This is a genomic window from Lelliottia sp. GFLA7 (genome assembly GCF_056490165.1).
Genome location: NZ_JBWLAQ010000007.1, coordinates 57,672 through 112,257, shown reverse-complemented (window position 1 = coordinate 112,257; position 54,586 = coordinate 57,672). Strand labels below are relative to the sequence as shown.

Below are 54,586 nucleotides of genomic sequence, written 5' to 3'. Positions count from 1 at the left end.
AGGCCGGTGTAGACGCCTAACAGCATGCACGGCGAATGCGTTGGCTCGGCAAAGAAACAGTGAACGTTATCCCCAAACGCCAGCTTCAGCCCGAACGCGACACCACCGGGACCGCCGCCGACGCCACACGGCAGATAGACAAACAGCGGATGTTCCGCATCCACGACCCGTCCCTGCGCTGCGAATTGCGCTTTCAAACGCGCGCCCGCCACCGCATAACCTAAAAACAGCGTGCGCGAGTTTTCGTCGTCGATAAAGAAACAGTTCGGATCGCTTTCGGCGGCTTTACGCCCCTGCTCGACGGCGACGCCGTAATCCTGTTCATACTCAACCACTTGTACGCCATGGCTGCGCAGTTTCGCCTTTTTCCATTCGCGGGCGTCGGCGGACATATGCACCGTTACCTTAAAGCCGATGCGCGCGCTCATGATCCCGATTGACATGCCCAGATTGCCGGTGGACCCGACGGCGATGCTGTAGTTGCTGAAAAAATCCGTAAAGCGCGGTTCCAGTAAAACGCGGTAATCGTCGGTTAACGACAGCAACCCGGCTCCCAGCGCCAGTTTTTCGGCATGGGTCAGCACTTCGTAAATTCCGCCGCGGGCTTTGATGGAGCCGGAAATCGGCAGGTGGCTGTCCTTTTTCAGCAGCAGCGTGCCGGGGATTTTTTCACCAGATGCCTTTTCGAGGCGCTTATGCATGGAAGGGATAGCCACCACGTCAGATTCGATAATGCCGTTTTTCTCAGCCGTTTCTGGAAATGCGGTTGCCAGATACGGTGCAAAACGCGCCAGACGCGCATGGGCATCGTCAACATCCGTCTGTGTGAGACCCACATGTGGCAAACCCTCGGCAAGCGTAGTGGTGCGCGGATTAAACCAGGTTGTCTCTTTCAGGGCGATAAGATCGTCGACCAAAGGAAACTGGGCGATGAGCGGGCTGATTGCAGTTGTATTCATCATTTTTCTCAGAATAAGTTCGCTTTGACTCTACACCATTCACGAAAAAGCGTGCTAAATACAGAGTATTGCTTTCGATTTTACGCAAGGTTAACCGTGTTAAAACCGTTGATTGCTGCTGCGCTCATTTTCTCTGCAGGCTTCTGTTTTGCTGCCGATCCCCCGCTGACGGCTGCGCGCTATGCGCAGCAGCTCGGCGTGGGTATCGACGTTGACTGGGCACGCACCGAGCGCGGTATCCGTGAGTTTGATCCGCTGGTGGTCCGCGATTTTCGCGCGAAAGGTTTTACCCATGTCCGCATTCGCGTGGCGGGCGAACCCACGGAAGCGCGTCTGATCCATCTTCGCAAACTGGTGGAGGCCTGCGATCAATACGGCGTCATTCCGATTATCGCCTATCAGGCTGATGAATATAAAAATGACCCGAAAGCGGAAAACGAAAAAGAGGTGGTGAACTGGTGGATTGCCGTGGCGCACTACTTCGAAAAAAGCTCGCCGTTGCTGGGATTTGACCTGATTTATGAGCCTGCGGATAAGCTGAATCACAATCTGGCGTCTCTGAATCGCGTCTACGAAAAAACGATCAAAACCGTTCACGGCATCGATGCGCAAAGAATGATTTTTGTCGCGCCGCGCTTACGCGCGGCACCGGAAGACCTGTCCAGCCTGAAACTCCCCGCGCACAGCCAAAACTATGTGCTGGCTGAATGGCATATCTTCCCGTGGGGACCGCTCAAAAATAACGGCAAATACCCGTGGACGTCGGGCACGGCGGCAGAGAAATCGGCTATTCGTAGCCGGATCAATGCGGCGCTGCGCTGGCAGCAAAAAACCGGACACGTCAGTTGGGTGGGCGGCTGGGGCGTGGGTGAATCCAGCCGCCTGACGCCATCGGTGGAGCAGATGGCATTCGCCAGCTTTATGGCTTGCGAGCTTCAACAGGCCAAAATTCCCTACGCCATCAACGCAGATTTTCAGTTTTATGACGGGGAAGAGGGGGCGTGGCGGTCGGCACCAGAACCGTTATTGCAGGTGATGATGACACCGGTTTGCGAAAAGCCCGACGAGATGCCGGGCCATCATGCGGTTAAACCATCTGCTCGTGATGCGGCTCACGTGACGCCAGCGGTAGCCAGCAAAGTAAAATCAGCAACCCCATCAGCGTCATCAGCAGGCCAAGGCTAGCCTGGCCGGTCTGCGGCATCATCGCTGAAAGCCAGGCCAGCGCGCCGGAACCGATATTTTGCAAACCGCCCACCAGCGCGCCCGCGGTGCCAGCGAGGAAGGGAAATGGCTCCATCGCGCCGCTGGTTGCCAGCGGGAACAGCATGCCTGCGCCAAAGAAGAACAGCGCGGCGGGGATCAGCAGCGTCCAGACCGTCATCACGCCAAACAACCCGGGGATCCACATCATCACACCGGCCAGCAGGCAGCTGATCACCGATTGCCACATCAGCGTCGAAAAGCGCTTATTCAGGCGACCGGCGAACCATGCGCCAAAAAATGCCGCCGGAATCGGCAGGATAAACAGAATACTCACCACCATGCTGCTCAGACCCAAACCCGCGCCCAACAGCACGCCGGAGCACGCCTCGAACACCGCAATGCCCGCCAGGCCACCAATTAACATCAGCAGATAACAGCTGAACGCCCCGTTGCCGAAAAGCGTTTTATAGTTGGCGATAAGTTTTGTGCGCGGCGCGCCAGTCGGACGCGTCTCGGGCATCCAGCGCGCCATGCTGAACGTGACGATGATGCACAGTATCAGCAGGAAAGCGTAACAGGCGCGCCATGACCAGATGCTATCCAGCACGCCGCCAATCAGCGGAGCCAGCAACGGACTGACCAAAATGCCCATGTTCAGCAGGCTGTTAGCGTGGCGCAGCTGCGTGCCTTGATACATATCGCGCGGCAGCGTTCGGGCCATCACGCCGCCCACGCCGGTTCCCATGCCTTGCAGCGCGCTGGCGGCAATCAGAAGGGGCAGGCTGTGTGTCGTCATGGCGATCACCGTGGCAAGCATAAAAATCGACATCCCAACCAGGATCACTGGACGACGCCCGACGCGGTCGGAAAGCGGACCGTAGAAGAGTTGCGATACGCCATAGGTGAGCAGATAGGCAGCCATCACGCTCTGGACCGCGCCTTCGCGCACGCTGAGATCCTTTGCCATGTCTGCAATGGCCGGAATATAAATGGTTTGCGCCATCTGACCGACAGCCATCAGTAACACCAGCATCAACAGTAAATTAACGTTCCGTTGTTTTTTCATGTCGCTCAATACGTTCGCCAAAAGTGATAAATGAAGAATAAGTGACTGCGTTTTGCCGCAGATTCGCGTGGAATCTACCACACGGGCGCGACAAATTAATCATTGCAAAGGTGAATGATTGAGCGGGGAAAGGCAGGATTTATAAACAACGCTCGGCAACTTATGTTGCCAGCAGGCTACGGTAAACGGGCGCGTTATACCGCGCAAAAAAGGCGGTGGGTGATGCACGGCTCATCGGCGACCAGGTTAAACCCGGCACGATGGTAAAATCCGTACGCGGCCTCTGGCGCGTGGGTATTGAGGAAATCAAACCAGATGCTGGCATCGGCCATCACCACGGCAAGCAGCTGTTTGCCGATCCCCAGACCGCGGCACTTTTCGCTAATGTACAGATGGCGAATGCGCCCCGCCCGAGGCTGCTGGCTAAAGGGATCGCGGTTGATTCCGCACACGCCGACCAACTTCCCGTTAAGAAAAGCACCCAGCAGCTTTTCACCCGGTGCGTTAAAGCGGTTTTCGCCGCGCTGCCAGTTCTCTTCGAGCCTGCGCAGCATGTTGAAATGTAGCGCGAGGCTTTCTGCCTTTAGAGCGATATAGCCCGGTTCATCAGGCGTAATAGGTTCAATTAACAAACGCGACATAACATTCCCTCGTGATTAAAGAGGGGCGGTTGCCCGCCCCTCTCAGGTGCGACTTGAACCTGAATTACCGCAGGTATTTCAGGACGGCATCAAGCAGTTGCAGTATCGCAACAATGAGTCTGAGGATAAGAATGACCATATCCACGGCGCCCATACGCGTCTCCTTTTAGTCAAAAGGAGCACGGTGCTGACGTACCTCTCCGCCGCCTGTTGCCAGCACCTTGATTGACGTAACACAGTGTGCTCACTTCAGGGGGTTAAGGCACTGACGGCACCACCCGTTTCAGCCAGGACTTCGTTGCGCCGGTGTATTGCTTGCGGCCCCCTTACGCACTGCGAACAAAATCAGTATAGATAAATACTGTATGCATGAACAGGTATTTGTAGACAAAATTCGGCAGGCGATCCATACTCCATTACGTCAAAATCCGTGCCTGAAATTGCGCGTTCGTCGCCGATCGCGTATACTTCGTGCGTTGACGTAACACAGTGTGTTTTGCGGAAACCAACCGCATAACCCTGAAAAAACCTCGCTTCGGCGGGGTTTTTTGTTTTCAGCGTTCAACAAACGAAACGTGATCCCTGACTCAAATTTGTGTGGATGAAAATATTTCCATTGTCACGCCCAGAAACCTGTGTTTGTATAAATTCCATCAATGATTCCAAACACAGGTCCTAAATGACAACTTCCATGATGACGTCGACCCTACTAAAAACTGCGCTACCAGCCGCAGTGGTCGTCGTGCGTGTGGTGGTCGTCGTCGGCAATGCGCCGTAGGGACTGGATCAACACACGAATCCAAAACCCCGCCGGCGCAAACCGGCGGGGTTTTTAGTTTTAAACGCCCCCCGGAGATGCGAAGTAGTTCGGGTTGTAGGAAGGCGGCAAGTGAGCGAATCCTCAGGAGTGTACAAAGGTACGTGACTGGGGTGAGTGAACGCAGCCAACGCATCTGCAACGTGAAATACGACGCGTAGTGTCGGCTCAAAAGAAAAGGACTGGAGCATGGCAAGTTCGGGCAAGACAACCACCAAGACGCGTTTTACTGGCGCGCAATTAATCGTTCATTTACTGGAACGACAGGGCATTTCCATTGTTTCTGGAATTCCTGGCGGCACCGTTCTTCCGCTGTATGACGCGTTAAGCCAAAGCACGCAAATCCGCCATGTACTGGCCCGTCACGAACAGGGCGCAGGTTTTATCGCGCAAGGTATGGCGCGCACACAGGGCAAACCGGCAGTCTGCATGGCCTGTAGCGGGCCGGGCGCGACCAACCTGGTCACCGCTATCGCCGATGCGCGCCTCGACTCCATCCCGCTGATTTGTATCACCGGCCAGGTCCCTTCTTCGATGATCGGCACCGATGCGTTCCAGGAAGTTGATACCTACGGCATCTCTATCCCCATCACCAAACATAACTATTTAGTTCGCGATATCGCTGAATTACCGCAGGTTATTAGCGATGCGTTTCGTATCGCACAATCCGGCCGCCCAGGCCCGGTGTGGATAGACATTCCTAAGGATGTGCAAACCGCTGAAATCGATATCGACGTTTTCCCGGAGCCGGGTAGCCGTGCGGCCGCGCCGGAATTTAGCGCCGACAGCATACGTGACGCGGCGGCGATGATTAACGCCGCCAAACGCCCGGTGCTCTATTTAGGCGGCGGTGCCATTGACGCGTCTGAAGCCGTACGCGAATTTGCTGAAAAAGCCCATCTGCCAACCACCATGACCTTAATGGCGCTGGGCATGCTGCCCAAAGCGCACCCGCTGTCGTTGGGCATGCTGGGGATGCACGGTGCGCGCAGCACTAACTATATTCTGCAAGAGTCTGATTTACTGATCGTTCTTGGTGCACGTTTTGATGACCGGGCGATTGGTAAAACCGAGCAGTTCTGCCCGAACGCCAAAATCATTCACGTCGATATCGATCGCTCCGAGCTGGGTAAAATCAAGCAGCCGCACGTGGCGATTCAGGGCGATGTGGCCGAGGTTCTGGCGCAGTTAATTCCGCAAACCTATGCCACTGAAAACACAGAATGGCGCCAGCTGGTGGCCGATCTGCAACGGGAGTTCCCGAGCGCAATCCCAACTGAAGGCGATCCGCTGAGCCATTACGGGCTGATCAACGCCGTGGCCGCCTGCGTTGACGACAGCGCTATCATCACCACCGACGTGGGTCAGCACCAGATGTGGACCGCGCAGGCCTATCCGCTGAACCGTCCGCGCCAGTGGCTGACGTCCGGCGGGTTGGGGACGATGGGTTTTGGTCTGCCTGCGGCGGTTGGCGCGGCGCTGGCCAATCCGGATCGCAAAGTGATTTGCTTCTCCGGCGACGGTAGCCTGATGATGAACATTCAGGAAATGGCGACGGCGGCTGAAAACCAGTTAGACGTAAAAATCATTCTGATGAACAACGAAGCGCTGGGTCTGGTGCATCAGCAGCAGAGCCTGTTCTACAAGCAGGGCGTGTTTGCTGCGACCTATCCGGGGATGATCAACTTTATGCAGATCGCCGCAGGCTTTGGTCTGCACGCCTGCGATTTGAACGCGGAAGCCGATCCGCACGCGGCGTTGCAGGCGGCGATTTCACGCCCAGGACCAGCGCTGATTCACGTGCGTATCGATCCACAGCAAAAAGTCTATCCGATGGTCCCGCCAGGTGCGGCCAATACTGAAATGGTGGGGGAATAAACCATGCAGAAGCAACATGATAACGTCATTCTGGAACTCACCGTCCGCAACCATCCTGGCGTCATGACCCACGTCTGCGGGCTGTTTGCCCGCCGCGCATTTAACGTCGAAGGCATTCTCTGCTTGCCGATTCAGGGCAGCGAACAGAGCCGCATCTGGCTCTTAGTGAATGACGATCAGCGCCTCGAGCAGATGATGGCCCAGATCGATAAACTGGAAGATGTGACCAAAGTGGTGCGCAACCAGTCCGACCCGACGATGTTTAACAAGATTTCCGTCTTCTTCGAATAAATCGCTCATAGCTTGAACACCCACGCGCTTATCGTTAAGGTAAGCGCGTTTTTTATCCGCCAGGAATACCTCATGACCACCATCGCTCTTATCGACGATCACCTTATCGTCCGCTCCGGTTTTGCCCAGCTTCTGAGCCTGGAGCCGGATTTTCAGGTCGTCGCCGAATTCGGTTCGGGCCGCGAAGCGCTGGCGGGCCTGCCGGGGCGCGGTGTGCAGGTGTGTATTTGCGATATTTCGATGCCGGACCTTTCCGGGCTGGAGCTGCTGAGCCAACTGCCGAAAGGCCTGTCGACCATTATGCTCTCGGTGCACGACAGCCCTGCGCTAGTGGAACAGGCGCTTAACGCCGGAGCGCGCGGGTTTCTGTCGAAACGCTGTAGCCCGGATGAACTGATTTCTGCGGTGCGCACCGTGGCGGCGGGAGGCTGTTATCTGACGCCGGAGATCGCCATTAAGCTTGCGGCGGGGCGTCAGGATCCGCTGACGAAACGCGAGCGACAGGTGGCAGAAAAACTAGCGCAGGGAATGGCGGTGAAAGAAATCGCCGTCGAGCTGGGGTTATCGCCTAAAACGGTTCACGTCCACCGCGCCAACCTGATGGAAAAACTCGACGTCAGCAACGACGTCGAGCTGGCACGCCGTATGTTTGACGGCTGGCAATGAATCCCTTTCTCTCGCGCCTGGTCTCCGGTGTCGCCAGCTTTTTTATCTTCTCTGCCGCCTGGTTTTGCCTGTGGAGCATCAGCCTGCATCTGGTCGAACGGCCAGAACTGGCAGTGTTGCTTTTCCCATTTGGCCTGCGCCTCGGACTGATGCTGCAATGCCCGCGCGGCTACTGGCCCGTGTTGCTGGGCGCGGAATGGATGCTGCTGTTCTGGCTCGCGCAGGAAGTGGCGCTGGCGCATTTGCCTTTGCTGATTCTCGGCGGCGTATTGACGCTCCTGCCCGTGGCACTGATCTCACGCTATCGCCACCAGCGCGACTGGCGCACGTTGCTGTGGCAGGGCGCGGCGCTGATTGCCGCCGCACTGTTGCAGTCGCTGCCGTGGATCGGCCAGCAAGAAATGCTCAACGCTTTGCTGCTGACCCTGACCGGTGGGTTGACGCTCGCGCCCACTTGCCTGGTGATCTGGCATTATCTCACCAGCACCGTCTGGCAGCCGCTGGGGCCTGCGCTGGTTTCCCAGCCGGTGAACTGGCGCGCCCGGCATCTCATCTGGTATCTGCTGCTGTTTGTGGTCAGCCTGTGGTTGCAGCTCGGGCTGCCTGCTGAACTTTCGCGCTTTACGCCGTTTTGTCTGGCGCTGCCGATAATTGCGCTGGCGTGGCACTACGGCTGGCAGGGGGCGCTGATCGCCACGCTGATGAACGCGATCGCTCTGATTGCCAGCCAGACCTGGCACGATCATCCCGTCGATTTATTGCTCTCGCTGCTGGCGCAAAGCCTGACCGGGCTGCTGCTGGGCGCGGGTATTCAGCGCCTGCGTGAACTTAATCAGTCATTACAAAACGAGCTGGCGCGCAACCGACGTCTGGCAGAACGGCTGGTCGAAACCGAAGAGAGCGTGCGACAGGAAGTGGCGCGGGAACTGCACGACGATATCGGCCAGACGATCACCGCCATCCGCACTCAGGCAGGAATTGTTCAGCGCCTGGCGCCGGAAAACGGCGGCGTGATCCAGAGCGGGGCGCATATCGAACAGCTTTCGCTTGGTGTGTACGATTCGGTGCGGCGTCTGCTTGGGCGGCTGCGTCCGCGCCAGCTCGACGACCTGTCGCTGGCGCAGGCGGTGCGTTCTCTGATGCGCGAGATGGAGCTGGAAAGTCGCGGTATCGTCAGCCATCTCGACTGGCACATTGACGAATCAACCCTGAGCGAAGGCCAGCGCGTGACGCTGTTTCGCGTTTGTCAGGAAGGACTGAATAATATCGTCAAGCACGCCAACGCCAGCGCGGTGACGCTAAAGGGCTGGCAACAGGATGAGCGGCTAATGCTGCTTATCGAAGACGATGGCTGCGGCCTGCCGCCGGGTTCCGGCCAGCAGGGCTTTGGCCTGGCAGGGATGCGCGAGCGCGTCACGGCGCTTGGCGGCACGCTGGCGATTTCATGTACCCACGGCACGCGCGTCAGCGTCAGTTTGCCACGACGCGTTGCCTAAGGACCGATGATGTTTACCTTCCTGAAAACGCCCGCCAACGCTGCGCCGATGGGCGATAAAGCGGAAATCGACGCGCGTTATCGCTACTGGCGACGCCATATTCTGATGACCATCTGGCTGGGCTACGCGCTGTTCTACTTCACTCGCAAAAGTTTTAACGCCGCCGCGCCGGAAATCCTCGCCAGCGGCGTGATGACGCGCACCGACATCGGCCTGCTGGCGACGCTGTTTTACATCACTTACGGGCTGTCGAAGTTTTTCTCCGGCATCGTCAGCGACCGCTCCAACGCCCGCTATTTTATGGGACTTGGGCTGATCGCCACCGGCGTGGTGAACATCCTGTTCGGCTTTTCCACGTCGCTGTGGGCGTTTGCGCTGCTGTGGGCGCTGAACGCCTTTTTCCAGGGCTGGGGCGCGCCAGTGTGCGCCCGCCTGCTGACGACGTGGTATTCGCGTAATGAGCGCGGCGGCTGGTGGGCCATCTGGAATACCGCGCATAACGTCGGCGGGGCGCTGATCCCGATGGTGGTCGGTGCGGCGGCGCTGCACTACGGCTGGCGGACCGGGATGATGATTGCGGGCGGGCTGGCGATTCTCGCCGGGCTGTTCTTGTGCTGGCGCTTGCGCGACAGGCCGCAAACCGTCGGTCTGCCGGAGGTGGGCGACTGGCGGCACGATGAAATGGAAATCGCCCAGCAGCAGGAGGGGGCAGGGCTCACCCGCAAAGAGATTCTCACCAAATACGTGCTGCTGAATCCGTACATCTGGCTGTTGTCGCTGTGCTATGTGCTGGTTTACGTGGTGCGCGCGGCGATCAACGACTGGGGCAATTTGTACATGTCCGAGACGCTGGGCGTGGATTTGGTGACGGCCAACTCGGCGGTGACGATGTTTGAGCTGGGCGGTTTTATCGGCGCGCTGGTGGCGGGCTGGGGATCGGACAAACTCTTCAACGGCAATCGTGGCCCGATGAACCTGATTTTTGCCGCCGGGATTTTGCTCTCCGTGGGTTCGCTATGGCTGATGCCGTTCGCCAGCTACGTGATGCAGGCGGCGTGTTTCTTCACCACCGGTTTCTTCGTGTTCGGCCCGCAAATGCTGATCGGCATGGCCGCAGCAGAGTGTTCGCACAAAGAAGCGGCGGGCGCGGCAACGGGATTCGTCGGGCTGTTTGCCTATCTGGGGGCGTCGCTTTCCGGCTGGCCGCTGGCGCGGGTGATCGACGTCTGGCACTGGAGTGGTTTCTTTGCGGTTATCGCCATCGCGGCGGGGATTTCTGCCCTGCTGTTGCTGCCATTTTTGAATGCCCAAGCCCCGCGCGCGGTGAACGAAGCGTGATGTGCCTCACCTTTTCGCCCCAACCGGGGCAAAACTAAGAAATTTTCTCGGTTTCGCCTGGACGCTGTCTCAGGCGCGTCTCCCCGCTGATTTTTACAATGCCAGCCATTCGCAGGACTAAAAATCAGCTCAGGAGATACCCATGCTGGCCTTCCTCAATCAGGTGCGCAAGCCGACCCTGGATCTGCCGCTCGATGTGCGGCGCAAGATGTGGTTTAAGCCGTTCATGCAGTCCTATCTGGTGGTCTTTATCGGCTACCTGACCATGTATCTGATCCGCAAAAACTTTAACATCGCGCAGAACGACATGATCACCACCTACGGGCTGAGCATGACGCAGCTTGGGATGATCGGCCTGGGCTTTTCCATCACCTACGGCGTAGGCAAAACGCTGGTGTCCTATTACGCGGACGGCAAAAATACCAAGCAGTTCCTGCCGTTTATGCTGATCCTCTCCGCCATTTGTATGCTCGGCTTTAGCGCCAGCATGGGCACCGGGTCAGTCAGCCTGTTTATGATGATCGCTTTCTACGCCCTGAGCGGATTCTTCCAGAGTACCGGCGGGTCGTGCAGCTATTCGACCATCACCAAATGGACGCCGCGCCGCAAGCGTGGGTCTTACCTCGGCATGTGGAATATCTCCCACAACCTGGGCGGGGCGGGTGCAGCAGGCGTGGCGCTGTTTGGCGCAAACGTCCTGTTCGACGGTCACGTCATCGGTATGTTTATCTTCCCGTCGATTATCGCGCTGATTGTCGGCTTTATCGGCCTGCGCTACGGCAGTGACTCCCCGGAATCCTATGGCCTGGGCAAAGCGGAAGAGCTGTTTGACGAAGAGCTGAGCGAAGAAGACAAAGAAGCCGAAGATGAGTCGATGACCAAATGGCAGATCTTCGTGGAGTATGTGCTGAAAAACAAAGTCATCTGGCTGCTGTGTTTCTCCAATATTTTCCTGTACGTGGTGCGAATCGGTATCGACCAGTGGTCCACCGTGTACGCCTTCCAGGAACTGAAATTGTCCAAAGAGGTGGCGATTCAGGGCTTTACCCTGTTTGAAGTGGGTGCGCTGGTCGGCACGCTGCTGTGGGGTTGGCTGTCGGATCTGGCGAACGGTCGCCGCGCGCTGGTAGCATGTGTGGCGCTGGCACTGATCATCGCCACGCTCGGTGTTTATCAGCATGCCAGCAACCAGTATGTGTATCTGGCGTCGTTGTTTGCACTTGGTTTCCTGGTGTTTGGCCCGCAGCTGTTGATTGGCGTTGCAGCCGTCGGATTTGTGCCGAAAAAAGCGATCGGCGCTGCCGATGGGATTAAGGGCACCTTCGCCTATCTGATCGGCGACAGCTTCGCGAAATTAGGCCTCGGTATGATTGCCGACGGCACCCCGATTTTCGGTCTGACCGGCTGGGCGGGCACCTTTGCCGCGCTGGACGCCGCCGCGATTGCCTGTATCTGCCTGATGGCGATGGTCGCCGTCCTGGAAGAGCGCAAAATCCGCCGCGAGAAACGTCTCCAACGACTGAAAATGGCTTGAGTATGCAGTAATGCTTTGCCCGGCTGACCGCCGGGCTTTTTTATGCCTTTTGACCAGAGCGCCGCGCTTCAAGCCTGCCGCATCTGCATTGACACCTTTCCAGTTTTTTCCAGTTCATTATTATTATCTCACCTGCTGTTGACCCCGCGCGTTTCCCGATATCATGAGCAGCTAAAATTAAGGAGAACGCATGGTCTGGATAATGCTGGCCACCCTCGCTGTGGTGTTTATCGTTGGATTTCGCATCCTGACGTCCGATTCGCGCCGCGCAATCAAACGTTTAAGTGAACGTTTAGGTATCACGCCAGTGCCGCTGGAATCCATGATTGACCAGTTTGGTAAAACCGCAGGCAATGAGTTTATCCGCTATCTTGAGCGTCCGGATGAGGCCCATCTGCAAAATGCCGCGCAGGTATTGCTGATCTGGCAGGTCTGCATCGTTGATGGTAGCGATGAGAATATGCAAACCTGGCATCGACTGCTGCGCAAAGCGCGTCTGGCTGCGCCGATAACCGACGCGCAAATCCGCCTGACGCTCGGTTTTATGCGCGAGATGGAGCCGGAAGCGCATGAGCTGAACGCTTTCCAGCTGCGCTATAACCAATTGTTCCTGCCGGAAGAGGGCGTGTTCTTTTTGCACTGATTTCATCGGCTGCACGAAAGCGCTATCTGTCTTGTCTGGCAACGCGCAGGCATCAAAATGGGATGGCCGAGCCGCCCAGAGAAAGCACAAAAGTTGTCAAAACGTTAAATTGGTCACACTTTTGGTGGTAAACTGTGCGACTTTTCCGCACGTTTATCACCAGGTAACGCCATGACAGAACAGATCCAATCAATGCCCACACCGCATGCCAAAGAGGTCTCGCGCCCAAACTGGTCCGCGGTTTTTTCCGTGGCGTTTTGCGTCGCCTGCCTGATTACCGTGGAATTTTTGCCGGTTAGCCTGCTCACGCCGATGGCGCAGGATCTCGGGATTTCTGAAGGCGTCGCCGGTCAGTCCGTTACCGTCACCGCTTTTGTCGCGATGTTCGCCAGCCTGTTTATCACCCAGGTCATCGGGACTATTGATCGCCGCAAAGTGGTCATTTTATTCGCGGTGTTGTTAACACTTTCCTGCGTACTGGTGTCGTTTGCCAATAGCTTTACCCTGCTGCTGTTGGGCCGAGCCTGTCTGGGGCTAGGGTTAGGCGGATTCTGGGCGATGTCGGCATCGCTGACGATGCGCCTGGTGCCAGCGCGCAAAGTGCCAAAAGCGCTGTCCGTTATCTTTGGTGCGGTCTCCATTGCGCTGGTGATCGCCGCACCGCTGGGCAGTTTCCTCGGCGGAATTATTGGTTGGCGTAATGTGTTTAACGGCGCAGCGGTGATGGGCGTGTTGTGTATTTTCTGGGTGTGGAAAGCGTTGCCTTCGCTGCCGGGTGAGCCTGCGCATCATAAAGAAAACATGTTTAGCCTGCTCAAACGCCCTGGTGTGCTGGCGGGGATGACCGCCATCTTTATGGCCTTTGCCGGGCAGTTTGCGTTCTTCACCTATATTCGTCCGATTTTCACCACGCTTTCGGGCTTTGACGTCGACGGCCTGACTCTGGTGCTGTTGAGCTTTGGTATCGCCAGTTTTGTCGGTACGTCGCTGTCGGCACAGTTTCTTAAACTCTCGCTGAAAGTGGCGCTGGCAGGGGCACCGCTGGTGCTGGCGATAAGCGCAGCCGTGCTGATTTTCTGGGGGAGTGATAAGTGGGTGGCGTCTGCGATTGCGATTATCTGGGGTTTTGCCTTTGCGCTGGTGCCGGTTGGTTGGTCAACGTGGATCACCCGTTCTCTTGCCGATCAGGCAGAAAAAGCCGGGTCTATTCAGGTGGCTGTCATTCAGCTGGCGAATACTTGTGGTGCGGCAGTAGGCGGTTACGCGTTGGATAATTTAGGTCTGACGTCACCGCTGGTGCTGTCCGGTACGCTGATGCTGCTCACCGCGCTGCTGGTGGCGGGAAAAGTGAAGGCGAAGTAGATTCCCCTAACCCTCTCCCACAGGGAGAGGGAATCAAGCACTTTATCTCCCATCTGGGAGTGAGTGACGCACTCTTCTCCCTCTCCCCGTGGGAGAGGGCATCAGGTTACGCCGATGTCCGCCCGCGCCGTCTCGAATCCATCGAAATCAGCACAACCGACGAAACAATCAAGAACGTCCCCAGCCAGTCCGGCAGTGAAAACGCCACGCCTAATAGCAACACGGAAAGCAGCGCGCTGCTCAGCGGCTCGGCGCAGCTCAAAATGCTCGCTTTAGGTCCGCCGATCATCTGCGCGCCTTTCAGATACAGACTGAAAGTCAGCGCCGTGCCAATCACCACCAGATAGAAAAACGCCAGCAGCAAGCTACCGTCAATCACAAACGTGGTTCCGCGTCCGGCGTAGAACGGCGTCAGCATCAGCCCCGCCAGCAGCATACTCCAGCCAACAATCGGCAGCGTGCCGTAACGGGCAATCAGCGTGGAGGGATAGGTGGTGTAAAACGCGGCGGCAAAGGCCGAAGCGATACCCCAGGCAAGCGCGGCCGGGGAGATGGTCAGCGATGTCGGATCGCCGTGCGTGACCAGCAGAAACGTGCCGATAAGCGATGTCATAATCGCCGCGAAGACAAATATCCCAGGACGTTTTTTACGTACCAGCGCGAACCACGCCACGATGATGGTTGGCGATAAAAATTGCAGCACGGTGGCGGTGGCGGCGTTGGATTTTTCGATCGTTACCAGGAAGGTGAGCTGGACGACCAGCGCGCCGAAAAGCGAGAAAATCAGCAGGCTGATGGCGTCTTTGCGATTTTTGATGACCGAGAAAATTTTGTCGCCGTGGACGAAGGATAATGTCAGCAGAATCACGCCGGTGAACAGCAGGCGGATCATGGTGAGATATGGCGAGGAGATCTGGCTTTTCTCCATGATGTACTGCGCGCAAACCCCTGAGCTGCCCCATAAAACGGCGGCAATCAGGACGTTTAGCATCCCTTTTCGTGTGGAACCCATGTTCTCCCCTGCGATGTGTTGGTCTCTTTTTCGGCCAACAGCATAGCATGGGATTTTGCCTGATGGGTTGCGTCTGATGCCCCGGACCGTACACCCGCGGGGCTGAGGGATCCCTGGAAATGGATGATTTGCACAATTTACTCCCTCTCCATTTAGGGAGAGGGCTGGGGTGAGGGGGGAGCATGCGGCTCAGGAGGTTATTCCGTTCACTTCCAGTCTCGTGCTTCTCTGTGATGACGAAACCGGTGAACGTGCCATGGCGGCTCAATCGCCGCCGCCCTGGCGACCCGGGCTCCCGGCAAGAAAATCGTCGCCCCGGCCTTTGGTCAACGACTCAGCGATTTACAGCCGGACCAGGGGTTAGTTGTAAATTATTAATTTAAATAGAGAAATAACCATCGCTTCTTAAAAAAATACCGGGATTCCTCTGCCCATGAGGAGAGGAGGAAAAGACTAAAACGGCAGCCGTCTGGCTGCCGTTTGCGTTTAGCTTGTGCGGCCTGATGCCCTCACCCCGACCCTCTCCCACGGGAGAGGGGGCAAATACGTAAAACGGTCACTATCGTGACCGTTTTACGTTTACCTTGCTTAGAACCAGGCTTCCCACATTGCGCCGACGTTGAAATCGTCGAGCGTTTCGTCTTTGGTATTGTTTACGCGCGCGGTGCGTTCGTTGTCTACCTTGCCGCCGGTCACGTAGAAGCGCAGCATCGGACGGAATTCCGGTCCCATTGCGATAGACATGTTCTGGGAGAGCGTCAGCTTCCAGCCTTTGTTATCGCCGCCGTTGTCATAGTCAACATGCTGCCAGCCCGCTTCCAGCCAGGTCGAGTGAACGTCGTTCCACCAGTGCATTGGACGCACAATCGCATTGTAGTTTTTGCGGTTGTCGGTGTTGTCGCGGCTGTTGTCGTAGTCGTGGAAGGCGAGGATGTACTCCACCTGTGTTGCCTGGGTGAATTTATACAAACCTTCGAAGCTCGCGTATACCGTGGTCAAGTCTTCGGTTTTGTTGAACACGCTGTTGTCCGAGTTATCGGAATAACGCGCGATCACTTTGTTCACGCCGCTGTCGTTGGTGTGGCTCAGCACCACGCCGCCCTGCCAGGCGTTCAGACGTTCGTCGCTTTCGATGGCTTTTGAGTCAAAGCCATAGTTGGCGTACAGCTCCAGATCTATTGGGCCGAGCTTCATGCCGTGGATTTTGGAGGTTGCCGCGTAGTTGCCTTTATCGCCCGTGCCGGAACCGCCGGTACAGGTGATACGCGATGGGTTCGCTTCGTCTTCCATTACTTCCGGACTACAGGATTCAACGGCGGCAACGGTTGCGACGTCAAACTGCACGCCACCGATGTCGAAGTTCTTCACCCCGGCGCCCTGGCCGTCGTGGTTCATCCAGAAGTAATCGTTGATGCCTTGTTGCGGACGCTGGTGGAAATCACGACCGGCCCAGAAATAGGCGTTCGGGTTGGATTCCATAACATTGGTCACGCCAGCGTAAGCTTTTTTGAGGTTAACTTCGTCGCCCCAGTGGTCGATCATCACGTTGATGTCCCAGATCGCGCCGTTCTCGCCTTTGAAGGCTTTCGAGAGCTGGAATTCACCGCCGTTACCTTCGTTACCCAGACGACCAATCGCGGACGCGCCGTTGTAGGACCCGTCTACCGCCACGTATTTCTGGTCGGCAGCCTGGAAGTGCGCGCCGTAGCGGGCATAACCGGTAAATTTCACGCCAAATGGAATCGCCATATCCGGCGATTGGGCCGCACTTTGCGGCTCCGTCACCACGTCCACTTTTTTAGCGACCGCAGCATCCATTTTTGCCTGACGATCTGCCAGGGCTTTGTCCACCGCTTTGGCCACAATGGCGTCGATTTGCTCTTGTGTGAAATCCTGCGCAAGTACAGAAATTGGGCAAAGCGCGGCGATAACCGCCATTGTTAATGGAAGTTTTTTAATATTTTTCATTGTCATCTCAATATATTTGAATTTTATTCAGACAATAACCGTCCCATTCTGGACTGACATGAATTGTCGCTATCACCAAAATAAGGGGGTCGATATTTTATAGGTACAGAGGCTTTACAATATTATCGTAACGATTTCTCCATCACTGATATTTAATTATTAACGCTGATACAGGTGAATAATCTCTTCAGATAATTCACGGGCCAGCAGCGAGTTCATTAAATGATCCTGGGCATGCACCATAATTAAGGTCATCGGCTGACGGGCTTCGCCTGCGTCCTGCTCGATAAGCTTGGTTTGCATATGGTGCGCCTGGCGCGCGTAGCCATCGGCCTCGCGCAGCAGACTTTTCGCTTCGTCAAGATTGCCCTGACGCGCAGCGTGCAGTGCTTCAAAGCACAGGCTGCGCGACTGACCCGCATTGACGATAATTTCCATTACGGCTTCTTCTAATGCGATCATCATTCATTACTCTTTATCAAAACTATTATTCAGAGACGTGGCAGCAAACCATTCTCCACTTTTCTTAATGGTGCGTTTCTGCGTCACCAGATCCAGCTGAATAAAGCCGTAGCGGTTTTTATACGCATTACACCATGACCAGTTATCAATAAATGTCCACATATGGTAGCCAAGACAGTTACTGCCTTCGCTAATACCTTTGTGTACCCATTTAAGATGTTCGGAAATAAAGTCGATACGATACTGATCGTTAATTTGACCGTTTTCAATAAAACGCTGCTCGTTTTCGACACCCATACCATTTTCAGAAATAAAGCAGCGTGGGTTGCCGTAATTTTCCCGCAGATTAACGAGAATATCGTAAATACCCGGCTCGTAGATTTCCCAGCCACGGTACGGATTCATTTTACGGCCTGGCATTTCGTAATTATCAAAGAACCACTCCGGCATAAATGGCGCCTTAGGATTCACCGCGCTGTCACGACATTTCACGCGACGCGGCTGATAGTAGTTAATGCCCAGCAAATCGATGGTGCCTTCCGCAATCACTGCGCTGTCGTCAGGCTGACAGGCAGGAAGCTGCTCGTAGGACTTCAACAGCGCGACCAAATCGGCCGGATATTCACCACGCAGCACCGGATCGAGGAAGCTGCGGTTAAACATCAGGTCCGCATAGTGCGCGGCTTTCACATCCTGCGGGTTTTGCGACCGCGGATACGACGGCGTCAGGTTCAGCACGATGCCAATTTCACCGGGATAATGCCCGGCGCGGAAGGCGCGAACCGCCTGCGCGTGAGCCAGCACCGTGTTGTACGCGACGGTCGCCGCACGACGGAAATCCACCACGTTCGGATAATGGAAGTCGTAAAGATAACCGCCTTCTACCGGCACAATCGGCTCGTTGAAGGTAAACCAGTGCAGCACGCGATCGCCAAACAGCTCAAAGCAAATCTGCGCGTAGCGGGAATACGCCGCCACGACGTCACGGTTTTCCCAGCCGCCAATCTCCTGCATCGCCATCGGCATGTCGAAGTGGAACAGGGTGATGAACGGTGTAATGCCCTGCTCAAGCAGCTCGTCGAACACCTGATTGTAAAAGTCTACCGCCTGCGGATTCACTTCACCGACACCGTCGGGGATCAGACGCGCCCAGCTAATCGAGGTGCGAAAGCTGTTATGGTTCAGCTGTTTCAACAGCTGAATGTCCGCTTTCCAGTTCTGACAGAACGTTGAGGTATCCTGCGGCCCCACGCCCTGGTGAAAACGGTTTGGCTCATTGGCGAACCAGTGATCCCAGGTGGTCAGTCCCTTGCCGCCGCCCTGGCTTTCCCCTTCGGTTTGCAACGCAGAGCTTGCGCTGCCCCACCAAAAGTTATCGGGAAATGAATATTTCATGATGCTTCCTCTTTGACTTATTGACTTGCTGTCTCAACTGCACCCACGGTCGCCTGGGCTTTTTGCTCTTCGTTTTTCATCAAAGAACGCTCGTAAGCACGCAGGAACGGCAGATACATGATTGCTGACATCACCATACAAATAACGCACATCACGACCGGACTAAACGCCCAGTTGGCGGCCCACGATGCACCGATTGGGGCAGGCGTAGTCCATGGCGTCAGAGAGACAACTTGTGCGATCCAACCGAGTTTGGTTGCGCCATACGCCAGGCAGGCGTTAATCAACGGCACGAACACGAACGGGAGGAACAACATTGGGTTCATGATGATCGGTGCGCCGAACAGAATCGGTTCGTTGATGTTAAAGAAGCTTGGCACCACGCCCATTTTGCCGATAGTGCGCAGGTGCGCCACGCGGCTACGCAGCAGCAGGAACGCCAGCGGCAGAGTTGAACCCACGCCGCCAATCAGCAGGTAGTGATCCCAGAAACCTTGCAGATAAACGTGTGGAAGCGCCGCGCCAGCCGCCAGTGCAGCCTGGTTTGCCGACAGGTTCGCCATCCAGAACGGGTTCATAATGCCGGTGACAATCAGCGAGCCGTGGATACCCGCGAACCAGAAGATCTGGCACAGCAGGACGGAAAGCAGAATGGCAGGCAGGGAATCCGATGCAGAAACCAGCGGCTCCAGCAGGTGCATAATCGCCTGTGGGATAATCATGCCGGTTTGCGCTTCGATGAACAGGTTCAGCGGGTGCAGCGTACCGATAACGACCATCACAGGGATCAGGATTTCAAAGGAACGCGCCACGCCGGTTGGGACTTCTTTCGGCAGACGGATCGTCACTTTGTTTTCCTTCAGCCACGCATAAACGCGGGTGGAGTAGATAGCGGTAATCAGCGCGGTGAAAATGCCCTGGCCGGACATGTACTGCGTGGAGATTTTACCGTCGGCATACGGCGCGGCGACCAGCAGGAATGCCATAAACGCCAGCAGGCCTGACATCACCGGATCGAGATTAAACTGGCGGCCCAGGCTTGCACCAATGCCCACCGAAATAAAGAAGGTCATCACGCCCATGCTGAGGTTAAACGGCAGCATCAGCTGTTCGCGGTAGGTCTGGGAGAAATCAAGCCAGCCGCGCGCAAAACTGTTGGTCGTGTCCGCAGAGAACGGCGGGAAGATGAACACCAGCATAAACGAGCCGATGATCATAAACGGCAGGGCGGCGGTAAAGCCGTCACGGATCGCAATCACGTACTTTTGCTGACCGAGCTTGGCCGCCAGCGGGGTAATGGACTGCTCAATCACCGCAACCATGGATTGATATAACGAACTCATGAGAACACCTTCTTAGTGTGCCGCTTCGATGAGCGACAGAGCGTAGTCCAGAACCTTATCACCACGCTGCATTCCGTAGTCCATCATATCGATGGCTTGTACCGGAATACCTTGCGTAGCAGCCTTGTCTGCGAGTGTCTTTAACATGTATTTCACTTGGGGTCCGAGAAGCACCACCTGGTATTGCGGAAACTGCGTATCAAATTCGGATACGCCGTACGCATCAATCTTCACAGGTAGACCGCGTTCTTCTGCAGCTTCAACCATTTTCCTCACCAGCAGGCTGGTGGACATCCCGGCGGAGCAGCACAGCATAATCTTGAACATCGACAACCATCCTATAAATGTAAAAAGTTATTGCGGGGATGATTGGATAACATATGGAAACCGGTTTCCATTTATAAAGGATAGAAGTGTGACACCCTTCAAAGTCCGCTACTTATGGGGCTTATTAATAGGATTTGCGTCACGAAATTTGGCGTTTTTGATATCAAAATGAGTGGAAACGGAAAATCGGTTTCCATGGAAAACGGAAACGGATATACTCCTGATTGGCTATAATGTGAGCCGAAGCGGTAACTGGAATTACAGGACTACGTGGGTCCTGTCAGGGGAATATGATGTCTACAATCAACGATGTATCACGTCTGGCCGGGGTGTCAAAAGCCACGGTATCACGGGTGTTGAGCGGGTCGCGCGGCGTTAAGGAAGCCAGCCGTGAGGCCGTATTAAAAGCGGCGGATGAGCTGAACTATCGGCCAAACGTCATTGCGCAGTCACTGCTAAGCCAATCGACCGGCTGTATTGGTGTTATTTGTGCGCAGGATAATATCAACCAGACGACCGGTTATCTGTACGCGCTGGAAAAACAGCTCAGTCAGCATCAAAAACACCTGCTGCTGCGCTTCGCAAACACGAAAAGTGAAGTGCTGAATGCACTTGATGAACTCTCCTGCGGACTTTGCGATGACATCCTGATTATCGGTGCGCGTTTCCCTCTGCATGTCGATCAGCAAAACGTCATTCTGGTGGACTGCATGGAGTCAGATTACGCCAATAGCATCCAGTTTGATCACGCCTTTGCCGCCGAAACCGCCTGTAATTATCTTACCAGCCAGGGCCGCCGTCAGATTGCGCTGATCCAGCCGCAGGGCAGTGGTTTTGCCGATCAGGTGCTGCTCGGCTATAAACACGCGCTGGAGAAAAACTTCCTGCCGTTTAATCGTAATCTGGTGTTTATGGACGCCACATCGTCATCTGTGGCGTTGCAGGAATTGCTCAATAACGCCACAACGCTGAATTTTAATGCGCTGTTGGTGGCGGATGAGCAAGAAGCGCATCGCGTGATCCCGCAGCTGCAGGCATTCAATAAATCGGTGCCGGAAGACATCATGGTCTTTAGTCTGGCCGGTTCGCTGCATCTGCCAGGGATCCCAACCATTCCGGCGATTGAGTATTCGATGGATGCCATGGCGGCGCGTATTGTGGCGTGGCTCAATGAAAAAACGCAGATGCTCGGCTCATACGTTTTGCGGGGTGATTTGATTATCCCGGATATCCGTAAGCGTTAAAAAAAAGCGTGAAGCTTTGGCTTCACGCTCAGTAATCCTCCATGCAATCGACCTTTCCAACCGCCTCCCAGTAGTTATCCAGATTGTCGCGTTCCATCGCCAGCACGGCGTTTTTAATCAGCAGCTTATTCGCCTCCGATGACAAAATCATGGTCTGCCACTGTTTATCGGTCTGCTTGCTCTGAGGCGAACAGACTTTTTTAATATCTTTCATCACGACTTGTTTAATTTTCTCATCTTTAGCCGGATCTCGCGTCTCCTTCGCATGGGCGAAGGCGGCAAAAAGCAAACAGACAACCAGGCAAAACAGGTGTGCAACTTTCATTGAAACCCCCGAAAAAAACACGCATTGTCTTCTGAAATATATAGTTACATTCATGGTTGCGATTCAAGTCGAAAGTATGAAATTGATCGTTCGCGGGTATGAGACGTTTTAAGCGTAGCCGCAGATTTTGTCGCGCTCTATTGCCTGAAAAAATATTTATTCGCTGCTGAAAATGCACGCGGTGAGTTTGCTATTTATGGGGCCGGGGAATTACTCTTGAGAGAATCATTGCGCTAAAAACAAGGAGATAAGAATGCAACTGAGCGTCACTAACACGATTGCTGCCCATGAGAAAGATGAACTCCTGAGCGGATTACGTTCTCACAACCGTCAGTATATTAACTTTGCCAACGTGAGCGGAGACGTGGCGGTTTATGCGCGTGATGAAGATGGCGTGATGATCGGTGGGCTGATTGGCAACCGCAAAGGGGAATGGCTGAACATTGATTATTTGTGGGTCAGCAGCGATGCGCGCGGCACCGGACTCGGGAGTCAAATTATGCAGGCCGCCGAAAAGGAGGCAAAACGCATGGGATGCCTGCATGCGCTGGTGGACACGTTCAGCTTTCAGGCGCGCCCGTTTTATGAAAAACAGGGCTATCGGCTGCAAATGACGCTGGATGATTTCCCGCTGAAAGGCATGCAGCGCCATTACCTGTCAAAGGCGCTCTAACCGCCGATCCCATCTCCAATCACGGCCAGCGCATGTCTCACGATAATTTCCGGTGAGAGCGCTTTTAGCCTTTCGTCGTTGCGCATCCGTGAGAACGGCACCAGCACCAGGCTTAATAAGGTGGTGAAGAGCAACTCTGGCGCAAGCTCGCGGTTCAGTTTGCCCTCCTGCTGCCAGCGCGCAATGTTGGCAAGCGTCGCCTGATATTTATCATCACCAAAGCGTGCCTGCAGATGGGTGCGCAGCACCGGCATTTCGCCAATGACTTCCTGCATCCACAGCGGCGCAAACCAGTGATATTGCCCGGCGAGTTCCGCCAGCTTTTTCACCATCAATGTCAGGGCCGTGACGGGATCATCAGGGTGTGCATCAAAAACCGCGCCGATCGCGCTGCGAAGTGGCAGGAAACGCTCTTCGACCATCGCGTCGAGCAGTTGCTCACGAGAATTGAAATAGTAATGCAGCATGGCTGGCGTCACCCCCGCTTCTTTCGCGATTGCGTTGAGCGACGTATTCGCGATGCCCTGGCGGGAAAACAGGTCAAGGGCAATATCCAGCAATCGTTCCCGGCTGGTGGCTGTGGGCTTTGTTCCACGCGGGCGTCCGGGGCGACGCCCCTGCGGCGTGGATTCAGAATGGTCCTTTTGTGCTGGCATCGTATGCGGATTCCTTGACGTGATTCATCATTTGGATGAATATTAATTATCTCATTAATTAATTTCAAGTGGTGTCTTATGGCGTCTGACTCGACGACTCAACCCGCTGTCGGCAAAAATGCCCCCTCGATCCGGCTGCTGTTCAGCGCGTTACTTCTGGTCATGCTGTTATCCGCGCTCGACCAAACCATTGTTTCCACGGCGCTGCCCACGATTGTGGGTGAGCTGGGTGGCCTGGATAAGCTTTCGTGGGTGGTCACCGCGTATATTCTCAGCTCAACGATTGCCGTACCGCTGTACGGTAAGTTTGGCGATCTGTTTGGCCGAAAAATTGTTCTGCAAATCGCGATTGTACTCTTCCTCGTGGGTTCCGCGCTCTGCGGGCTGGCGCAAAATATGACGCAACTGGTGCTCATGCGCGCCCTGCAAGGCCTGGGTGGCGGTGGGCTGATGGTGATCAGCATGGCTGCAGTGGCGGATGTGATTCCTCCTGCCGACCGTGGCCGCTATCAGGGGTTGTTCGGCGGCGTGTTTGGCCTGGCGACCGTCATCGGGCCGCTGATCGGCGGCTTTATCGTGCAGCACGCTTCCTGGCGCTGGATTTTTTATATCAATCTGCCGCTGGGACTGTTTGCTTTGCTGGTCATCGGCGCGGTGTTTCACAGCAGCGGCAAACGCAGCGAGCATGAAATCGACTATCTGGGGGCGTTTTATCTCAGCATGGCACTGCTGTGCATCATCCTTTTCACCACCGAAGGCGGGACGATACGCGAATGGAGCGATCCGCAGCTGTGGTGCATTTTAGCCTTCGGGCTGACGGGGATTGCCGGGTTTATTTATGAGGAGCGGCTGGCGTGGGAGCCGATTATTCCCCTGTCGCTGTTCCGCGATCGCAGCTTCCTGCTGTGCAGCCTGATCGGCTTTATCATCGGGATGTCGCTGTTTGGCTCGGTGACGTTCCTGCCGCTCTATTTGCAGGTGGTCAAAAATGCCACCCCGACGCAGGCGGGACTCCAGCTGATCCCGCTGATGGGCGGCCTGCTGCTGACCTCGATCGTCAGCGGGCGCATTATCAGCCGCACCGGGAAATACCGTCTGTTTCCGATTCTCGGCACCCTTTTGGGCGTGATCGGTATGGCGTTACTGACACGGATCACCATTGATTCGCCGACCTGGCAGCTGTACCTGTTTACCGGCGTGTTGGGGATGGGGTTAGGGCTGGTGATGCAGGTGCTGGTACTGGCGGTGCAAAATAGCGTTTCGTCCAGTCAGTATGGCGTGGCCACGTCCGGGGTGACGCTGTTCCGCTCGATTGGCGGGGCGATTGGCGTCGCGCTGTTTGGTGCCGTGTTCACGCATGTTCTGCAATCCGGACTGATTGAACGCTTACCGGAAGGGATAGAACTGCCGCGCGAACTCAATCCGGTCGCCATTCACCATCTGCCGGACGCCCTGCGTCTCAGCTATCTGGATGCGTTTGGGGCGGCGATCCATGCCGTATTCTTAATGGCGGCAGGGATTATGGTGCTGGCGTTTGTCCTGTCGTGGTTTTTACGTGAATCACCGCTGCGCCGGGATAATGCGCATCCGTAGCACATAAAAATGGTCGTCCGATTTTCGGTTGTGGGGGATGAGTCGAACGCGCCACACTCATCCGGCACACCCTATAACCGGAGACAACCATGCACTTTGCCGCGCTTCATCACCAACCCGCACCGCTTATTATCGCCAACGTCTGGGATGCCAGCAGCGCCCTGGCCGCACACCAGGCCGGATATCGTGCCCTCGGCACATCCAGCGCGGCGATTGCCGCCATGCTGGGTTACGACGACGGCGAGGCTATCTCGTTTGATGAATTGTTGTTTATGGTGACACGTATTCGGGCGGTCACCGCGTTGCCGCTCAGCGTCGATCTGGAAGCCGGCTATAGCGAAACGACAACCGACATCATTGAAAATATCCAGCGTCTGGCGCAGCTCGACGTCGTGGGCATCAATCTTGAAGACAGCCGAGTGATCCACGGCGAACGTCAGCCGGAAAATGCTTCTGCATTTGCCACAAAGCTCGGGCAAATTCGCCAGGCGTGCCCTGAAATGTTCCTGAATATTCGCACCGACGGTTTTTTGTTAAATGACGACAACGCGCTGAACGAGACCCGCCGCCGCGGTCAGCTGTATGCAGCGAACGGTGCTGATGGTTTTTTCGTGCCTGGCGTGACCCGTGAAGAGGATATCCGCGCGCTCGTTCGAGATGTTCCCCTGCCGCTGAATGTGATGTGTATGCCCGCTCTGGGCGATTTCAGCACGCTTGCCACGTCAGGCGTACGGCGTATCTCCATGGGAAATTTTGTCCATTCTGCGATACAAACGCGGCTAAAGGATTTACTGTTAACGATCCAAAATGAGCAGTCCTTCGCGGGAGTTTTCAGCCATGAAAGTCACCGATAGCAGCCAGTGCGATACCTGGTATCAGGCGTTGCTTGACCGCGCGACGGAGTTCACGGGTGTCTTTTTCGTGGGCGTCAGAACCACCGGCGTCTTCTGCATCTCGGTCTGTCGGGCACGGAAGCCAAAGCGTGAAAACGTCGATTTTTATGATGATTTTAAATCTGCGCTGGATGCGGGTTTCCGCCCCTGCAAAGTGTGTCGTCCCACTGAAAATGCCTTTACCGCCCCGGATTTCATCGTGCAGGCTCTCGGTATGCTGCGTGAGAATCCAAAAGCGCGCGTGAGTGACACTGAGCTGCGCCAAAAAGGGATCGGCCCGGAGCGCGTCCGCCGCTGGTTTTTGCAAAACCACGGCATGACCTTTCAGGCATTTCAGCGGATGCAGCGGGTTAACGTGGCGCTGCAGGAACTCAAAAGTGGCCGCACGGCGACCGAAGTGGCGTTCGACAGCGGCTATGAATCCTTAAGCGGATTCGGCTACACCTGTAAAAAACTCACAGGGCATGCACCGAGCGAAAGCCGCCAGGTGATTCTGATCCATCGCTTCACCACGCCTCTCGGCCCGATGTTTGTGTGTGCGACGGAGCGCGGCGTCTGTTTGCTGGAATTTGTCGACAGACGGATGCTGGAAACCGAGTTCAGCGACTTACAGCGTTTGCTGAAGGCCAGAATCATGGCGGGTGAAAATCAGCATACCCGTCAGATGGAAACGGAGATGGGGGAATATTTTGCGGACACTCGTCAGCAATTTGATATCGCCCTTGATATGCCAGGAAGTGAATTTCAGCGCACCGTCTGGGAGGCGTTACAAACTGTGCCTTTTGGCGAAACGTCGCATTATCAGGCGCTGGCAAAACAGATCGACAAACCCGCAGCGGTGCGTGCCGTGGCGGGGGCAAACGGCGCAAACAGAGTCGCGATCGTCATTCCCTGCCATCGCATTATCGGTAAAGACGGTTCATTGACCGGGTATGGCGGCGGAATAGCGCGTAAAGCGTGGCTTATCGCCCACGAAAAAAAGCACCGTTGAGCGGGATATACCTTTTTCTTCTGATTGATTCCTTTTCGGTTTTTCGCCCGCCGCGGCGTTATCGATATAGTCGTAAAAACGTCTATCAAAAGGAACGGTCTCGTGAAACTGAAATTCGGCGCAATACTGCTGGCGGGCCTGCTGCTCGCGGGCTGTGACCAAAGCGGCAGCAATGCCAAACATATTAAAGTCGGCGTAATCAACGGCGCTGAGCAAGATGTGGCAGAAGTTGCCAAAAAAGTGGCGAAAGAGAAATACGGTCTGGAGGTCGAGCTGGTGGGCTTCAGTGGCTCACTCCTGCCAAACGATGCGACCAATCAGGGCGAGCTGGACGCGAACGTGTTCCAGCATCGTCCGTTCCTGGCCGAGGATAACAAAGCCCACAACTATAAGCTGGTGGCGGTCGCCAATACGTTTGTCTTCCCGATGGCGGGGTATTCGCGCAAGGTGAAATCCGTTTCCGAGCTGCAAGACGGCGCAACGATTGCTATTCCAAACGATCCGACCAACCTTGGCCGTGCGCTGTTGCTGCTGCAAAATCAAAAGCTGATCGCGCTCAAACCTGATACCGGGCTGCTGCCGACGGCGCTCGACATCACCGCCAATCCGAAGAAGCTGAAAATCATGGAGCTGGAAGGCGCGCAACTCCCGCGCGTGCTTGACGACCCTAAAGTGGACGTGGCGATTATCAGCACCACCTATCTCCAGCAAACGGGCCTGTCGCCTGTGCATGACGGCGTGTTTATCGAAGATAAAAACTCGCCTTACGTGAATATTGTCGTCACCCGTGAAGACAACAAAGACGCAGAGAACGTAAAAGAATTTATTCAGTCGTACCAGTCGCCGGAAGTGGCGAAAGCGGCGGAAAAAATCTTCAACGGCGGGGCCGTTCCGGGCTGGGAATAAAGTCCACAAAATGTTAGCGGTTAATAAGCGGCTTATAGTGGCCGTTTAATACGCTTTTGCCATCAAGAAAAGGAAGCAAAATAAGCTGCCTGTCCGGTTTTCATCGGGGCAGGTGGCTAATTTTGCATAGACAAGGAAAGAACAATGAAGATTAAAAAAATCGTGCTAGCCGCCATTATTCCTCTGGCGCTAAGTGCGTGTTCCCGATTATTACCTCTGGACTACACCAATTATCAGAGCAGCGATGCGGCAACGATCTATGTCCTGAATCAGAAGAGCAACGTTGGCACTATCTATCTGGGAAGTTATAAATTTAACGAAAAAGATGCCTGCTACGATATGGTCGACAGGTATCAGCTGGAATCGAATTTCCTCGAATCTAAAGGAAAAGTGATTGTCACCAGGGTTAAGCCTGGCATCCAGTATTCTGTTTCACAGATTAAAAATAGGGGCACCTACCGGATCGATTCGCACTCTTCCTTTATTCCTGAAGCCGGAAAATACTATTACATTGCCTCTGGCAGTAAAGCTGTTGAGGTGCCCGCGAGTTTTATCCCCGATCCTAATGCCAACGAGGATAACGTCGTGAGGCAGTATGAGAAAACCCCAATCAAGTTCTGGAATCTTAAGAAGCTTTGCTCACGAGCCTGGTGGCATGTCGGCTAATCGCTAGCGGCGGATCTCCCTCTTTTTTTGGGAGGGAGACTGCATACACCATTTTGGGATGATTTCAGCGGCAGGCGGCGGTGGCGAACGGTATCATCACCGTACGTGACAAGGCTAACCAGGAGCAGGACGTAACCAACCTGAGTCGCGATACCGAAAACGCCAACGACAGTATCAGCCCGATCTTCGATAAAGAGAAAGAGCAAAATCGCCTGAAAACGGTGGGACTGATTAGCGATATTGGTAGCCAGGCAGTGGACATTGCCAAAACCCAGGGCGATATCTATGCCCTGGAAGCAGCGAAAAAAGAGGTGCCAGCCCTTAAGGCAAACGCCACAGATAAAGAGCGCGAACAGTATGTGAAGGATTTGCGCAGTTCACCGGCTTATCAAAAGGAGATGGCGAACTTTGGTACAGGCAGCACTATTCAGCGCGGTATTCAGTCGGTAACAGCAGCGCTTCAAGGGCTGGCGGGCGGCAATATAGCTGGCGCGCTGGCGGGAGCGTCTGCACCGGAGCTGGCTAACATTATCGGTCATCATATGGGCATTGATGATGACCCTGCGACCAAAGCCGTTGCACACGCTATTCTGGGCGGTGTAGTGGCCTCGCTTCAGGGGAATAATGCTGCATCAGGCGCTGTGGGTGCGGCGTCGGGGGAACTGATCGCTGCTGCGATTAAAGATGCTTATTACCCTGGAAAACCTGTCAGTCAATTGAGCGAAGAAGAGAAGCAAACCATCAGTACGCTTGCTTCAATATCTGCAGGTATTGCGGGTGGAATTGCGGGCGGAGATACATTCTCGGCTGCGAACGGAGCGCAAGCAGGTAAGAATTCTGTTGAGAATAACTATCTGAGCTACGCCGAGGCTCATGTTTTTGACAGAGAAATGACTGCCTGTCGTAAAGCTTGCCGTGAATGCGGAGATATTCAGAACAAGTATGCTGTAATTAGTGCTTATAACCGACTGAAATTGCATATTGATGTCGCCGCTGACCCTCTGACGGCTCTATCCGGGGAGGATAGATGGAATATTGAGGGCGGACTCAGCGCGGCAGGTCGACCTGGCTGGCTGTATGGTTCGCTGGAAAACAATGATGTGAAGGACTACGTCATCGAAGGCAACAGCTACGACCTGAACTATCTGAATAGCAATACGTCACAGGGGGATAGAGCTCTAGCTTTCTTCGGTGAGCCCGAAAATTATTGGGGGACTGTAGCGGGGGCTAGCTCACTGTTTGCTTCATCGGCAACATTGTCAGAAAAAGTTATCAGTGCCGGGCTGAGCTACGGGGCAAATGGGGCGGTCCAGATTGCAACCGGCAATACCGGTGCGAAGTTCGATTATCTCAGTTTTATGATGTCAGGCTTAACCGGTGTAGGTACAGCCGGGAAAGGATATTATGCTAACCAGTTGTTGGGTGCCGGTAGTGCTTACATGAGCAGTCAGATTGAAGGTCAGGATAGTACTGCATCAGTAGTGGGTAGTATGGCTGGTACAGGCCTTGGCTATAATCTTGGTGCTTCAATTACTAATAAGGTTGAATCGCAATACATCAAAAACCAGCTTGGAATGGACGCCAGCAAAAATGCCTTAAAATACTCTGAATCATCTTTTGGTCCCGGATATTTACTAAAAGGTGGTGAAATGAGCTCCGTTCCAGGGATTGCTGGCGGATCCGTTGGTTCGTTAATTTCGGAAGTTGCAAGTAGTGGAGTTCAGCAAGAAGTTAATGGAGGTGGTAAATGAACCGTCCTGTATTAGAACTTATTAAGTTAATATTAATTTTTTCTGCGACTTGCTCTATCGGGGTGATTGTTAGTCTTTGGCTTATCACACGAAATCCCATCGCTCTAACTGTATATATAAAATATGGATGTATTGGTGCTGCAGTTGGGGTTTGGATCGGTGCTGGAATTTGGTTGTTATTCTATCTGCAAGTACGAAGGCACTTTCGTAAGTAATAGTTGTTGAGAATAACTTCCTGAGCCCACAACAAGCTGAAACGCTGAATAAGTCTATTGTGGATCAGAAAGCTGGTAAAAACCTGCTAGAGGCTTTACAGAATATCGTCAGGCTGACGAATGAAGACCGAGCTAGCAATGTGTTGCTGCAACAGTGCCAATCAGGCCAACCACTGACAGAAGGCCAGAAGCAAGAGCTAGCTGGATTGCTTAACCAGTATGGTTATGAACTTCAGTCTATGTACGGATATACCCCACAGCAAGCGGCTGACGCTATTCAGTCACTGGTGGCAGGCAAGGCGTTTGTCGCCTCAACAGGAGATACCAAAGCGTACAACGAGGCTCTGAGTTATCTGAAAGGGTACAGCGTACAATCCGGCCAGGCTGCAATCGGAACCGATGCTTTGCCGGGTGCTCCGGGGATTATTGCTCGTTCTACTCTGGCAGCCAGTGGGGGTTATCAACGGGGAGCCGGTCAAAAGTACCAAATAATGAAATGAAGATAATATCTGTTGGGTCTATAAGGGCAAACCAAGTGAAAAATCTTATCGAGAAAGGTTCTTTTGTTCCTTTACCTTGAGGTATTTAACGAGAATGGCAAAAATTCATATTGAAGAGATACAAAAATATCTTGCGGCACGAGGTGAAAAAGAGGCATTACCTCATGTGAACAACGGCGAAAATTATTTCCTTGAGATCCGATTTGATAATCAAACGCAGAAGGCTTCACGCTTTATCGATGACGAGCTTAAAAACAAAGTTATTACGGCTGATTGTCCTTACGGGATGGTGACAATTATTTTTGGTGATGACGGGCAGCTCGTCTCTTTAGATCTAAGTTAATCGTTAAAATCCGCCCTTGTTAGCGGGATTTAACTTTATATGTCAGTGAATTACTCTTCAGTCGTCATTCGGATAATCAGCTGTCCCGGCTACGTGATCACCTCAAGCTTGTGCCCGGTGGTAAAACCGAGATGCCCGAGCCAGCGGCCCTTGAGGGTTAGTTGTGGTAGCGGGTTCGGCTGCCCTTGGTTGGGCCGCCGTTAGCCCCCACAGTGTAATAGTGCGTCTGTAGCGCGCAGGCGGCGGTTGTGGTGTTACGATAGTGAGCTAAACAAAATTAAGGACTGATATATGTTTGGTATCTTCCCTGAGGATAAGCAGGTTGACATTGAGGGTGCGATTTTAGCACCTGCGTCAATCGTTATTGGCGACTTTAGAGAATCTATGAATATTCCCTTAACTTACTGGAATATTAATGATTATAAAAAAAGTTGGTTGAAGTCACTTGAAGAGGGATTAACAAAGAAAAACCATGCAGCTCTTGCTGTCTCAATGTATGAGCCTGAACTAGCAAATTTTGTTTTTGTTTGGGTGTTATACTTTAAGGCTGAAATAGTTCATGTGCAAAATAGTATTATCTTTCTTGAGGAGCACAAAAAATTTTCTCCGGAGAAGATAAACGAATTTATTGATGAGCGAACAACTCATGATGAAGATGGTATGAAAATATCTGAATGGAGAACGGATCTAAATAGCTGCGCAGAATAGTAGATCACTTTGAGGGAACTCAGCCCGGATTGTGCGATCTGATCAATCGCCAAATCAAAACAAATCACCAACCGGACTGAGCGATGCCGATCATAGCACCAATTCCCCGTGACGAACGACGCCTGATGCCGAAAGCAATCCATAAAACGCACGATAAAAATTATGCCCGCAGGCTGACTGCTATGCTGATGCTGCATCGGGGTGACCGTGTCAGCGACGTTGCCAGAACGCTCTGCTGTGCCCGTTCCTCCGTCGGGCGCTGGATTAACTGGTTCACGCTGTCGGGTGTTGCAGGACTGAAATCATTACCTGCCGGACGAATCCGACGCTGGCCTTTTGAGCATATCTGCACGTTATTACGTGAGCTGGTAAAACATACTCCCGGCGATTTTGGCTACCAGCGCTCACGCTGGAGTACAGAACTTCTGGCAATAAAAATCAATGAGATAACCGGCTGTCAGTTACATGCCGGAACCGTTCGCCGCTGGTTGCCGTCTGCGGGGCTTGTGTGGCGAAGGGCCGCGCCAACCCTGCGTATCCGTGACCCGCATAAGGATGAAAAGATGGCGGCAATCCACAAAGCACTGGACGAATGCAGCGCAGAGCATCCGGTATTTTATGAAGATGAGGTGGATATCCATCTTAATCCCAAAATCGGTGCGGACTGGCAGTTACGCGGGCAGCAAAAACGCGTGGTGACGCCGGGACAGAACGAAAAATACTATCTGGCCGGCGCGCTGCACAGCGGAACGGGCAAAGTCAGCTACGTGGGCGGTAACAGCAAAAGTTCGGCGCTGTTCATCAGCCTGCTGAAGCGGCTTAAAGCGACGTACCGGCGGGCGAAAACCATCACGCTGATCGTGGACAACTACATTATCCACAAAAGCCGGGAAACACAGCGCTGGCTGAAGGAGAACCCGAAGTTCAGGGTCATTTATCAGCCGGTTTACTCGCCATGGGTGAATCATGTGGAACGGCTATGGCAGGCGCTTCACGACACAATAACGCGCAATCATCAGTGCCGCTCAATGTGGCAATTGTTGAAAAAAGTTCGCAATTTTATGGAAACCGCCAGCCCATTCCCCGGAGGCAAACATGGGCTGGCAAAAGTGTAGCGGTATTAGGCGCAGCTATCTAGATAGTGTTTTAGATTTTTATAATAGCCTGAAAATTTAAATGACAAATCCCTGCCACCGCGCCGGGATTTTTTTCACCTATCGTCTGCCGCGCGGTTGCCACTGCTGTGCACGGTTTTACCGCTCAACTGCGGGACAGGGTATGTTTTGTAGCACCGCCACGTTGCGACGCCCTCCAAAACGCCGGTCAGAAACAAGTCAGGGCGCAGCCCCGACACCTCGTTGGAATTAGTGCAACAGAATGCGATTTAGTGAATTAAAACTGCATCTGTAATGTCCTGGCATAGGAAAAATAGTTACAGTGAAAGAAAGTCAGGCACCTTCGCCATGTTCGACAAAAACTGACGTTTTTATTTTTATCTCCATAACCCGCGCTAAAGGGGTCTCCTTTAAATCCCCCGGCCGCAACTGCTGGTCAACCCGCACTGTAAGGCGTTGTTCATCGCACTGGACGGCGTGCCGGGGCTGAGTGCTCCACTGGGGCAACATTCCGGTTAATGGCACCATCACTATCCGTGATAAGCCTAATCAGAAGCAGGATGTGGCGAATGCGTATAAAGCTGCGATGGAGGAACAGGCCGCCGGTCAGAACGCCGCGTTAAAAGAGGAACTGCACCAGCAAAACCCTCAGGCCACAGAGGCGGAGCTGAACGCTGCCGTGAAGAACGACAGCCGATACATCAACGCGGACAAAGAGTACGGTCCGGGCAATGATTTCTGGCGGGCGACTTCCGGTGCCACGGGGCTGATAGCGGGTATTCTTGGTGGGAATATTCAGGGTGGCGTAGCCGCCGGTGCCGCGCCTTATATGGCGAAGCTGGTGAAAGATGCCACCGGTGAAAACGAAGCGGCCCGCATTGTGCTCCACGGAATTGTGTCGGCGGCGCTGGCGGAAGTGCAGGGTGGGAATGGACTGGCTGCCGCAGCGGGCGGGATGGCCTCCGCAGCGCTGACAGGTAAGACGCTTGCGAATGCATTTTACGGTAAAGACGTCAAAGACCTGGACGGCGAGCAGCGTGCGTTTATCAGTAACCTTGCCACCGCAGTAGGCGCAGCGGCGGGCGGTAGCGTGGGCGGCGATACGTTCTCGGCGGCGAGTGGCGCGAACGCGGCACGGGTTGAGGTTGAGAATAATGCGCTCAGTCTGCCGAAAGGGATGAATGATATTGGTTTATCCCAGCAGTCACTTGCAGCCAGTATGATGCAGAATGGAGCTACACCAGATGAGCTGACTGAAGCACTGATTAAAAACTCACAGGGTCAGATACCTGAAGGTCAGGATGCTGTTAAAGGATTGCTGACAGCATGGGCAGAGTTCTTTGGTGTTCCGGTCAGTGCGTTGACCGCAAATGGAGAAATGACGCCGCAACAAGCTGCGGAAATCCTGGCGAGTGGTGTGCCGACCAGTGAAGCGAAGTTAATCCAGTATGTAGCAGCTAAGGCGTTTTTGGCTGTGACTAAAACTACCGTCAAAAATGAAACTGGTAATTCATTAACCTATCATGAAAACTTTGGTGGTCATGTAATTGAAAAGCATGTTGGGAAATCAGACGCTGAATTAATTTTCCGCTTAAAAGAAGAACCTCGCTTGTCTGCATCTTCAAGTTTTTACGATGCTCAGGTTGCTGATAGAGCAATAGGTAATGGTATTGCTGCCAATAAAGATCAGCTAGCTAATTGGTTGGCGGGTGATCAACAGCGACTAGTCTTAACTCATGAAGAAAAATTTAGTGTTGGCAACGTGATTCAAAAAAGGAACGATGTGTCACACGCTTCTAAAACAATTACTATTGTGATCGATAAAGACCCATTGATGCCAAATGGTTATCGGGTCCAGGCGGCGTATCCTAAATAATGGAGCAAAGTATGCAATATGAGAACATCGCTTATCTTTTAGGTGCTTATTTTCATCAGGATTGGTTTTATGATCACCAAAACTCTGATGAGGTAATTTTATATTTCTTAGACAGAGAGTCATCTGATAGATGTTCAGCACTCAGACAAGAAATTATTGGACTTCTTTCAAATCCAGAAGAGATTTTACAAGAATTTATATCTGAGCATAATGGTTATTATGAACCCGCAGCAGATGAATTAACTATAAGGGAATGGTTTGAAAATATATTGGCAGCTCTGTCTTCAAGAGTGAAATAACAGAAGATCCCGGCCACCGCGCCGGGATTTTTTTACCCGTCAGCTCTTAACCGGCTCGATCACCAGTCGTCCCTGCTCCACGCTGACCGTGACCAGCATGTCGGTGCTGAATCCCGCCTCTTCCAGCCAGTTGCCGTTCAGGCGCTGCGGGAATACCAGATGGCGGTGTAGTTGTGGTGGTAAAAATGCCGGATACTAAAGTTAACGTTCCTGAGCTCCAAAAACAGCTAACGCAGTGGCCAATAATGGGGTTGGATAAAGTTATCGTTATTGATACAACCGGCAATGCTATTAGAGTGAAGTGAGAGTGGTATGTCTATAGGATTAACATGTTTTACTAAGCTGACTTGTGCTGATTTGCAACATAAGTTGAACGAATTTGCGACGCGGTATCCGGATGTATTTCCCGCGCACTACTATTTATCTACTGCGGGCATACCACATCCAATTCAAAAGGAGGTATCTAATGAATTTGGGCTGGAACCGCTATCGTATTGTTATATATCAGTAAATGATAAATCTCTTAAAATATCGACTGATAAAATGGCTGACATGATTAGGGAGGCTCTGGGGGCTGGCAATGTCATCGTGCTTTTAAATGGTGAAGATTTAATCTAAATCTTGGTCTGATGGCAGAGTTCTTTGATCCTATCAGTGTTTCGGTAGCCTCAACGCTGAAACAGGTGCTGTCAAAGTATGACCAGTTCAAGCAGAACATTGCCAGCAGCGCGAAGGGAAGTAACGATACGCTGGCAATGGCTGGAGCGGGAAATGTTAGTGGTTCCCCTGCAAGTACTAATCTGTCGCCGAATGCGAATTTGTCTACGGGTACGGGAGGTAAACTGAGCCTACCCACGTAATGTGGACACGGCCCTATGCGAGGTACTGGTTTTCAAATTATTCGGGACTGAAACCGGCACAGGGTCTGCCGGAAAAGATGGAGTTGGTTTTTCCTTCTCTGTTGGGCCAAGTATTGGTTTTACAGGCTCTTCCACAGGCTCTCATGATGAAAAAATAGATCTGAACGGTGACTCTACTAAGGAAATATACCACCATGATTTCAAATGACATGGTTCTTAATACATCAGCATTTATTATGCTGTTCTTCTTGTTTGCATGGGGAGCTTGTTTTTTTGTTTTTGTATATAAAAGGCTTGGTGGGCCGAAAGTAGGTAAGGACTCTTTGCTTTACTTTAATTTTATGTTTTTTAAGCGTGATGTACTCGCAAATATTTCTTTGGCTTTCCTTGTGCTAGGTTACACTTCAGAAGCATTCTTAGAGTATCGAAGAGAGTTTGATTATTTAATGTTGCTGGCTTAGGGGCTAGTATCCAATATGGTACGACAGGTGAAGTAAAACTGTCGGATGTAATTGGTTCAGTAATCGTTGGTGGGATTACCGCCGGTAAAGGTTACAACCCAACGATGGCATGGAACACGGCTGGTGGCTATTACCAGGCTGAAATCAGCGGTGATGATCCGTTTATGGCGACGTTGCTGAGTAAAGTCGGGGCTTCAGCGGGTTATGCAGCAGGTAACGTTATCAAAGTGCCATTTGATAAAAAACTAAATCCAATATCAAAGCAGTATGAATGGGTCCCAACAGGTGTCTGGACAATAACTAAACCAGCACCACAACATTCATTACCATCAATAGTAGGTAATATCGGTGATTCTGCTGTATCTGGTATGGTTCAGGATAAGTTGAAAGAGGGGGAGGCAAGTGATGAAAAATGGCACTAAATCATTACTTAACCTTTTATATTTATGCTGTGCGATGAGCGTAGTGTTGTTTATTTTGACAATGTTTGGACATTTATTAGGTGCTTGGTTAGCTTGGAATATGAATGATAACTTTCCGTTCTCATTAGATGATTTTCTTGTCTGCCTCAAACTAACTTGGATGGGGCCACCTGCTGGTTTTATTTTTTGGTATTTTTATTATCTCAGCGCTGACCAGACCACCTCATGGCTTGAGAAATATAAATCGGCATCAACGGATGAAGAGCGTAAGAAACTGGTGGATGTTGCGAGCAAAGCGGATGCGGCTCAACAGCAAAAAGCGCTGAACACACAGATCAGTAAGGATTATCTTGTTAAACAACAGGATGACCTCATCCAGCTTATGCAATCACCGGGTTGTGATGCAGATTGTAAGCAACTGGCACAGTACAGCATTAATTAGCTGTCGCCAGTGATTGATAACTATGACGAGATGCAGCGATCAAACAACATACCTAAAGCAGCTATCGCAACGATTTCTCTTTCAATACCGATTCTAGGTCGTGCCGTTGCACCTGCTGTTGCGGACTTGATTGGTAGTTCAACATTAGCAACAAGAGGTGTTGCTGCGGCTACAAGTGGAATCGCAAACGCCACGTCTCAGGCGTACAATATCCATAATGATCCAAGTGAGGTATTTAGCCCGAATAGTCTTATAACAGCAATGATAACTGGACCAGCTACAACTGGTATGAAATATGTTGGAACTACAGCAGTGAGCACCGCAGGAGCAGGGATAAGTAGCCTCATTGATGGTAAGAATCCAACAGCGCCTATGATCGGGGCAGCAGGTGGAGCTACATTAGGTTATTTGTTTGGGCTGGGTGTTCAGAAGGTTGATAATAAGGTATGGAATCCTTGGAGCAATGGATTTAAAGACTATCAAAATTCGAGGATGCCATCAATAATAGAGCCACCTAAAGTAAACTAATTACCAGCAATAGCAGGCACTACAGCAGGCGGCTATCTATCTAAGAGAGCGGGAAAAGTAGGCGAAGATTATGCCAAGGAGAAACTGAAATGAAAAAAATACTTTTTTCCTTTCTTCTTTTTTTACTTATGGGTTTCGTCACCATTTTAGCCGGATGTGTTTTAGTTTCAGTGTTTAGCAGATTGCCTGCTTTATTGATAGAAGGACATTGGCCATCTTATTCGATTACTAATTTCCTTGATGACTTTAACTTTAGCCTTTTCAATGGGGTTGTTTTTGGTGCACTCATGTTTTTTGTGAATTTATTCTTGAAAATGAAAAAATACAAATCATAGGGCTATTGAGTATGGTAAATCTCAGAGCGTCAAAGTGACAGTAACTCAGGTGAAATAATGGCTTTTAATAAAGATCAAGATTACTGGGCGAATATATTTTCTACACCAGACTTTTTGAGTGTTGAAACTTATTCAGGATTAGGAATGACAGGCAGAGATCCGTTGTTTCCACCACATTTATTACTGCCTGATGTAGATGATAAAAGCCTAGGGGAGGAGATCCTACAGGCATTGTCTGACAGCCGTACACTAGACGTTTTGGAGGATCGAGTGGCTTTTTTCGATCTTGAAAAAGGTAAAGAGCAATATGCAGCTTGGATAGCTACTCTGATGGAGAAGTATGGTTATAGAACAAAACGTGCATTATTTAAAAATATGAAAAAAGCGGGCATCCATCTGGTAAATGATGTAATCACAATCCGGCCTTCATTCCATGCAAAGCTAGAGGCATGGAGTGGTAACAGGATCAATGAATCTGATTATGTGGTACTTACAGCAGGCAGTTCCCCAACCGATATCGGCGCGGGTCTTCGTTTGGCACTGAGTCGCTGCAAAGGTTAACCTGGATACCGAAACGAAGCAGGGTCTGGAGATCATTGTGGCTACGGTGACACAAATTTTGGATTCTGCTGTGGCATAGCAATTAAGTAAAATCGTTGATGCTAGCCTTAAGGTCGTAGCGAAAATAATGTTGATGGTACTAATTTTTCAGATAATAATTAATGGGCTAGACCTTTACAGTTAGCAGGTATCAATAAACTGAGACTTATCAATGATGTTGTGCATGCTAAGATAGACAAATGGTCGGCTAAAAACCTACACAATGGGAATATGGGAACAGCTCAGGTGGGAAAAAACTCGAACCAATCATTGAGGATAAATTGAAATGAAATTCTTCAATGAGAAAATATTAAACCTGCAGATTCTATTTATCGCCTGTATGCTGGGGATTGTGGTTAGTTTCCTGTGTATAGCTTTGTCTATAGACGTTTTAGTTTGGATGCTAACAGGATCTTTCGATTTGACAAAAGCCGATATATTTAAAGTCATTAAAATTGGTTGTGTGATTGGTGCTTTCACTGGTGCTGTTTTTGTTATTGCCAGGCTATTTAAACTAAAAGGATTTTAGAGTGAAGATAGGATAAAATTTCATCCACAGAGTTGGGATTGTTGTTGAGAATAATTCAATGTCTGGGCTTGTGCCGCCGCGCGTACAGCAGGATGCTTCTCTGGCGTTTGATCCGAGTCAGCAAGGAAAGAGCGCAGAAGAGATCAACGCTGCAATTGATGCGTCACATTTGGGGCCTTCCTGAGGTACAGAGTATAAAGTTAAACCATATATAAAAGGTGAAGTAGCCGGAGGCGCCGGTTATTATTATGATACGAGTATAGACCCATACCAGATTTCAGCTAATCGTGGAGAAACATTAGCTGTCGGTGGACGCATCTCCGGGCAGATAGGGATTCAGTTTGGACCATATTTCCTTGGGACTATTGATTCCGAAAGAAATAGTTCCATAAGCTTAGGGCTTGGGGTCATTTCTAGCGAAATCTCTTATTGAAAAGATGGTTTTAGTTTTAGTTTTAGTTTCGGAGTGGGACCTGCATGGGGATGGAGCGGCGTGTCAACCAATGCTGCCGGTGAAAAAGTAGATATCAATGGTTCCTCTGGAACTGAATTCTATCATCATGACTTCGGCCAGGATAAAGCAAAATGAGCCCCGACATCATCACGATCACGTTATCAATGGCAATCTTTTTTATATCATTCTATCACTATGCTAGAAGTAGCAAGATGCCCCTTAACTCACCCGTAGGCATGAACGAGTATTTTAGTGGCATATTTTTCCTCAGAAAAACTTCCTTTAGTTTATTTTTTGGGCGAGTAGCATTACTTATTGGATTCCCGCTGTCATATGCCCTTAAGTTTATCCGCGATGGTGAAGGTGTCGTTTACTTCCCATTGATTGTGATAACTTGGTTTATAGCGTTATATTTTTATAACTATGCTAACCTTTTCAATGTGTTAGATGATGGGCGAAAAGGGTTTTTTAGCATACTTCTAAAAGAAAAAGCCTGTGGGTTGGCCGGTGTATTATTATGGTTGCTCCGCGCTTTATATATTGCATCAGTGATGTATGTATTCTTGAATAGATAAGGTTGTCATCATTTAGAAATATTGTTGTTGAGTATAACTTTTTGGGTAATAAGGATATCACCACCTTCACCGAAAAGTACGCAAATGCGAAGACTGAGCCCGAGAGAACAGCTTCTGTTTGATCTGAAAAAGCTGCCCGCAGATAAGCAAAAAAAAACCTTGCTACAGCTATTCCGGTTAACGAGCAGAAAGCAGAACTGGAGAAACTGAAAGTTCTACAAGCCTCGCCGGAGTGTAATGTCAGGGACTGGTTTATTATTCGATCTCTGAACTTGAACCAGTGGCAAATAATACAGAACTGCACAAAAACAACCTGAGCAAAGCGGTTCTTGCGTCGGTGATTGTGGCGTTTATGTTAAATAATCCATCATCAGGACAAAATGAAGAGCACCTATGATTCGGTGCAGGAGCAGACCGGGCTGTTTGCGGGCAACGGCGGCTTTGATGTGACTGTTGGGCGCCACACTCAACTTGATGGTGCGGTGATCGCCTCGACGGCATCGGCGGATAAAAACAGTCTGGATACCGGCACGCTCGGCTTTAGCGATCTGCATAACGAAGCGGATTACAAAGTCAGCCATACGGGGATCAGCCTGAGTAGCAGTAAGCCATCGGGCGGCGATTTTTCGATGGGCGGGATGATTTCAGCGGCAAGCAACAGCGGGCACGCAGAAGGCACCACGCAGGCTGCGGTTGTGAACGGTACCATCACCGTACGTGACAAGGCTAACCAGGAGCAGGACGTAACCAACCTGAGTCGCGATACCGAAAACGCCAACGACAGCATCAGCCCGATCTTCGACAAAGAGAAAGAGCAAAATCGCCTGAAAACGGTGGGACTGATTAGCGATATTGGTAGCCAGGCTGTAAACATTGCGCAGACGCAGGGAGAAATTGCGAAGCGGAACGCGATGAGCGATCCGGTGTCACTGAATGCGGCAAAAGCGAAACTGAAAGCGGAGGGCAATGCTAACCCAACGGATAAGCAAATTGCGGATCAGGCAGGGCAAACGGTGATGCAGCAGTACGGCACGGGCAGTCCGCTGCAACGAGGTATTCAGTCGGTAACAGCAGCGCTTCAAGGGCTGGCGGGTGCGTCTGCGCCGGAGCTGGCCAACATTATCGGTCATCATATGGGCGTTGATGATGACCCTGCGACCAAAGCCGTTGCACACGCTATTCTGGGCGGTGTAGTGGCGGCGTTGCAAGGTAACAATACAATGGCAGGGGCAGCAGGGCAGCAGGGCAGCAGGGCAGCAGGGCAGCAGGGCAGCAGGGCAGCAGGGCAGCAGGGCAGCAGGGGCAGCAGGGGCTGCCGTGGGTGAAGTCATTGCCAGCCAGCTTTATCCGAATGTACCGAAAGAAAAACTGACGGAAGAGCAAAAGCAGACGATCAGTACGCTAGCATCCATCTCCGCGGGAATAGCCGGAGGGTTAGCAGGCGATAGCACATTGTCAGCAGCGACGGGATCGCAGGCTGGCAAGAATGCGGTTGAAAATAACTATCTGAGTGCGTCAGAAAAAACAGAGTTGGAGCTAGCGAAACAGACGCTAAAAAACAGTAAAGATCCGGCTGAGCGCGAGAAAGCACAGCATAAATATGACGCATTAGTTGAGAAAGATATTACCAGTAATAAGGAAGTTATTGACGCATGCAGCAACGGTAATGCAGGAAGCACAGCTTGTGCTAATGCAAGATTAAATGTACTCGTTGCGAAAGGAAGTTATGAAACGGGACCCTATAACTCCAAATTCAGCCAACAGTATGCCGATGCTTATGGGCAGATAGCTCAACTGCTTGGTATCACTAGTGTAGATGCTCAAAATCAGCAACAGGTTAAAGATGCCATGATTAACTATTTCATGGTAACTAAAGGTGTTAATCGTCAAACAGCAGAAGATTATGTAGGAACGAAGCAGGGCGTAGACATCATCGTTTCGTCGATAGCTCCGATAATGGGGTTAGCCGTAGCGAATAAAGTCAGCTCTTTAGGCTTAGGTGCTGTTAAAGCGCAACCAAGCAAAAATCCCATTCAATTAGTGCGATAGCAGATAATGAGGCTGGTGGATATTCCGAATTTGACATCTACAGGAAATCAAATATCGACTGGAAATGGCCGGATAATATGGGATTTGTAGGAGAGTCAGTTAAAACCACCCTCCCGGTAGGTACGAAACTGGATAGATATGGGAATGAGAAAGGGGCATTTCTTGCACCATACAATACTCCATATGGAGAGTGTGCTTTGGCTCCTGGTTCTAAAGCTAATGGCTATTTTGTCTATGAAGTAATCAAACCTCTACCTGTTATACAAGGGGAGATTGCTCCTGCATTTGGCCAGATTGGTGGGGGTGTACAAATTTTGCCAAATATGCAAGAACGCGTTAATGTGAAATGGTTGTTGGATAACAAATATATCAAAAAGGCTGATTGAAATGCAGTTATACAATATCAATGAACTTCAGAAAAACGTGGACGCGCTGATGCTTAAAATTGGTGCGCCATCTTATTCTTTTCATTTATGTTCATCCCCCACGGATGATGGTAAACCATATATTTCCTTCGACAATGGTCAATATAATTACATCATCTCTGAAAGAGGCTATGAATTTTCCAGAAAGGTCACAGATTCTGTTGATGAGTTACTCTATTGGATTATCTATGATTTTGTGCATTCAATATCAGTTGAATATGAGTTGGAAAATAGAATTCCAAACAGAGATGGTCGGCGCATTTATTTTTATAAAATTGTTGAGCTGATGAATATTATAAAACTGGAGTGGGGGGTTAAAGCGCAAGAGGACATTGATAAAATTCTTCAGAATAGTCCTTTTGACGATAGTATTTATTAATGAAACGGGTCGGAAAGGTGCTAATGATGACAAGGTTTGAAATCTTCTTGTCGATTATTTTCATCGCCTCATTCAGAAACACCCCATGCCATCCTGCAAACAAAAAAAGACGACAGTGAGGATGTCGTCTAAAGGTATTGCGTGTTCGGACCTCTCGGGCTAGGGGCCTTCGCGTTATGATATCGTCATGCGATAGCCAGGCGCAGGCCCAGCTCATCGGGATAGGGATTAAAGTAGTTTTGCGTCAGGAGATAATCGTCCGGATGCTCGGCCAGATAGTGCTTTAGCAGCGTCAGCGGCGCGAGGATCGGTAATAATCCGGCGCGATAGTTCAGGATCACTTCACGCAACTCCAGGCGTTGGCGCGCGTTGAGCTGTTCGCGGAAATAGCCCTGAATATGCATCAGCACGTTGGTGTGATTTTTCCGCGAGGCGGGCTGTTTCAAAATCGCCATCAGCTTTTCCCGATAGGCTTCGAAAAAAGCGTCCAGATCTTTCCACTCATGCATCGATGCCACGAACGGCCCAATCTCACGGTATCCGGCTTGATTGTGTGCCAGCAGTTGCAGCTTGTAGCGGCTGTGATAGGCCAGAAGCGCACGGCGCGTCAGGCCGCTGGTGCGAACGGCGTTCAGCTCATGAAGGGCAAAAACGCGCGCGATGAAATTCTCCCGCAGCACCGGATCGTGCAAGCGTCCGTCCTCTTCCACCGGCAACCACGGATATCGCGCCATCATGGCGGCGGTAAAAGTGCCGCTCCCCTCCTTCGCGCCTCGATTCCCCGCTTCATCGTAAATTCTCACCCGCTCCATACCGCAACTCGGCGATTTGGCGCAGACGATAAATCCATCCAGATTCGCGATTGACGGTAAATACTGCGCGGCGAAATCCGCCATTTTATCGGTCACATCGTCATGAGGAGCATGGGTAAAGCGCATGCGAATATCGCCGACAGGCGTTTTCACCAGGCGCAGAGCGGGGCGTGGGACGGGCAGGCCGATCGCCATCTCGGGGCAAACCGGTTTGAACGTCACCTCTTTAGCCAGCGCGTCCATCACAAAACCCATCCGTTTGTGGCCGCCATCAAAGCGCACGGCCGATCCGGTCAAGCATCCGCTGATGCCGAGTACGGGTTGATTGTTCATGACGTCACCTCTGGCTACCTGTTATGGGCTGATGAAAACAGTATAGCCAAAACTTAGACAAATGTGTTTTATTGTCTAAGTTTTTATGAGGGTTTATTTTATTCTTATTAAGAATCAAGGAGATTTTGGCGTTTGTTTTTAGCCATAAACGCCAAGAATTGCTCAGCTTCCTTTGTAAGTGGAGTAGCCGTACTGGCTCAGCAACAGAGGAATGTGCAGTTTTTCATTGGTGCGGGTGACGGTGAATTGCACCGGGATCTCCGGGAAGAAGGATTCCAGTTTTTGGCTGCGGAAGTATTCGCTGGTTTTGAACGTCACTTTGTAAACCCCTGGCTGCATATCCTGCTCCTGCGGATAAAGCGATTTGATGCGTCCATCAGGGTCGGTTTTTGCGCTGGCCAACGTGGTCCAGCTATTCTGCTGCTGCTTTTCCAGCGTGACGGTGACGTCGGGTGAGGGTAATCCGGTTTGCTGATTAAGTATGTGCACGCTCAACGTGCCGACCGGGGCGCTAAACGCCACCGGAATGAATGCCAGAGAAGAGAGAACAATAAGGCCAGAAAGCTTATTCATATTGATATCCTGTCAGATGAAAATAACAGGAAAAATTTAACACTCTGCAGGAAAAATAATATTCAACTTTCCGTGATAATTGGTGAGACCATTATTTTTACAAGGTGACGATTTCGAGGAAATTAACCTGTTCGCGCCATTTCTCTATTTGTTTTTTACGTGCAATGGTTAATTTACCGCTGGTGATCAGCAGCCATTGGCGTTCGGGAAACATTTCAGGTGCCAGCGCCGCAGGCGACAGTGGAAGCACATCAATACGATGGCCCTGGCCGGTGCGCTTCAGCGCTTCGAGCCAGATTTCACACGGGTCGGTGAGGTGCCAGCCGGTCAGCAGAAAATTGTCGCCTCGCGCTTTACGGTCGCCTTCCAGACAAAACGAGGTGTAGGAAATAATAATGCCGTCCAGCACTTCGCGCAGCGTCATCATTGTCGGGGTGTTGGCCGAGACAGAACTGCGCAGCGGTCGCAGGACTTGGGTCACCAGTTCCGGACGCGGATATTCACGACCCGCATCGTAAATCAGCTGGCGCAGCGATTCGATTTTGCCTTCTCTGAGCCGCTGGAGCATTGACTCCTGCAAGGTGACCCAGTTGTTGGTCCGGCGTGCGCCAGGGCGCGCCAGCAGCGGTTTAACTTGACTGACGGGCACACCTTTTTTCACCCAGTCGAGAATTTTGAGCGCCTGTTGCACATCGTCATCGCTGTAAAGACGATGCCCGCCATCGGTGCGCAGCGGTTTCAGCAGGCCATAGCGGCTCTGCCATGCCCGAAGCGTGGTGGCGTTGATTCCGCAAAGTCTGGCAAATTCGCCGATGGAGTAAGACATGTGTACGCCCGATCAGAAAGATTAGTCTCAATATACTACGAATATTCGTCGGCTGAATGAAGAGCCTGACGCGTGCACTACACTTATACCCGTCATACTTCACGTTGCAGGGGCGCTGGCCGTCCTGCAACTCGAATGATTTAGGGTAGATATCCCACGAGCATATGAAAGGAGTTCACATGAAGCTATGGCCCGTTTTGACAGGCGTTGCGATCGCCTTGACGCTGGTTGCCTGCCAATCCCCGACGCCACCGAAAGGCGTAAAGCCTATCACCCACTTCGATGCCGGGCGCTATCTGGGCAAATGGTATGAAGTTGCCCGTCTGGAAAACCGCTTTGAGCGCGGGCTTGAACAGGTCACCGCCACGTACGGTAAGCGCAGCGACGGCGGGATCAGCGTCCTCAATCGGGGCTACGATCCGGTGAAAAACAAATGGAACGAGAGCGAAGGCAAAGCCTATTTCACCGGCGAGCCGACCACCGCCGCCCTGAAAGTCTCGTTCTTCGGGCCGTTCTACGGCGGCTATAACGTGATCGCGCTGGATGATGAGTACAAATACGCACTGGTAAGCGGGCCGAACCGCGAATATCTGTGGATTTTGTCGCGCACGCCGACCATTCCGGACGCGGTGAAGCAGGATTACGTGAACATCGCTCGCGGTCTGGGGTTCCGCGTCGATCAGCTAGTGTGGGTGAAGCAGTAGCCTAACGCGCGGCGTCATTTCGTGCTTTTTTCGTAGGGAAATGACGCCGCGCGTAGATAGACTTCCGTTTAGGGTCGAACGGGAGATAACGAGATGAACTGGCAACCTTTTCGCGGTGACGCGCCAAAAAACATGACGATTTTTAGCGCGTCATTTCCCGACATTAGCGATCAATGGCCGATGAAAGACGACGTTGTGAAAGAGATAAACGCGCTCAATCAGGCCATGAAAGCTAACCCACAGCTCTTGCCGCCGCTGCTTGAGGAGGGCGAGAACGGGTTGCCAATGCTGACTCCGCAACATGCCTGGTCAGAACAGGCGTATCGCACGCGTCCGGCGATGGCCGCGTGGCGCGCACGGCTTGTGCCTAAGGCGTTGGCGCTGTTTGTGGTGCAAAATCCGCTGGAAGAACGGCTGCCGGAAGGCACCAAAATGGACAGCGAAAGCCGCCAGTGGTTTATTCACGCCAATGATGCCATCGGGGTGCGCTCCCGTGCGCAGGTGCTGGCCGCACTGGTCGAAAAGTACATTCATAACGATATCGAAAGCGACTGGATAAGCCTGGCGAGCGGTGCGGCGATCCCGGTGCTGGAGGCGCTGCGTACCGCAAAACTGGACGGGCAAAAAGTCCATCTCACGCTCGTGGATAACGATCCTGTCGCCTTGCGCTGGGCCGAGACCATGGCGGCGCAAGAGGGGCTAAACGTCGGGGAGCAGCTGACGCTACTGAATCGGCATCTTGTTCATCACCTGATCCGCAACGACGATCTGCTGCTTGAGCTGGGCGAGCATCAGGCCGAACTGGTGGACGCGCTGGGGATTTTCGAATATTTCAACGATACCGACGCGGTGATTTTCCTGCAACGCGCCCTGCGCCTGGTCAAACCCGGCGGGGCAGTTATTGTGTCGAATATGCTCACGACCAGCCCGCAGATTGATTTTATCCTCCGCTGCATCGGCTGGGCGCCCATCTTTCCGCGCTCGCTACAGCAATTGCAGGATATTTATATCGCGGCGGGGATTCCGCCTGAGAACGTGACGGTGATTGTCCCGAAAGACGGGGTGTATGCGGTGATGGAGGTGAGGGTTTGAGCGTGTGATTACCTCTCACTGTGAGAGAGGGTTAGGGGAAAAGCCCGCACCGACCTAAATACCTTACCTGCGAGGCAGTGCCCTTTAAACTCAGTTTCCATTCTCTATATTTTTTCAGAAGCAAAGTTTTACATAAAAACAATAGGCAACAGCATTAGATAGTACAAATATCTGTTTCATCGGCGATTGAAGCAATTCATTACTTATATAAAAACATTAGCTTAAAGAAAGAAATATATTTTCTATCAATATGATTGGGTTAACTTTTTTATTAAAATATTTTATAAGGAAATGATATGGCAATCCCAGTTTATTTATGGTTGAAAGATGATGGCGGAAACCTTGTTAAAGGTTCTGTTAATATGACTGATCGTGAAGGTTCCATAGAAATCGTGGAGCTTATGCACAATGTAGAATTACCTATAGATGACCGGACGGGTAAAATTACAAGTAAAAGGATCCACAACGATTATTTTTTAGTTAAGGAACTGGATTCTTCATCACCGTACCTGTATCAAGGTGTGTCTTCAGGAAGAAAGTTCAACGAAGCAGTCTTGAAGTTCTATCGTATTAATTACAATGGTCAAGAGGAAGAATATTTTCATATTAAAATGGAGAACGTAAGGGTAAACGAAATTGAACCCTTTATGCTGGATATTAAGAATCCCAGGTATGAAAAACATAATCATCTGGAAGCCTTTTATTTAGCCTATGAAAAAATAACATGGCACTATTTAGACGGAAATATTATCCATTCAGATTCGTGGAACAGCAAGGAGGTTGCATAATGCCTTGGGTATATAAAATTAGCGCTCATAAATTCTATCTGAACGGGACATACATGTTCGATGCGGATTATTCAGGTAGACCTGGATTTTCAAATGATTCCGCTAACGAGTGTGTTAGTGGAAAAGGTCCTTTACCAAGGGGCACCTACACCATTGGGACTGCTTTCTATCACCGTAGAACAAAAGCAATGACAATGCGTTTATCACCCTTTATTGAGAATCAGATGTGTGGGCGGGATGGATTTATGATTCATGGAAACAGTGCGGCACACCCACGAAATGCTTCTGACGGATGTATTATTCTAAATCTTTCAGGACGCAAAGAAATCAATGACAGCAATGATAAAATTTTAGTAGTAGAAGATTGATATGAAATATTTTTTAGCGTTACTTACCTTAATGGTTAATACTTGCATGGCTGACGCAATGAAAGGTTTTGGTGCAAAGTATTATGATGAGGACACAGAAACCTATTCTGATACTCAGAACACAGATAAAAATCTCATTCCAGATATTGTTATAAGTAGTCATACATATAAACTAGAATCCAGTTCATTGGGAAATATTGCTAAAAATGCCGGAGTCAAGGTAAATGAAGATAATCAGGCGAACTGGATTTGCTTAAAATCTAAGGGTGTTAATTATTGGTTTATCTCTGATAACGAAATGGGCGATGGAAATTTAACAACTGTTGCCATTGCAAAAGATGATTCAGGTTGTACTTTCTATAAGGGTGAAGTACGTGTAGATATTAAAAATACTCCCATGTTAGAGACGTCTAAATATAAAATATCTTCTTATTTCTCTCATGAACCAAAAAAAGACATTGTTATGTACTACAAGGAGGTAAAGAAATCAGATGAATACACACAAGGAAACAGTATTCAGTACTATCTGAAAGGGGAACATGTACAAGGATTATTTATCAGTCAGGGTACAACAAATTAATGTCCAAGAAATCAAATGTCTGTGTCGAAGAGTAGATGAATTCAGTTGTTCGGTTTTGCCTAACAACTGGATTTTCGCCCCAATCACCTTCGCCAAAATATTCCTGATATGTCCGCTATTTGCCACTTTGGCCTTACCTGACAGATGGCTGTTTCTGACATGGGAAATTCACTAAGTCTGATATCAAGCGTTTGTGCAGAAAAGGCGTTCGGAGCGGGATGGGCATTTCCCAGCCTACGTAACCTACGCGATTGTTCCCCTCTCCCTTTCAGGATGAGGGGAACAATCGAGCAACGACCTTAATGAATCCCGACCAGCGCGCCTTCAATCCCTTTCAGCTTCGCCTGCGCCTCTTTAAGCTCGCCCTTCAGCCGCTGTTCCTGCTCGTTGTAAGCCACCAGAACGATGCACCCTTTCATGACTTTTACCGTCACCTGTTGCCCGGTTTCAAAGCCTGCGGCGCGCAGCCATTTGCCGGAAAGAATAATATTTGGCGTGGATTTGTCAGAAACGTGCGGGCGATATCCCACAATTAACGAGCGCTCGGTTCCGGTTTCTGCCGCGTCTGGGGTAGAATGCGAATCAGCCATAATCAACTCCTTGATAGTTGGTGAGGTTAGACGCTCTTTAGTGCTCCAACACTGCTGGGCGTCGTTAGAATTCATAATCCGTGTGGTAGGTACCACATGCAGAGAAACTAACCGAAGTGGTACCTACCATGCAAGAGAAAAAGAAACCAAATTTTGACCGCAACAAAAGTACGATGAAGAACATCCGGTTCGAGGATGAGCTTTTGGAACAGATTGAGAAAGCAGCAGGAAAAGGGAATTTTAGTAAGTGGGTGAAGGAAGCTTGTAGATTAAGGCTTTCAAAAGATTAATTCTGTAAAAACTTCATTTTAGTTGAGTTCTATAACAGATGCTTAATGATAAATTTGCTCAAAATATCTCAGGATTATTATTTGTTGTTAGTTATATTTGAGCTTTTAGAGTGTAATGCTATCTATGAAATATTTCTAAATAAATCTATTTTTGAATCTTTGTGAGCTAACACGGTGCTTCATTTTACTGTTACAGTTAGGACATAAATGTTGTTTCTTTCCCTCTATTTCCCATGTGTAATAGTTTCTTTTAAAATAAACATCACATATTTTACATCGCCTTGGTTTGAATATTCCTCCTAAAACGATCAATGAAATTATAGCACCTATAATCCATTCTATTATTTCACCCTTAGTACTTTTTGAATTACAAAGAGAATAGCATTGTATGTTTAGCCCTATAAGTGATCAAATGCACGTTATGTCTAATTTACTGATAGGTTATATTTATTAATTAGGAAGGTTAATAATTACTACAATCACATAATACATTATTGGCGGAAGATCACAGGAGTCGAACCTGCCCGGGAACGCTGGCGTCCCCAACTGGATTTGAAATCCAGCCACCTCACCGGAGATGACGATCTTCCGCGCCTCGATTGCTACATGGAGGCGGAGCGCAGTATAGCTACTTTCAATCGTTTACCCCATCCTTTCGCACATATTTTTCACGTCTCCTTTGATCTGCATTAACTCATTTACCTTAAATCTTAAGAAAATCCTTAGGTTATCTCTTCGTGCAGCGAGTTTTACCGCGATCACAAAAAAGAAGAATCGTAAGTTATTAACCAGAAAACAGAATACCTGCTCTATCAGGGATGGTTTACAACGTCTGTAACCGGTCTAAGCGCCACTACAGCGTTAAAGGATTAAAACAATGAAGAGCGAAGTCTTGTCTGTTAAGGAAAAGATTGGCTACGGCATGGGAGATGCCGCCAGCCATATCATCTTTGATAACGTTATGTTGTATATGATGTTTTTCTATACCGATATTTTCGGTATCCCTGCCGGGTTTGTCGGCACCATGTTCCTGCTGGCGCGCGCGCTGGATGCGATTTCAGACCCGTGCATGGGCCTGCTGGCCGACCGAACCCGCAGCCGCTGGGGTAAATTCCGTCCGTGGATTTTGTTTGGCGCGATTCCGTTTGGTCTGGTTTGCGTGCTCGCCTACACCACGCCGGATCTCAGCCTGAACGGCAAAATGATTTACGCCGCCGTCACCTACACGCTGCTGACGCTGCTATATACCGTGGTCAACATTCCTTACTGCGCGCTCGGCGGCGTCATTACTAACGACCCGACGCAGCGCATCTCCCTGCAATCCTGGCGCTTTGTGCTGGCGACGGCGGGCGGCATGCTCTCCACGGTGCTGATGATGCCGCTGGTAAATCTGATTGGCGGCGACGACAAGGCTCTGGGCTTCCAGGGCGGGATCGCCGTGCTGTCGGTAGTCGCGTTCCTGATGCTGGCGTTCTGCTTTTTCACCACCAAAGAGCGTATCCAGGTGCCGCCGAGCACCACGTCTATGCGCGAAGATCTGCGCGATATCTGGCATAACGACCAGTGGCGTATCGTGGGAGTGCTGACCATTCTCAACATCCTCGCGGTCTGCGTACGCGGCGGGGCGATGATGTATTACTGCACCTGGATTATCGGCTCGCCAGAAATCTTCGTCGCGTTCCTGACCACTTATTGCGTCGGCAACCTGATCGGCTCCGCGCTGGCCAAACCGCTTACCGACTGGAAATGCAAAGTCAGCGTCTTCTGGTGGACCAACGCCCTGCTGGCGGTAGCGAGCGTGGCGATGTTCTTCGTGCCGATGCACGCCACAATAATGATGTTCAGCTTTATCTTCGTGATTGGCGTGCTGCATCAGCTGGTGACGCCAATTCAGTGGGTCATGATGTCCGACACCGTGGATTACGGCGAATGGACCAACGGCAAACGCCTTACCGGGATCAGCTTTGCCGGGACGTTGTTCGTGCTGAAGCTGGGCCTGGCGCTCGGCGGGGCAATGATCGGCTGGATGCTTGCAGGGGGCGGTTACGATGCCGCAGCCAAAACGCAAAACAGCGCCACCATCAACATTATTATCGGCCTGTTCACGCTGGCTCCGGCGCTGTGCTACGTGCTGAGCGCGATTGTCGCCAAACGCTATTACACCCTCAAGACCCCTTTCCTGACCAAAATCATGGGCGAGCTGGCGCAAGGCGCGCGCCGCAACCAGCAGGAATTTGACGACCTGCCGGTCAGCAAAGAATTACAGAACTAAGAGGACGAAAGATGAAAATCAGTGATGGAAACTGGCTTATTCAACCGGGTCTGAACGTGACCTATCCGGTGCAGGTGTTTGACGTGGAGCAGCAGGGCAATGACCTGGTGGTATATGTAGCGCCGCGTGACGTGCGCGAGCGCACCTGGCAGCTCGACACATTGATGTTTACGGTGCGCCTGTTTGCTCCGCAGGAGGGGATTGTCGGCGTACGTATTGAGCATTTTCAGGGCGCGCTGGATAACGGCCCGCATTATCCGCTCAATGTTCTGAAAGACGTCAACGTGCAAATCGACAACAACGCAGATTTTGCCGAGCTGAAAAGCGGAAACATCAGCGTTCGCGTGACCAAAGGGGAATTCTGGGCGCTGGATTTCCTGCGCGACGGCCAGCGGATTACCGGCAGTCAGCTGAAAAATAACGGCTATGTTCAGGACGGGAATGCCGATCGCAACTACATGTTTGAGCGCCTGGATTTAGGCGTGGGTGAAGCGGTGTACGGCCTTGGCGAGCGCTTTACCGCGCTGGTGCGAAACGGTCAGACCGTTGAAACCTGGAACCGCGATGGCGGCACCAGCACCGAGCAGTCGTATAAAAACATTCCTTTCTACCTGACCAACCGCGGCTATGGCGTGCTGGTGAACCATCCGGAGAACGTGTCGTTCGAAGTGGGTTCCGAAAAAGTCTCAAAAGTGCAGTTCAGCGTGGAAGGCGAGTATCTGGAATATTTCGTTATCGACGGGCCGACGCCAAAAGATGTTTTGAATCGTTATACGCAATTTACTGGTCGCCCGGCGCTGCCGCCCGCGTGGTCGTTTGGCCTGTGGCTCACCACGTCTTTTACCACTAATTATGACGAAGCGACGGTGAACAGCTTTATCGACGGGATGGCCGAGCGCGACCTGCCGCTGCACGTGTTCCATTTCGACTGCTTCTGGATGAAGGCTTTCCAGTGGTGCGATTTTGAGTGGGATCCGGTGACGTTCCCCGATCCCGAAGGAATGATTCGCCGCCTGAAGGACAAAGGGTTGAAGGTCTGCGTGTGGATTAACCCGTATATCGGCCAAAAATCGCCGGTGTTCCAGGAACTGAAAGAAAAGGGCTATTTGCTGAAGCGCCCGGACGACTCGGTGTGGCAGTGGGATAAGTGGCAGCCGGGGCTGGCGATTTACGATTTCACAAATCCAGACGCCTGCAAATGGTACGCCGACAAGTTGAAAGGTCTGGTGGATATCGGCGTCGATTGTTTCAAGACCGACTTTGGCGAGCGTATCCCGACCGATGTGCAGTGGCATGACGGCTCCGATCCGCAGAAGATGCACAACCATTATGCCTACATCTATAACGAGCTGGTATGGGATGTGCTGAAAGAGACTGTGGGTGAAGACGAGGCGGTGCTGTTTGCCCGTTCCGCCTCTGTGGGCGCGCAAAAATTCCCGGTGCACTGGGGCGGCGACTGCTACGCCAACTATGAATCGATGGCGGAAAGCCTGCGCGGTGGGCTGTCCATCGGCCTGTCGGGCTTTGGCTTCTGGAGTCACGATATTGGTGGATTTGAAAATACCGCGCCAGCGGATGTTTATAAACGCTGGTGCGCGTTCGGGTTGTTGTCGAGCCACAGCCGCCTGCACGGGAGTAAATCCTATCGTGTACCGTGGGCGTACGATGACGAGTCGTGCGATGTGGTGCGCCATTTCACGCAGCTGAAATGCCGGATGATGCCGTATCTGTATCGTCAGGCGGCGCTAGCCCGTGAGTGGGGTACGCCGATGCTGCGCGCCATGATGCTGGAGTTCCCGGACGATCCGGCGTGTGATTATCTCGATCGCCAGTACATGCTGGGTGATTCCATCGCGGTCGCGCCGGTCTTTACTGAGGCGGGCGATGTGCAGTTTTATCTGCCGGAAGGCCGCTGGACACATCTGTGGCATAACGACGAAGTGCAGGGCAGCCGCTGGCATAAACAGCAGCACGACTTCCAGAGCCTGCCTGTTTATGTGCGCGAAAACACGTTGCTGGCGCTCGGCAATAACAGCCAGAAGCCGGATTATGCGTGGAACGACGGGACGCAATTCCAGCTGTTTAGCCTGGGCGATGGATGTTCAGCGATAAGCGAAGTGCCTGCGGCGGACGGTTCGATA

General features: G+C 51.6%; 60 protein-coding genes, 1 tRNA gene and 4 pseudogenes (2 of these 65 only partly in view). 46 read left to right on the top strand and 19 right to left on the bottom strand.

What is annotated here, in order from left to right; translation table 11 throughout:
- On the bottom strand, nt 1-962 hold the 5' portion of the coding sequence (gene dsdA / locus AC07RN_RS17390; protein ID WP_478336937.1) for a D-serine ammonia-lyase. The gene continues 343 nt to the left of window position 1, outside the view; 962 of the gene's 1,305 nt are visible here — the first part of the coding sequence; the start codon lies at nt 960-962; its stop codon lies beyond the left edge, outside the window.
- A gap of 93 nt (nt 963-1,055) precedes the next feature.
- On the opposite strand from dsdA, the gene AC07RN_RS17385 reads away from it, so the two are divergent.
- On the top strand, nt 1,056-2,144 hold the full coding sequence (locus AC07RN_RS17385) for a cellulase family glycosylhydrolase (RefSeq protein ID WP_478336936.1): 1,089 nt from the start codon (nt 1,056-1,058) through the stop codon (nt 2,142-2,144).
- Here AC07RN_RS17385 and emrD read toward each other — a convergent pair.
- The 3 genes from emrD to tisB all read right to left on the bottom strand — a co-directional run bounded on the left by emrD (nt 2,047) and on the right by tisB (nt 4,026).
- Nucleotides 2,047-3,231, bottom strand: a complete 1,185-nt coding sequence (gene emrD / locus AC07RN_RS17380) for a multidrug efflux MFS transporter EmrD (protein ID WP_478336935.1) — start codon at nt 3,229-3,231, stop codon at nt 2,047-2,049. The two genes, AC07RN_RS17385 and emrD, sit on opposite strands and share 98 nt — an antisense overlap.
- A 194-nt stretch (nt 3,232-3,425) precedes the next feature.
- Nucleotides 3,426-3,872, bottom strand: coding sequence for a GNAT family N-acetyltransferase (locus AC07RN_RS17375; RefSeq protein ID WP_478336934.1), 447 nt, complete (start codon nt 3,870-3,872; stop codon nt 3,426-3,428).
- 64 nt (nt 3,873-3,936) lie between these two features.
- Nucleotides 3,937-4,026 carry a type I toxin-antitoxin system toxin TisB gene (gene tisB, locus AC07RN_RS17370; RefSeq protein WP_041689181.1) on the bottom strand — a complete coding sequence of 30 codons (90 nt, stop codon included), beginning with the start codon at nt 4,024-4,026 and terminating at the stop codon, nt 3,937-3,939.
- A gap of 525 nt (nt 4,027-4,551) precedes the next feature.
- On the opposite strand from tisB, the gene ivbL reads away from it, so the two are divergent.
- From ivbL to nepI, 9 genes are all read left to right on the top strand, one after another.
- Nucleotides 4,552-4,650 carry an ilvB operon leader peptide IvbL gene (gene ivbL, locus AC07RN_RS17365; protein ID WP_072241986.1) on the top strand — a complete coding sequence of 33 codons (99 nt, stop codon included), beginning with the start codon at nt 4,552-4,554 and terminating at the stop codon, nt 4,648-4,650.
- Nucleotides 4,651-4,878: 228 nt separating this feature from the next.
- Nucleotides 4,879-6,567: an acetolactate synthase large subunit gene (gene ilvB, locus AC07RN_RS17360; protein WP_478336933.1), complete on the top strand. Its 1,689-nt coding sequence runs from the start codon at nt 4,879-4,881 to the stop codon at nt 6,565-6,567.
- A gap of 3 nt (nt 6,568-6,570) precedes the next feature.
- A complete protein-coding gene (gene ilvN, locus AC07RN_RS17355) occupies nt 6,571-6,858 on the top strand; it encodes an acetolactate synthase small subunit (RefSeq protein WP_011915294.1) in 288 nt (95 codons plus the stop codon).
- Between the two features lie 72 nt (nt 6,859-6,930).
- The gene (uhpA, locus tag AC07RN_RS17350; RefSeq protein ID WP_011915295.1) at nt 6,931-7,524 is read left to right on the top strand and encodes a response regulator transcription factor UhpA; all 594 of its coding nucleotides are present in this window, start codon (nt 6,931-6,933) and stop codon (nt 7,522-7,524) included.
- Nucleotides 7,521-9,020 carry a signal transduction histidine-protein kinase/phosphatase UhpB gene (gene uhpB / locus AC07RN_RS17345; RefSeq protein ID WP_478336932.1) on the top strand — a complete coding sequence of 500 codons (1,500 nt, stop codon included), beginning with the start codon at nt 7,521-7,523 and terminating at the stop codon, nt 9,018-9,020. The genes uhpA and uhpB overlap by 4 nt, the downstream gene beginning before the upstream one ends.
- A gap of 9 nt (nt 9,021-9,029) precedes the next feature.
- Nucleotides 9,030-10,358, top strand: coding sequence for an MFS transporter (uhpC, locus tag AC07RN_RS17340; RefSeq protein ID WP_235135800.1), 1,329 nt, complete (start codon nt 9,030-9,032; stop codon nt 10,356-10,358).
- Between the two features lie 142 nt (nt 10,359-10,500).
- A complete protein-coding gene (gene uhpT, locus AC07RN_RS17335; protein WP_011915298.1) occupies nt 10,501-11,892 on the top strand; it encodes a hexose-6-phosphate:phosphate antiporter in 1,392 nt (463 codons plus the stop codon).
- 190 nt (nt 11,893-12,082) lie between these two features.
- Nucleotides 12,083-12,535: a DUF1198 domain-containing protein gene (locus AC07RN_RS17330; protein ID WP_235134372.1), complete on the top strand. Its 453-nt coding sequence runs from the start codon at nt 12,083-12,085 to the stop codon at nt 12,533-12,535.
- 192 nt (nt 12,536-12,727) lie between these two features.
- A complete protein-coding gene (nepI, locus tag AC07RN_RS17325; RefSeq protein ID WP_478336956.1) occupies nt 12,728-13,897 on the top strand; it encodes a purine ribonucleoside efflux pump NepI in 1,170 nt (389 codons plus the stop codon).
- A gap of 106 nt (nt 13,898-14,003) precedes the next feature.
- On the opposite strand, the gene AC07RN_RS17320 is transcribed toward nepI, so the two are convergent.
- The 6 genes from AC07RN_RS17320 to AC07RN_RS17295 all read right to left on the bottom strand — a co-directional run bounded on the left by AC07RN_RS17320 (nt 14,004) and on the right by AC07RN_RS17295 (nt 20,404).
- Nucleotides 14,004-14,909: an EamA family transporter gene (locus tag AC07RN_RS17320; protein ID WP_011915301.1), complete on the bottom strand. Its 906-nt coding sequence runs from the start codon at nt 14,907-14,909 to the stop codon at nt 14,004-14,006.
- 588 nt (nt 14,910-15,497) lie between these two features.
- The gene (locus tag AC07RN_RS17315) at nt 15,498-16,877 is read right to left on the bottom strand and encodes a carbohydrate porin (protein WP_235134375.1); all 1,380 of its coding nucleotides are present in this window, start codon (nt 16,875-16,877) and stop codon (nt 15,498-15,500) included.
- A gap of 159 nt (nt 16,878-17,036) precedes the next feature.
- Nucleotides 17,037-17,339 (bottom strand): PTS lactose/cellobiose transporter subunit IIA, encoded by a 303-nt coding sequence (locus AC07RN_RS17310; protein ID WP_072241990.1) that lies wholly within the window; start codon nt 17,337-17,339, stop codon nt 17,037-17,039.
- A 6-nt stretch (nt 17,340-17,345) separates the two neighbouring features.
- Nucleotides 17,346-18,734 carry a glycoside hydrolase family 1 protein gene (locus AC07RN_RS17305; RefSeq protein ID WP_478336931.1) on the bottom strand — a complete coding sequence of 463 codons (1,389 nt, stop codon included), beginning with the start codon at nt 18,732-18,734 and terminating at the stop codon, nt 17,346-17,348.
- A 17-nt stretch (nt 18,735-18,751) separates the two neighbouring features.
- On the bottom strand, nt 18,752-20,077 hold the full coding sequence (locus AC07RN_RS17300; protein ID WP_011915305.1) for a PTS cellobiose transporter subunit IIC: 1,326 nt from the start codon (nt 20,075-20,077) through the stop codon (nt 18,752-18,754).
- 12 nt (nt 20,078-20,089) lie between these two features.
- Nucleotides 20,090-20,404, bottom strand: coding sequence for a PTS sugar transporter subunit IIB (locus tag AC07RN_RS17295; RefSeq protein WP_011915306.1), 315 nt, complete (start codon nt 20,402-20,404; stop codon nt 20,090-20,092).
- 293 nt (nt 20,405-20,697) lie between these two features.
- Between AC07RN_RS17295 and AC07RN_RS17290 the strand changes: the two genes are divergently transcribed.
- Complete coding sequence (locus AC07RN_RS17290) at nt 20,698-21,648, top strand: LacI family DNA-binding transcriptional regulator (RefSeq protein ID WP_011915307.1); 951 nt, start codon at nt 20,698-20,700, stop codon at nt 21,646-21,648.
- 28 nt (nt 21,649-21,676) lie between these two features.
- On the opposite strand, the gene AC07RN_RS17285 is transcribed toward AC07RN_RS17290, so the two are convergent.
- Nucleotides 21,677-21,973, bottom strand: a complete 297-nt coding sequence (locus tag AC07RN_RS17285) for a YicS family protein (protein ID WP_011915308.1) — start codon at nt 21,971-21,973, stop codon at nt 21,677-21,679.
- Nucleotides 21,974-22,226: 253 nt separating this feature from the next.
- Between AC07RN_RS17285 and AC07RN_RS17280 the strand changes: the two genes are divergently transcribed.
- On the top strand, nt 22,227-22,646 hold the full coding sequence (locus tag AC07RN_RS17280; protein WP_235134377.1) for a GNAT family N-acetyltransferase: 420 nt from the start codon (nt 22,227-22,229) through the stop codon (nt 22,644-22,646).
- Here AC07RN_RS17280 and AC07RN_RS17275 read toward each other — a convergent pair.
- The gene (locus AC07RN_RS17275; RefSeq protein ID WP_478336930.1) at nt 22,643-23,302 is read right to left on the bottom strand and encodes a TetR/AcrR family transcriptional regulator; all 660 of its coding nucleotides are present in this window, start codon (nt 23,300-23,302) and stop codon (nt 22,643-22,645) included. The genes AC07RN_RS17280 and AC07RN_RS17275 overlap by 4 nt on opposite strands.
- Before the next feature lie 78 nt (nt 23,303-23,380).
- On the opposite strand from AC07RN_RS17275, the gene AC07RN_RS17270 reads away from it, so the two are divergent.
- The 8 genes and pseudogenes from AC07RN_RS17270 (at nt 23,381) to AC07RN_RS17235 (ending at nt 31,160) form a co-directional block, all read left to right on the top strand.
- Entirely contained in the window at nt 23,381-24,895 is a 1,515-nt protein-coding gene (locus AC07RN_RS17270) for an MDR family MFS transporter (RefSeq protein WP_478336929.1), read from the top strand.
- Nucleotides 24,896-24,984: 89 nt separating this feature from the next.
- On the top strand, nt 24,985-25,749 hold the full coding sequence (locus AC07RN_RS17265) for an isocitrate lyase/PEP mutase family protein (protein ID WP_478336928.1): 765 nt from the start codon (nt 24,985-24,987) through the stop codon (nt 25,747-25,749).
- On the top strand, nt 25,733-26,779 hold the full coding sequence (locus AC07RN_RS17260) for a bifunctional transcriptional activator/DNA repair enzyme AdaA (RefSeq protein ID WP_478336927.1): 1,047 nt from the start codon (nt 25,733-25,735) through the stop codon (nt 26,777-26,779). The genes AC07RN_RS17265 and AC07RN_RS17260 overlap by 17 nt, the downstream gene beginning before the upstream one ends.
- 102 nt (nt 26,780-26,881) lie before the next feature.
- Entirely contained in the window at nt 26,882-27,685 is an 804-nt protein-coding gene (gene nlpA / locus AC07RN_RS17255) for a lipoprotein NlpA (protein ID WP_478336926.1), read from the top strand.
- A gap of 144 nt (nt 27,686-27,829) precedes the next feature.
- Nucleotides 27,830-28,351, top strand: coding sequence for a hypothetical protein (locus AC07RN_RS17250; RefSeq protein WP_478336925.1), 522 nt, complete (start codon nt 27,830-27,832; stop codon nt 28,349-28,351).
- Between the two features lie 71 nt (nt 28,352-28,422).
- Nucleotides 28,423-29,211, top strand: a pseudogene (locus AC07RN_RS17245) (VENN motif pre-toxin domain-containing protein); the annotation flags it as partial.
- Nucleotides 29,212-30,376: 1,165 nt separating this feature from the next.
- Nucleotides 30,377-30,817, top strand: coding sequence for a hypothetical protein (locus tag AC07RN_RS17240; protein ID WP_478336924.1), 441 nt, complete (start codon nt 30,377-30,379; stop codon nt 30,815-30,817).
- Between the two features lie 94 nt (nt 30,818-30,911).
- Nucleotides 30,912-31,160: a hypothetical protein gene (locus AC07RN_RS17235; protein ID WP_478336923.1), complete on the top strand. Its 249-nt coding sequence runs from the start codon at nt 30,912-30,914 to the stop codon at nt 31,158-31,160.
- A gap of 89 nt (nt 31,161-31,249) precedes the next feature.
- Here the strand turns inward: AC07RN_RS17235 and AC07RN_RS17230 are convergent.
- Nucleotides 31,250-31,309: pseudogene (locus AC07RN_RS17230) on the bottom strand (SymE family type I addiction module toxin); the annotation flags it as partial.
- A 142-nt stretch (nt 31,310-31,451) separates the two neighbouring features.
- Here AC07RN_RS17230 and AC07RN_RS17225 point away from each other — a divergent pair.
- From AC07RN_RS17225 to AC07RN_RS17210, 4 genes are all read left to right on the top strand, one after another.
- The gene (locus AC07RN_RS17225) at nt 31,452-31,868 is read left to right on the top strand and encodes a hypothetical protein (RefSeq protein WP_478336922.1); all 417 of its coding nucleotides are present in this window, start codon (nt 31,452-31,454) and stop codon (nt 31,866-31,868) included.
- 83 nt (nt 31,869-31,951) lie between these two features.
- On the top strand, nt 31,952-32,983 hold the full coding sequence (locus AC07RN_RS17220; protein WP_478336921.1) for an IS630 family transposase: 1,032 nt from the start codon (nt 31,952-31,954) through the stop codon (nt 32,981-32,983).
- 490 nt (nt 32,984-33,473) lie between these two features.
- Nucleotides 33,474-34,859 carry an RNase A-like domain-containing protein gene (locus AC07RN_RS17215; protein ID WP_478336920.1) on the top strand — a complete coding sequence of 462 codons (1,386 nt, stop codon included), beginning with the start codon at nt 33,474-33,476 and terminating at the stop codon, nt 34,857-34,859.
- Nucleotides 34,860-34,870: 11 nt separating this feature from the next.
- A complete protein-coding gene (locus AC07RN_RS17210; RefSeq protein WP_478336919.1) occupies nt 34,871-35,158 on the top strand; it encodes a contact-dependent growth inhibition system immunity protein in 288 nt (95 codons plus the stop codon).
- Between the two features lie 39 nt (nt 35,159-35,197).
- On the opposite strand, the gene AC07RN_RS17205 is transcribed toward AC07RN_RS17210, so the two are convergent.
- Complete coding sequence (locus AC07RN_RS17205; RefSeq protein WP_478336955.1) at nt 35,198-35,299, bottom strand: SymE family type I addiction module toxin; 102 nt, start codon at nt 35,297-35,299, stop codon at nt 35,198-35,200.
- A gap of 171 nt (nt 35,300-35,470) precedes the next feature.
- Here AC07RN_RS17205 and AC07RN_RS17200 point away from each other — a divergent pair, with 171 nt between their 5' ends.
- From AC07RN_RS17200 to AC07RN_RS17135, 14 genes and pseudogenes are all read left to right on the top strand, one after another.
- A complete protein-coding gene (locus tag AC07RN_RS17200) occupies nt 35,471-35,776 on the top strand; it encodes a hypothetical protein (RefSeq protein WP_478336918.1) in 306 nt (101 codons plus the stop codon).
- Nucleotides 35,777-36,019: 243 nt separating this feature from the next.
- A complete protein-coding gene (locus tag AC07RN_RS17195) occupies nt 36,020-36,226 on the top strand; it encodes a polymorphic toxin type 25 domain-containing protein (RefSeq protein WP_478336917.1) in 207 nt (68 codons plus the stop codon).
- Nucleotides 36,213-36,479: a hypothetical protein gene (locus AC07RN_RS17190; protein ID WP_478336916.1), complete on the top strand. Its 267-nt coding sequence runs from the start codon at nt 36,213-36,215 to the stop codon at nt 36,477-36,479. The genes AC07RN_RS17195 and AC07RN_RS17190 overlap by 14 nt, the downstream gene beginning before the upstream one ends.
- A 104-nt stretch (nt 36,480-36,583) precedes the next feature.
- On the top strand, nt 36,584-36,901 hold the full coding sequence (locus AC07RN_RS17185) for an adenylate cyclase (protein ID WP_478336915.1): 318 nt from the start codon (nt 36,584-36,586) through the stop codon (nt 36,899-36,901).
- Nucleotides 36,885-37,343, top strand: a complete 459-nt coding sequence (locus AC07RN_RS17180; protein ID WP_478336914.1) for a hypothetical protein — start codon at nt 36,885-36,887, stop codon at nt 37,341-37,343. The genes AC07RN_RS17185 and AC07RN_RS17180 overlap by 17 nt, the downstream gene beginning before the upstream one ends.
- 9 nt (nt 37,344-37,352) lie before the next feature.
- Nucleotides 37,353-37,871, top strand: coding sequence for a hypothetical protein (locus AC07RN_RS17175; protein WP_478336913.1), 519 nt, complete (start codon nt 37,353-37,355; stop codon nt 37,869-37,871).
- An 89-nt stretch (nt 37,872-37,960) separates the two neighbouring features.
- Entirely contained in the window at nt 37,961-38,206 is a 246-nt protein-coding gene (locus AC07RN_RS17170; RefSeq protein WP_478336912.1) for a hypothetical protein, read from the top strand.
- Nucleotides 38,207-38,263: 57 nt separating this feature from the next.
- Nucleotides 38,264-38,767, top strand: coding sequence for a contact-dependent growth inhibition system immunity protein (locus tag AC07RN_RS17165; protein ID WP_478336911.1), 504 nt, complete (start codon nt 38,264-38,266; stop codon nt 38,765-38,767).
- Nucleotides 38,768-39,092: 325 nt separating this feature from the next.
- Complete coding sequence (locus AC07RN_RS17160; protein ID WP_478336910.1) at nt 39,093-39,335, top strand: hypothetical protein; 243 nt, start codon at nt 39,093-39,095, stop codon at nt 39,333-39,335.
- 58 nt (nt 39,336-39,393) lie between these two features.
- Nucleotides 39,394-39,924 (top strand): annotated as a pseudogene (locus AC07RN_RS17155) (polymorphic toxin type 25 domain-containing protein).
- Nucleotides 39,921-40,364 (top strand): hypothetical protein, encoded by a 444-nt coding sequence (locus AC07RN_RS17150; protein ID WP_478336909.1) that lies wholly within the window; start codon nt 39,921-39,923, stop codon nt 40,362-40,364. The pseudogene AC07RN_RS17155 and the gene AC07RN_RS17150 overlap by 4 nt, the downstream one beginning before the upstream one ends.
- A gap of 371 nt (nt 40,365-40,735) precedes the next feature.
- Nucleotides 40,736-42,413, top strand: a pseudogene (locus tag AC07RN_RS17145) (VENN motif pre-toxin domain-containing protein); the annotation flags it as partial.
- Nucleotides 42,414-42,490: 77 nt separating this feature from the next.
- Nucleotides 42,491-42,799: a TNT domain-containing protein gene (locus AC07RN_RS17140; protein WP_478336908.1), complete on the top strand. Its 309-nt coding sequence runs from the start codon at nt 42,491-42,493 to the stop codon at nt 42,797-42,799.
- A 1-nt stretch (nt 42,800) separates the two neighbouring features.
- Nucleotides 42,801-43,217, top strand: coding sequence for an Imm63 family immunity protein (locus AC07RN_RS17135; protein ID WP_478336907.1), 417 nt, complete (start codon nt 42,801-42,803; stop codon nt 43,215-43,217).
- 185 nt (nt 43,218-43,402) lie between these two features.
- Here AC07RN_RS17135 and AC07RN_RS17130 read toward each other — a convergent pair whose 3' ends face one another.
- The 3 genes from AC07RN_RS17130 to AC07RN_RS17120 all read right to left on the bottom strand — a co-directional run bounded on the left by AC07RN_RS17130 (nt 43,403) and on the right by AC07RN_RS17120 (nt 45,761).
- Nucleotides 43,403-44,362, bottom strand: a complete 960-nt coding sequence (locus tag AC07RN_RS17130; RefSeq protein WP_133632160.1) for a YbgA family protein — start codon at nt 44,360-44,362, stop codon at nt 43,403-43,405.
- A gap of 162 nt (nt 44,363-44,524) precedes the next feature.
- Complete coding sequence (gene uraH, locus AC07RN_RS17125; protein WP_478336906.1) at nt 44,525-44,935, bottom strand: hydroxyisourate hydrolase; 411 nt, start codon at nt 44,933-44,935, stop codon at nt 44,525-44,527.
- A 97-nt stretch (nt 44,936-45,032) separates the two neighbouring features.
- Nucleotides 45,033-45,761 carry a MerR family transcriptional regulator gene (locus AC07RN_RS17120; protein ID WP_478336905.1) on the bottom strand — a complete coding sequence of 243 codons (729 nt, stop codon included), beginning with the start codon at nt 45,759-45,761 and terminating at the stop codon, nt 45,033-45,035.
- A 179-nt stretch (nt 45,762-45,940) separates the two neighbouring features.
- On the opposite strand from AC07RN_RS17120, the gene AC07RN_RS17115 reads away from it, so the two are divergent.
- The 5 genes from AC07RN_RS17115 to AC07RN_RS17095 all read left to right on the top strand — a co-directional run bounded on the left by AC07RN_RS17115 (nt 45,941) and on the right by AC07RN_RS17095 (nt 49,293).
- The gene (locus tag AC07RN_RS17115) at nt 45,941-46,465 is read left to right on the top strand and encodes a lipocalin family protein (protein WP_478336904.1); all 525 of its coding nucleotides are present in this window, start codon (nt 45,941-45,943) and stop codon (nt 46,463-46,465) included.
- Between the two features lie 93 nt (nt 46,466-46,558).
- On the top strand, nt 46,559-47,557 hold the full coding sequence (locus tag AC07RN_RS17110) for a class I SAM-dependent methyltransferase (RefSeq protein ID WP_478336903.1): 999 nt from the start codon (nt 46,559-46,561) through the stop codon (nt 47,555-47,557).
- Between the two features lie 296 nt (nt 47,558-47,853).
- A complete protein-coding gene (locus AC07RN_RS17105) occupies nt 47,854-48,345 on the top strand; it encodes an Hcp family type VI secretion system effector (RefSeq protein ID WP_449555369.1) in 492 nt (163 codons plus the stop codon).
- Nucleotides 48,345-48,713, top strand: a complete 369-nt coding sequence (locus AC07RN_RS17100; RefSeq protein WP_478336902.1) for a tlde1 domain-containing protein — start codon at nt 48,345-48,347, stop codon at nt 48,711-48,713. The genes AC07RN_RS17105 and AC07RN_RS17100 overlap by 1 nt, the downstream gene beginning before the upstream one ends.
- A 1-nt stretch (nt 48,714) precedes the next feature.
- Nucleotides 48,715-49,293, top strand: a complete 579-nt coding sequence (locus AC07RN_RS17095; protein ID WP_478336901.1) for a hypothetical protein — start codon at nt 48,715-48,717, stop codon at nt 49,291-49,293.
- Nucleotides 49,294-49,592: 299 nt separating this feature from the next.
- Here AC07RN_RS17095 and AC07RN_RS17090 read toward each other — a convergent pair whose 3' ends face one another.
- Nucleotides 49,593-49,883 carry a SymE family type I addiction module toxin gene (locus AC07RN_RS17090; RefSeq protein ID WP_235134396.1) on the bottom strand — a complete coding sequence of 97 codons (291 nt, stop codon included), beginning with the start codon at nt 49,881-49,883 and terminating at the stop codon, nt 49,593-49,595.
- 128 nt (nt 49,884-50,011) lie between these two features.
- On the opposite strand from AC07RN_RS17090, the gene AC07RN_RS17085 reads away from it, so the two are divergent.
- Nucleotides 50,012-50,173: a YlcI/YnfO family protein gene (locus tag AC07RN_RS17085; protein WP_235134397.1), complete on the top strand. Its 162-nt coding sequence runs from the start codon at nt 50,012-50,014 to the stop codon at nt 50,171-50,173.
- 495 nt (nt 50,174-50,668) lie between these two features.
- Here the strand turns inward: AC07RN_RS17085 and AC07RN_RS17080 are convergent.
- Nucleotides 50,669-50,763: transfer RNA gene (locus tag AC07RN_RS17080), tRNA-Sec, on the bottom strand.
- A 287-nt stretch (nt 50,764-51,050) separates the two neighbouring features.
- On the opposite strand from AC07RN_RS17080, the gene AC07RN_RS17075 reads away from it, so the two are divergent.
- Complete coding sequence (locus AC07RN_RS17075) at nt 51,051-52,445, top strand: glycoside-pentoside-hexuronide family transporter (protein ID WP_011915338.1); 1,395 nt, start codon at nt 51,051-51,053, stop codon at nt 52,443-52,445.
- An 11-nt stretch (nt 52,446-52,456) separates the two neighbouring features.
- On the top strand, nt 52,457-54,586 hold the 5' portion of the coding sequence (gene yicI, locus AC07RN_RS17070) for an alpha-xylosidase (protein WP_478336900.1). 189 nt of this gene lie beyond the right edge of the window; only the first 2,130 of its 2,319 coding nucleotides appear in the window; its start codon is at nt 52,457-52,459; its stop codon lies off the right edge, out of view.

What these genes read in the sequence shown, in the direction of transcription:
- uraH (WP_478336906.1), bottom strand. Translation starts at nt 44,935, where the DNA reads ATGAATAAGCTTTCTGGCCTTATTGTTCTCTCTTCTCTGGCATTCATT.
- uhpC (WP_235135800.1), top strand. Translation starts at nt 9,030, where the DNA reads ATGTTTACCTTCCTGAAAACGCCCGCCAACGCTGCGCCGATGGGCGAT.
- AC07RN_RS17100 (WP_478336902.1), top strand. Translation starts at nt 48,345, where the DNA reads ATGCCTTGGGTATATAAAATTAGCGCTCATAAATTCTATCTGAACGGG.
- AC07RN_RS17170 (WP_478336912.1), top strand. Translation starts at nt 37,961, where the DNA reads ATGAAAAAAATACTTTTTTCCTTTCTTCTTTTTTTACTTATGGGTTTC.
- AC07RN_RS17330 (WP_235134372.1), top strand. Translation starts at nt 12,083, where the DNA reads ATGGTCTGGATAATGCTGGCCACCCTCGCTGTGGTGTTTATCGTTGGA.
- tisB (WP_041689181.1), bottom strand. Translation starts at nt 4,026, where the DNA reads ATGGGCGCCGTGGATATGGTCATTCTTATCCTCAGACTCATTGTTGCG.
- emrD (WP_478336935.1), bottom strand. Translation starts at nt 3,231, where the DNA reads ATGAAAAAACAACGGAACGTTAATTTACTGTTGATGCTGGTGTTACTG.
- AC07RN_RS17250 (WP_478336925.1), top strand. Translation starts at nt 27,830, where the DNA reads ATGAAGATTAAAAAAATCGTGCTAGCCGCCATTATTCCTCTGGCGCTA.
- AC07RN_RS17135 (WP_478336907.1), top strand. Translation starts at nt 42,801, where the DNA reads ATGCAGTTATACAATATCAATGAACTTCAGAAAAACGTGGACGCGCTG.
- AC07RN_RS17095 (WP_478336901.1), top strand. Translation starts at nt 48,715, where the DNA reads ATGAAATATTTTTTAGCGTTACTTACCTTAATGGTTAATACTTGCATG.
- uhpB (WP_478336932.1), top strand. Translation starts at nt 7,521, where the DNA reads ATGAATCCCTTTCTCTCGCGCCTGGTCTCCGGTGTCGCCAGCTTTTTT.
- nepI (WP_478336956.1), top strand. Translation starts at nt 12,728, where the DNA reads ATGCCCACACCGCATGCCAAAGAGGTCTCGCGCCCAAACTGGTCCGCG.
- AC07RN_RS17075 (WP_011915338.1), top strand. Translation starts at nt 51,051, where the DNA reads ATGAAGAGCGAAGTCTTGTCTGTTAAGGAAAAGATTGGCTACGGCATG.
- AC07RN_RS17200 (WP_478336918.1), top strand. Translation starts at nt 35,471, where the DNA reads ATGTCTATAGGATTAACATGTTTTACTAAGCTGACTTGTGCTGATTTG.
- AC07RN_RS17110 (WP_478336903.1), top strand. Translation starts at nt 46,559, where the DNA reads ATGAACTGGCAACCTTTTCGCGGTGACGCGCCAAAAAACATGACGATT.
- AC07RN_RS17090 (WP_235134396.1), bottom strand. Translation starts at nt 49,883, where the DNA reads ATGGCTGATTCGCATTCTACCCCAGACGCGGCAGAAACCGGAACCGAG.
- AC07RN_RS17185 (WP_478336915.1), top strand. Translation starts at nt 36,584, where the DNA reads ATGGCATGGAACACGGCTGGTGGCTATTACCAGGCTGAAATCAGCGGT.
- AC07RN_RS17130 (WP_133632160.1), bottom strand. Translation starts at nt 44,362, where the DNA reads ATGAACAATCAACCCGTACTCGGCATCAGCGGATGCTTGACCGGATCG.
- AC07RN_RS17165 (WP_478336911.1), top strand. Translation starts at nt 38,264, where the DNA reads ATGGCTTTTAATAAAGATCAAGATTACTGGGCGAATATATTTTCTACA.
- AC07RN_RS17290 (WP_011915307.1), top strand. Translation starts at nt 20,698, where the DNA reads ATGTCTACAATCAACGATGTATCACGTCTGGCCGGGGTGTCAAAAGCC.
- AC07RN_RS17315 (WP_235134375.1), bottom strand. Translation starts at nt 16,877, where the DNA reads ATGAAAAATATTAAAAAACTTCCATTAACAATGGCGGTTATCGCCGCG.
- ivbL (WP_072241986.1), top strand. Translation starts at nt 4,552, where the DNA reads ATGACAACTTCCATGATGACGTCGACCCTACTAAAAACTGCGCTACCA.
- AC07RN_RS17265 (WP_478336928.1), top strand. Translation starts at nt 24,985, where the DNA reads ATGCACTTTGCCGCGCTTCATCACCAACCCGCACCGCTTATTATCGCC.
- uhpA (WP_011915295.1), top strand. Translation starts at nt 6,931, where the DNA reads ATGACCACCATCGCTCTTATCGACGATCACCTTATCGTCCGCTCCGGT.
- AC07RN_RS17235 (WP_478336923.1), top strand. Translation starts at nt 30,912, where the DNA reads ATGGCAAAAATTCATATTGAAGAGATACAAAAATATCTTGCGGCACGA.
- AC07RN_RS17320 (WP_011915301.1), bottom strand. Translation starts at nt 14,909, where the DNA reads ATGGGTTCCACACGAAAAGGGATGCTAAACGTCCTGATTGCCGCCGTT.
- AC07RN_RS17270 (WP_478336929.1), top strand. Translation starts at nt 23,381, where the DNA reads ATGGCGTCTGACTCGACGACTCAACCCGCTGTCGGCAAAAATGCCCCC.
- AC07RN_RS17285 (WP_011915308.1), bottom strand. Translation starts at nt 21,973, where the DNA reads ATGAAAGTTGCACACCTGTTTTGCCTGGTTGTCTGTTTGCTTTTTGCC.
- AC07RN_RS17375 (WP_478336934.1), bottom strand. Translation starts at nt 3,872, where the DNA reads ATGTCGCGTTTGTTAATTGAACCTATTACGCCTGATGAACCGGGCTAT.
- AC07RN_RS17310 (WP_072241990.1), bottom strand. Translation starts at nt 17,339, where the DNA reads ATGATCGCATTAGAAGAAGCCGTAATGGAAATTATCGTCAATGCGGGT.
- AC07RN_RS17225 (WP_478336922.1), top strand. Translation starts at nt 31,452, where the DNA reads ATGTTTGGTATCTTCCCTGAGGATAAGCAGGTTGACATTGAGGGTGCG.
- AC07RN_RS17210 (WP_478336919.1), top strand. Translation starts at nt 34,871, where the DNA reads ATGCAATATGAGAACATCGCTTATCTTTTAGGTGCTTATTTTCATCAG.
- AC07RN_RS17275 (WP_478336930.1), bottom strand. Translation starts at nt 23,302, where the DNA reads ATGCCAGCACAAAAGGACCATTCTGAATCCACGCCGCAGGGGCGTCGC.
- AC07RN_RS17190 (WP_478336916.1), top strand. Translation starts at nt 36,213, where the DNA reads ATGATTTCAAATGACATGGTTCTTAATACATCAGCATTTATTATGCTG.
- AC07RN_RS17115 (WP_478336904.1), top strand. Translation starts at nt 45,941, where the DNA reads ATGAAGCTATGGCCCGTTTTGACAGGCGTTGCGATCGCCTTGACGCTG.
- ilvB (WP_478336933.1), top strand. Translation starts at nt 4,879, where the DNA reads ATGGCAAGTTCGGGCAAGACAACCACCAAGACGCGTTTTACTGGCGCG.
- AC07RN_RS17295 (WP_011915306.1), bottom strand. Translation starts at nt 20,404, where the DNA reads ATGTTCAAGATTATGCTGTGCTGCTCCGCCGGGATGTCCACCAGCCTG.
- AC07RN_RS17105 (WP_449555369.1), top strand. Translation starts at nt 47,854, where the DNA reads ATGGCAATCCCAGTTTATTTATGGTTGAAAGATGATGGCGGAAACCTT.
- AC07RN_RS17260 (WP_478336927.1), top strand. Translation starts at nt 25,733, where the DNA reads ATGAAAGTCACCGATAGCAGCCAGTGCGATACCTGGTATCAGGCGTTG.
- AC07RN_RS17220 (WP_478336921.1), top strand. Translation starts at nt 31,952, where the DNA reads ATGCCGATCATAGCACCAATTCCCCGTGACGAACGACGCCTGATGCCG.
- AC07RN_RS17150 (WP_478336909.1), top strand. Translation starts at nt 39,921, where the DNA reads ATGAGCCCCGACATCATCACGATCACGTTATCAATGGCAATCTTTTTT.
- AC07RN_RS17140 (WP_478336908.1), top strand. Translation starts at nt 42,491, where the DNA reads ATGGGATTTGTAGGAGAGTCAGTTAAAACCACCCTCCCGGTAGGTACG.
- AC07RN_RS17305 (WP_478336931.1), bottom strand. Translation starts at nt 18,734, where the DNA reads ATGAAATATTCATTTCCCGATAACTTTTGGTGGGGCAGCGCAAGCTCT.
- AC07RN_RS17120 (WP_478336905.1), bottom strand. Translation starts at nt 45,761, where the DNA reads ATGTCTTACTCCATCGGCGAATTTGCCAGACTTTGCGGAATCAACGCC.
- uhpT (WP_011915298.1), top strand. Translation starts at nt 10,501, where the DNA reads ATGCTGGCCTTCCTCAATCAGGTGCGCAAGCCGACCCTGGATCTGCCG.
- AC07RN_RS17280 (WP_235134377.1), top strand. Translation starts at nt 22,227, where the DNA reads ATGCAACTGAGCGTCACTAACACGATTGCTGCCCATGAGAAAGATGAA.
- AC07RN_RS17180 (WP_478336914.1), top strand. Translation starts at nt 36,885, where the DNA reads ATGAAAAATGGCACTAAATCATTACTTAACCTTTTATATTTATGCTGT.
- AC07RN_RS17300 (WP_011915305.1), bottom strand. Translation starts at nt 20,077, where the DNA reads ATGAGTTCGTTATATCAATCCATGGTTGCGGTGATTGAGCAGTCCATT.
- AC07RN_RS17085 (WP_235134397.1), top strand. Translation starts at nt 50,012, where the DNA reads ATGCAAGAGAAAAAGAAACCAAATTTTGACCGCAACAAAAGTACGATG.
- AC07RN_RS17160 (WP_478336910.1), top strand. Translation starts at nt 39,093, where the DNA reads ATGAAATTCTTCAATGAGAAAATATTAAACCTGCAGATTCTATTTATC.
- ilvN (WP_011915294.1), top strand. Translation starts at nt 6,571, where the DNA reads ATGCAGAAGCAACATGATAACGTCATTCTGGAACTCACCGTCCGCAAC.